Below are 55,040 nucleotides of genomic sequence, written 5' to 3'. Positions count from 1 at the left end.
CGGCCCATTCCAGCGATACGGCCACCTGTCACCCCCTGCGGATGGAGGTGCTGTCGCCCGGCGCCGAACGTGCCGCCGCCTGGCCCGAGCCGCCCGTGAACGCCTATGACCGCAGCCACGGGCTCTAACCCGTTTTGCCGCCAGTGCCCGCGTCTTTGATCGCCTCGGGCAGGGCGTGCCACCACTCGGCATAGCTGGAGTTCCAGGGCGCGCGGCCGCCCTCGTCGGGGGCTCCGTCGTCCCACCAGACCGGGCCGCGTTCGCCGAGCTCGCGCTTGGCTGCATCGACGCGGGCGCGGGCCTCGCTGGGGTCGTCCCCGTCGCCGATGCGTCCGATATCGCGCCGCGCCTGCATCAGCCGCTTGATCGCCGCGCGGCGCGTCGTGTCGTCCAGCCGCGGATCGGTCTTGCGCCAGAGCCGCCCCCTGGACACGAAATAACGCCCGTCGGGCGTCTCGGGATATTCCATGGCCACGATCCCGCCCCCCCGGTGTCACCGCGGCCCGCCCCGGTGTCGGGGCGGGCCGCGAAAGCCTGCCGGTTCAGCGGTTGAGGCGATGGGCGATCAGGTCGTCGACCACCTCGGGCTCGGCGAGGGTCGAGGTGTCGCCGATATTGTCGTGATCGTTCTCGGCCACCTTGCGCAGGATGCGGCGCATGATCTTGCCCGAGCGCGTCTTGGGCAGGCCGGGCGCGAACTGGATCAGGTCGGGCTTGGCGATCGGGCCGATCTCGTTGCGGACCCAGTCGGACAGGGTCTTTTTCAGCTCGTCCGAGGGGTCGAGCCCGCTCATCAGGGTGACATAGGCATAGATGCCCTGCCCCTTGACGGGGTGCGGATAGCCGACCACCGCCGCCTCGCTCACGGCCTCGTGGGCGACCAGCGCGCTTTCGACCTCGGCGGTGCCCATGCGGTGCCCCGAGACGTTGATGACGTCGTCCACCCGGCCGGTGATCCAGTAATAGCCGTCGGCGTCGCGCCGGCAGCCGTCGCCCGAAAAGTAATAGCCCTTGTATTGCTGGAAATAGGTCGCCTCGAACCGGCTGTGATCGCCGTAGACGGTGCGCATCTGCCCCGGCCAGCTATCGGCAAGGCACAGCACGCCCTCGGCCTCGGTCGCGGTCTTGACCTCGCCGCTTTCGGCGTCGAGCACCACGGGCCTGATCCCGAAGAACGGCAGCGTGGCCGAGCCCGGCTTGGTCGGCGTGGCGCCGGGCAGGGGGGTCAGCAGGTGGCCGCCGGTCTCGGTCTGCCACCAGGTATCGACGATGGGCACGCGGCCCTTGCCGACGACGGTGTTGTACCAGTTCCAGGCCTCGGGGTTGATCGGCTCGCCTACCGTGCCCAGCACCTTGAGCGAGGACAGGTCGTAGGGTTCGACGAACGCGTCGCCCTTGCCCATCAGCGCGCGGATGGCGGTGGGGGCGGTGTAGAACTGCGCGACCTTGTGGCGCTCGACCTCCATCCAGCAGCGGCCGGCATCGGGATAGGTCGGCACGCCCTCGAACATGACGGTCGTGGCGCCGTTGGCGAGCGGGCCATAGACGATATAGCTGTGTCCCGTGACCCAGCCCACGTCGGCGGTGCACCAGAACACGTCGCCCGACTTGTAGTCGAACGTGTATTCATGCGTCATCGAGGCATAGACGAGATAGCCGCCGGAGGTATGCACGACGCCCTTGGGCTGACCGGTCGAGCCCGAGGTATAGAGCACGAAAAGCGGATCCTCGGCGGCCATCTCCTCGGGCGGGCAGACATCGTCGACCTCGGCCTCCATCTCGTGAAGCCAATGGTCGAGCCCGTCGCGCCACGCGACCTGCTGGCCGGTGCGCTTGACCACGAGACACTGCACGTCGTTGTAATCGTTCAGCAGCGCCTTGTTCACGTTGTCCTTGAGGTTGGTGACGCGCCCGCCGCGCGGGGCGCCGTCGGCGGTGATGACAACGCGTGCGTCGCAGCCATTGACCCGCGCCCCCAGCGCATCGGGCGAGAACCCCGCAAAGACGACCGAGTGGACGGCCCCGATCCGCGCGCAGGCCAGCATCGCATAGGCCGCCTGCGGGATCATCGGCATGTAGATGACGACGCGGTCGCCCTTTTTCACGCCCATCTTCTTGAGCACGTTGGCGAACTTGCCGACATGGCTGGCAAGCTGCTGATAGCTGATATGCTGCGCCTCGTCCCCGGCCTCGTCGGGAATCCACAGTATCGCCGTCTGGTCGCCGCGATCCTTGACGTGACGGTCGATGCAGTTGGCCGCGACGTTCAGCGTGCCGTCCTCGAACCACTTGATCGAGACGTTGCCGAACTCGAACGAGGTATCCTTGACCTTGCTGTAGGGCTTGATCCAGTCGATGCGCTGGCCGTGCTTGCGCCAGAACGCCTCGGGGTCGTCGATCGAGGCGGCGTACATCTCGTCATAGCGGGCGCGGTCGACATGGGCCTGGGCCGCGAAATCGTCGCTGGGGGGGAAGGTGGCGTCTTCGGCCATGGGATCTGTCCCTTTCCTTGTCTGTGCGTAGTGGCGCAAAGCCGGTGTCAGATCGCGAGATACTCGGCCCGAAGCGCCTCGTTCTCAAGCACCTCCTGGGCCGATCCGTCATAGACCACCGACCCGGTATCGAGAATCACCGCCCGGTCGGCGAGTTTCAGCGCCGCGATGGCGTTCTGCTCGACGAGGATCGTGGTGATGCCCTGGTCGCGGATGATGTTCAGCGTCTTGGCGATCTCCTGCACGATGACGGGCGCGAGCCCCTCGTAGGGTTCGTCGAGCAACAGCACCTTGATGTCGCGGCAGAGCGCGCGCCCGATGGACAGCATCTGCTGCTCGCCGCCCGACAGGGTCACGCCCTCCTGCTTGCGGCGTTCGCCGAGCCGCGGGAACAGGTCGTAGATCCGGTCGATCGACCAGCCCCTGGGCGGGGCGATCTGGGCCAGTTGCAGGTTCTCCTCGACCGTCAGGCCGGGGATGATGCGCCGGTCCTCGGGGACGAGCGCGATCCCTGCCGCCGCCGCCTCGTGGCTGCGCATCTCGTGCAGCGGTTTGTGGTCGAGCCAGATCTCGCCGTGTTTCAGCGCGGGCGTGTCGAGCCGCGCGATGGTGCGCAGGGTCGAGGTCTTGCCCGCCCCGTTGCGCCCCAGCAGCGCGAGGATCTCGCCCTCGTGGACGTTGAAGCTGATGTTCTGGACGATGTAGCTTTCGCCGTAATAGGCCTCGACGTTCCAGACCGACAGAAAGGCCGGCGCGGTGGCGGCGTGGTTGGCGTTGGGGTCGAACCCTTCGGGCACGATGGGCTTGTTCATCTCGGTTCCTTTCCCGGTTTCCGGGCGAAAAATCGCGTCCTCAGACTTCGGCCTCGCCCAGATACGCCTCGCGCACCTTGGGGTGGCCCTTGATCTTGTCGGGGGTATCCTCGACCAGCGGCGTGCCCTGCGCCAGCACCGTGATCCGGTCGGCGAGCGAGAACACCACGTGCATGTCGTGTTCGATGATGCACATGGTGATGTCGCGCCGCGCCTTGATCTGCTTGAGCAGTTCGATGGTGTTGTTCGTGTCGGCGCGCGCCATGCCCGCGGTCGGCTCGTCCAGAAGCAGCAGCTTGGGCGTCTGGCTCAGGCACATCGCCATCTCGAGCCGGCGCTTGTCGCCGCGCGACAGCGAACTGGCGACGATATCGCGCTTTTCGAGCATGTTGACCTCGGCCAGCATCGACTCGGCCTGGTCGACGATATCGGTCTCGGCGGCCACGCTTTCGATGGCGTGCATCCGGAACGCCCCGTCGCGCTTGGCGAAACAGGGGATCATCACGTTCTCGAACACGGTCAGGTCGCCGAAGATCTCGGGCGTCTGAAAGACCCGGCTGATGCCCATCTGGTTGATCTCGTGGGGTTTGCGGCCCAGCACGGACTGGCCGTCGAACATCACCGACCCGGTATCGGGGATCAGCTTGCCGATGAGGCAGTTGAGCAGCGTCGACTTGCCCGCCCCGTTCGGGCCGATGATCGCGTGGCAGGTGTTCTCGGCCACGCTGAGGTTCACGTCGCCCAGGGCCTGAAGGCCGCCGAAGCGCTTGTTGACGTTCTTGACTTCAAGGATGCCCATGATGCGCCCCCCTCACTCGACATTGCGTTTTGCGGCGGCGCGGGCCTCGGCCCCGCCGGCCTTGCGGTCGCGCCGGAACACCGAGGCGATGCGCTGCCCGCCCTCGACCAGCCCGCCGGGCAGGAAGATGACCACCAGCATGAACAGCAGGCCCAGCGTCAGGTGCCAGCCCTTGCCGACGAAGGGGTGAACGATGCCCACCAGCAGATCCTCGATGCCGTCGGGCATGAAGGCGAACCACTGGTGCAGCACCCCGTCGTTGATCTTGGAGAAGATGTTCTCGAAATACTTGATGAGGCCCGCGCCCAGGACCGGGCCGATCAGCGTTCCGGCCCCGCCGAGAATGGTCATCAGCACCACCTCGCCGCTGGCCGTCCACTGCATCCGCTCGGCGCCCGCAAGCGGGTCCATCGAGGCCATCAGCCCTCCCGCGAGACCGGCATACATCCCCGAGATCACGAAGGCCGCCAGCGTGTAGGGCCGGGAGTTCAGCCCGGTATAGTTCATGCGCTGCTGGTTCGACTTGACCGCCCGCAGCATCATGCCGAAGGGCGAGCGGAAGATGCGGATGGCGAGATAGAAGGCCAGCACCATCACCACGGCGCAGACATAATAGCCGAAGTTCAGGTCGAAGCTCCACCCGCCGAGACGCAGCGTCTCGGTGGCGCGCATCTCGAGCCCGAAGAGATGCGGGATGCTGGGCGCGTCGGCCGACTGGAGGTATTGCGGATCGGAGGTATAGACCTGCAACCCGGTCTCGCCGTTGGTGATGGGGGTCAGCACCGAATAGGCCAGCGCAAAGCTCATCTGCGCGAAGGCCAGCGTGAGGATCGAGAAATAGATCCCCGACCGGCGCAGCGAGATATAGCCGATCACGAGCGAGAACAGCCCCGCCACGATCACCGACAGCACCAGCCCCGGCACGATGTTGTAGCCGAGCAGCTTGAACATCCACACCGCCGAATAGCTGCCCACCCCGAGAAAGGCCGCATGGCCGAAGGACAGGTAGCCGGTCAGACCGAACAGGATGTTGAAGCCGATGGCGAAGATCCCGAAGATCACGAAGCGCTGCATCAGGTCGGGATAGCCCGCGTTGAACTGCGCCATGCCCGAGGTCGCGGGAAACGGGTTGAGGATGAAGGGGGCGGCCAGCGTCAGGAAGAGGACGATGCCCATCAGGGTGATGTCGCGTCCGCGCAATCCCAGGACGCCCTGCGACTTGCGGCGGGCCCGCGTCGTGGCGGGGCCGGCGGCGGTGTGTTGGGTCTGGTCGGTCATGATTATTCCTCCATCACGCCCTTGCGGCCCATGAGCCCGCGGGGACGGGTCAGCAGCACGACGATGGCAACGAGGTAGATGATGATCTGGTTGATGCCGGGCACGAGGTTGATGGCCCAGGCGGTCGAGGCAAAGCTTTCGAGGATGCCCAGCAGGAACCCCGCGAGCACGGCGCCCGGCAGGCTGCCCATGCCGCCGACGACGACCACCACGAAGCTGAGGACGAGGAAATCCATCCCCATGTGGTAGTTCGGCGGGTTGATCGGCGTGTACATCACGCCCGCCAGCCCCGCGACGGCGGCGGCGATGCCGAACATGATGGTGAACCGCTTGTCGATGTCGATGCCCAGCAGGCCGACGGTCTCACGGTCGGCCATGCCGGCGCGCACCACCATCCCGAAGGTCGTGAATTGCAGGAAGCCGAAGACCGCGGCGATCACCGTCAGCGAGAAGATGAAATAGACCGCGCGCCAGATCGGATAGATCACGGCATTCGCCTCGAAGCCCAGCAGCGCGCCGAAATCGAACGACCCGCGGAACAGCTCGGGCGCGGGGGTCGGGATCGGGTTCGCGCCGTAGAAATACTTGATGACCTCCTGCAGCACGATGGCCAGCCCGAAGGTCACGAGGATCTGGTCGGCATGGGGGCGCTTGTAGAAATGCTTGATGAGGCCGCGCTCCATCACGAGGCCCACGACCAGCATCACCGGGATCGCGAAGAGGATCGACAGCGGCACGGTCCAGTCGATGATAGCCGCGCCGAATTCGGGCCCGAACAGCCATTCGGCATAGGGTGTCTCGACCTTCATCGGATTGCCGAGGAAATCGGTCCGGGTCTCGTCGATGGTGGTGAAGCTCAGCGACAGCAGGCGCGACAGCGTCACCGCGCAAAAGGCGCCGATCATGAACAGCGCGCCGTGGGCGAAGTTCACCACGCCCAGCGTTCCGAAGATGAGGGTCAGCCCCAGGGCGATCAGCGCATAGGCCGAGCCCTTGTCGAGGCCGTTCAGGATTTGAAGAAAGATGGCGTCCATGGTCGGGGCCCCGGCAATGAGAGATGGGCGCGGCGCCCCGCGCGGGGGCGTCGCCATGTCGTTTCGCGTCGAGTAGCGTTATCGAGATCGGGTCGGGCCGCGCGCCCCTCGCGGGGGGCGCGGCCCTGAGGCGCGTCAGGCGCCCGGATTGCACTCGCCCAGTTCGCCGCCGGCGAACATCGGGTGATCGTGCGGGTAGGTGACGGCCTCGGTGGGGGTGACTTCGACGATTTCCACGAGATCGAACTCGTTCTCGGGGTTCTCCTTGCCGCGCACCACCACGACATCCTTGAAGCACTGGTGATCCTCGGCCCGGTAGAGCGTCGGCCCGTTGCCCAGCCCGTCGAACTCGAAGCCCTCGAGCGCCTCGACCACGGCGCAGGGGTTGAACGAGCCCGCGCGCTGCACGGCATCCGCATAAAGCAGCGTCTGCACGTAGCAGGTATGGGCGGCCTGGCTGGGCGGGAAGCCGTATTTCTCGCCGAAGGCCTGCACGAAGTCATTGGTGCCTTTGTACTTTTCGCCGAGCTGGTTCTCGAGCTTCCAGTCCCAGTTCTGCGAGCCGGGGATGCCGGCGATGTTCTGTCCGGCGCCGCGGGCCATCAGCTCGGAATAGAGCGGCACGACGATCTGGAAATCCTTGCCGTTGGCCTGCGCCTCCTTGAGGCCGAACTGCACGGCGTTGGTCAGCGAGTTGACCATGTTGCCGCCGTAATGGTTGAGGAACAGAACGTCCGCGCCCGATTGCAGGACCGGCGCGATATAGGACGAGAAATCGGTCGAGGCGAGCGGGGTGAGGACGTTGTTCACCGTCTCCCAGCCAAGCGCCTCGGTGGCGGCCTGCATCGATTCCTGCGTGGTCCAGCCCCAGGTGTAATCGGCCGTCAGGTGATAGGCCTTGCGGTCGTTGCCATAGAGCGACTCGAGCACGGGGCCCATCGCCGCGGCGGACTGGTAGGCGTTGAAGAAATGCCGGAACCCGTTGGCCTTGCGGTCCTTGCCGGTGGTGTCGTTGGAATGGGTCAGACCCGCCATGAAGATGATCCCGGCCTCCTGGCACAGGCCCTGCACGGCGACGGCGACGCCCGAGGACGAGCCGCCCGAGATCATGATGACGCCGTCCTTCTCGATCATCGAGCGGGCCGAGGCGCGCGCGGCGTCGGACTTGGTCTGCGTGTCGCCGGTGACGTATTCGACCCTCTTGCCGAGGATGCCCGACCCCTCAAGCGCCTGGCTCGAGAAGGTGCTGAGCATCCCGCCGTCGCCTTCGCCGTTGAGATGCTCGACCGCCAGTTCAAAGGCGCGCAGCTCGTCCGCGCCCTCGTCGGCATAGGGGCCGGTCTGGGGCACGTTGAAGCCCAGCGTGACCGTGCCGCCGGTGGGCGCGTTGGTAAAGCCCTGCTCCTGCGCCCAGGCGGCGCCGGTGAACAGCGTCGGCGTGGCCAGCGCGGCCCCGGTCGCCGCCCCGGTCTTGAGCAATCTGCGGCGCGAATAATTCGAAGACGACATACGTTTCCTCCCAGATGTATGACGCATGGGCCCGAGACGGCCCTGCGGCTGCCGTGTAAATCCCGGCATGGGCGCATCATCGCGGCTGCCATGCCGCCCCACAACTGCGGGGTGAGCGGAGGGGCGCAATTCTGTCAACGGATGGACATTGCAGCGCCGCATTTTGTAAAGAAGTTTACGCGCACCTGCGAGACGGGCAGGCGCGCCCGGCACGGGGGGGGGCATCGACATGGCCAGGGGCGACGGGCCGGCGGCACGCGAGAACGGGGCTGGCGCACGCATCCGGGCGCGCCGCCTCGCGCTGGGGCTGAAACAGGTCGAGACGGCGCGCGCCGCGGGCATCTCGGCGTCCTATCTCAACCTCATCGAACGCGGCCGCCGCCCCATCGGCGGCAAGCTGCTTTCGGATGTCGCCGCCGCGCTGGGCGTCCCGCCCGCCGAGCTGCGCGAGGGGCCGGGCCGCCGGATCGTGGGGGCGCTGGCGCGTGCCGCGACCCTGCTGGGACCGCGCCCCGCCGCCGATCCTGCCAGCGCCGACGAGATGGCGGGGCGCTATCCCGGCTGGGCGGGGTTGATCGCCGCGCAGGACGACCGCATCGCCGAGCTCGAGCGCACCGTCGCCGCGCTGTCGGACCGGCTGGGGCATGACCCGGTGCTGTCGGCCTCGGTCCATAACGTGCTGTCCTCGGTGACGGCGATCCGCTCGACCGCGGGCATCCTTGCCGGGGACGAGACGCTCGATGCGCAATGGCTGGCCCGCTTTCACCGCAACCTGCACGAGGACAGCCGCAAGCTGGCCGATACCGCGCAGGCGCTCGCCGCCTATCTCACCGCGGGCGAGGCCGCGCAGGCCGATGCCATCGCGCCCCAGGAGGTGGCCGAGCTCTGGCTCGCCCGGCACGACGCGGGCGAGACCGCGCCCGAGCCCGAGGGCGCGGCCGGCTGGATCCTGCGCCGCCAGCTTGCCCGCCGCGCAGAGGATGCCCGCGCCTTGCCCGACGCGACGCTCGCCGCGCTGATCGCGCGCCACGGCCCCGACCCCTTTGCCGTCGCCGCCGGTGCGGGCTGCGCGCTCGACCTCGCGATGCGGCGGCTAGGCACGCTGCCCGAGGCCGCGCTTGGCGCGCCGGTCGGGCTGGTCGTCTGCGACGCCGCCGGGGCGCTGACCTATCGCCGGGCGGCGCCGGGCTTCGAGATCCCGCGTTTCGGCGCGGCCTGCGCGCTCTGGCCGGTGTTCGAGGCGCTGCATGGCGGCCCGCGGCCCGTGGCGCGGCGGCTGCGGCAGGGCGGGCGCGAGCAGCGCCCCCTCAGGGCGTGGGCGGTGGCCGTGCAGGCCCAGCCCGACGGGTTCGACCGCCCCGGCACCGCCGAGGCCACGATGCTCGTCGTGCCCGAGGACCTGCTGAGCGGCCGCGACGCGCCGCGTGCCGCGCCGGTCGAGATCGGCTCGACCTGCCGGCTGTGCGCCGTGGCGCGCTGCGCCGCGCGGCGCGAGCCCTCGGTGCTCGCCCCCGATGGCGTTTTGACAGCGGGCGAGACCGCGGTCTAACGTCACGCACGGCCCCCGCGCGGGCGAAGAGGGAGGACGCCGCCTTTGGGCGACACCAGGACGGTCCTGCTGGTCGAGGACGAACCGAACATCATCGAGGCCGTGCGCTTTATCCTGACGCGCGGCGGTTTCCATGTCGCGACCCATTCCGACGGGGCCGACGCCGCCGAGGCGGTGCGGGTCCGGCGCCCCGATCTCGTGATCCTCGACGTGATGCTGCCCAACCGCTCGGGCTTCGACATTCTCGAGGATCTGCGCGGCGGCGACGATCCGGCCGCGGTGCCGATCCTGATGCTGACCGCGCGGGGCCAGACGCGCGAGCGCGAGATGGCGTTGCGGCTCGGCGCCACGCAATTCATGACCAAGCCCTTCTCGAATGCCGAGATGCTCGAGGCGGTGCGCGCGCTCTGCGCCGCCCCGCAGGGCGACGCGCCGTGACCCCGCCCGCCGAGCCGCCCTTTGTCGACCGCAGGCTCTATCGCCGGCGGCGGCTGATGGATGCGGCGCGGCTGCTGCCGGTGCTGGGCGCGGTTCTTTTCGCGCTGCCGGTGCTGAACGCGGCGGCGCCCGAGGGCGCGTCCACCGCGCGCACGGGGCTGTTCCTTTTCGCGGTCTGGGGCGGGCTGGTTCTCGTGGCGGGCGTGCTGTCGCGCGCGCTGGCCGGCCCCGAGGGCGCGCCGCCGGGGCCGCAGGCCGCCCCCGACGACCGCCCCCCACCCCCGGCGACCGCCCCCCGTCCGGCCGAGCCGAGGTGCTGACGGCAAATTTCCTCGTCGGCGCGTGTCTTGCCTATGTCGCGCTTCTCTTCGTCGTGGCCTTTGCCGCCGAACGGATGACCGCGCAGGGCCGCGGCGAATGGCTGACCGGGCCGGTCATCTACACGCTGTCGCTGTCGATCTACTGCACCGCCTGGACCTTTTACGGCGCGGTCGGATACGCGGTGCGCTCGGGGCTCGAATTCGTCACGATCTATCTGGGCCCGACGCTGGTGCTGATCGGCTGGTGGGCGGTGCTGCGCAAGCTGGTGCGGGTGGGCCGGTCGCAGCGGATCACCTCGATCGCCGACCTGATCTCGTCGCGCTACGGCAAGTCGACGGCGCTGGGGGCGCTGGTCACGATCCTCGCGGTCGTCGCGACCACGCCTTATATCGCGTTGCAACTGCAATCGGTGACGCTGTCGTTTTCGGTCATCGCCGGATCGGACAGCGACGATCCCGGTTCGATCTCGCTTATCGTGGCCATCGGGCTTGCGGTGTTCACCATCGTTTTCGGCACCCGCAATCTCGACGTGAACGAACGTCACAGCGGCATCGTTACCGCCATCGCGCTCGAGGCGGTGGTCAAGCTGGTCGCGCTGCTCGCGGTGGGGCTCTACGTGGTCTTTGCACTGGGCGGCGGTCCCGCGGGCATTTTCGCGCGGATCGAAAGCTCGCCCATCGCCGAGTGGCAGGTATCGTCGGGGCGCTGGATCGGGCTCACCTTCCTGTCGGCCGCGGCTTTTCTCTGCCTGCCGCGGATGTTCCAGGTGCTCGTGGTCGAGAACCGCGACGAACGCCACCTCGCCACCGCGGCCTGGGCCTTTCCCGCCTACCTGCTGGCGATGAGCCTGTTCGTCGTGCCCATCGCCGTGGTCGGGCTGGGCCTGCCCGGCGCCGGCGACAATCCCGACCTCTTCGTGCTGACCGTGCCGCTGAGCCAGGGCGAGGGCGGGCTTGCCATGCTGTCCTTCCTCGGCGGCTTTTCCTCGGCGACCTCGATGGTGATCGTGGCCGCAATCGCGCTGGCCACGATGATGTCGAACCATATCGTCGTGCCGCTCTGGCTACGGTCGGGGCCGCAACGGGCCATGATGTCGGGCGACGTGCGCCGCGTCGTGCTGATGGCGCGCCGGTTCTCGATCATCGGGGTCCTCGCGCTGGGATATCTCTATTATCGCGTGTCGGGGGGCGGTGCGGCGCTGGCCGCCATCGGGCTGATCTCCTTCGTGGGGATCGTGCAGATCCTGCCCGCGCTCATGGGGGCGATCTTCTGGCGGGGGGGCACGCGGACCGGCGCGGGCATCGGGCTGGGGCTGGGGTTCGCGCTCTGGGCCTGGACGCTGTTCCTGCCGTCCTTCGGCGCGGGCGGCATCCTGCCCGCGGGCGTCGTGGCCGAGGGGCCGTGGGGCATCGGCTGGCTGCGGCCCGAGGCGCTGTTCGGGCTGGAGGGGCTCGACCCGGTGCTGCACGCGCTTTTGTGGTCGCTGCTGGCCAATGTGGCGGGGTTCGTCGCCGGCTCTCTGGTCAGCTTTCCCGCGCCGATGGAGCGGATGCAGGGCGCGGCCATGGTCAACGTCTTTCGCAGTGGCGCCGCGCTGAGTTCGTGGCAGCCCAGCCGCGTCGACAGCGAGGATCTGCTCATCATGGTGCAGCGCATCCTCGGCCCCTCCGAGGCGCAGGCCATGTTCCAGGCCGAGGCCGCGCGGCAGGGCAAGCAGGGCTACCTGCCCGACGCGACGCCCGGTTTCGTCGAGCGTCTCGAGAAGGAGCTTTCGGGATCGGTCGGCGCCACGACCGCGCATGCGATGATCGCGCAGTTGACCGAAGGCAGCGTCGTCTCGGTCGAGGAACTCATGCGCGTGGGCGAAGAGACGGCGCAGATCATGGAATATTCCGCCCGGCTCGAGGCCCAGTCCGACGAGCTGTCGCGCACCGCCCGCCAGTTGCGCGACGCCAATGCCAAGCTCACCGCGCTGTCGATCCAGAAGGACGCCTTTCTCAGCCAGATCAGCCACGAGCTGCGCACGCCCATGACCTCGATCCGGTCCTTTGCCGAGATCCTGCGCGACGGCGACGGGCTGGCCCCGCGCGAACGCGCGCGGTTCTCGGGGATCATCCATGACGAGGCCGCGCGGCTGACACGGCTGCTCGACGACCTTCTCGACCTGTCGGTGCTGGAAAGCGGGCAGGTGACGCTGCATCCCGCAAGCGAACGGCTCGACCGGATCCTCGACCGCGCCGTGGCCGCGGCCGGTGTCGAGGGTGCGCTGCGCATCCGCCGCCGCGGGGCCGAGCATGTCCACCTCGTGACCGATCCCGACCGCCTGGCGCAGGTTTTCATCAATATCGTCGCCAATGCCCGCAAATATGCCGAGGCGACGACCCCCGAGCTCACGATCTCGGTCCGGCAGGAGGGGGGCGCCGTGCTGGTCGATTTCATCGATAACGGCGACGGTATCCCGGCCGAGGCGCAATCGTTGATCTTCGAGAAATTCTCGCGCGCCGACAATACCGAGGCCGCGGGCGGCGCGGGGCTGGGTCTCGCCATTTGCCGCGAGATCATGGCCCGGCTGGGCGGCAGCATCGACTACCTGCCGGGGCAGGGCGGCGCGGCGTTCCGCGTGCGCGTGCCGCTGCGCATGGCCCCGCCCCGCGCCGAGGCCGCCGAATAGGGCCGGCCCGCCGAAAATCGCCCGCGCGTTCAGGATTTGGAAACCCGCGCACGCCAAGGATGGGGATGCGCGCACAACGATCCACTCCGGGACAGGACATGACCAGCGAATCGGCTCTTCGCCGCAAGCTATCGACGCCCCCGCGGGCCGAGGCGCTGCCGCGCCTGACCCCCGAACGGGTCTGGCGCCGCGCGTTCGAGTTCGGGCTGGGCCGCCAGCCCGGCGTCGCAGTGCGCATCGCCGCGGCCGAACGCGGCCTCGTCCACCCGCCCGAGGTGGCCGCGATGGTCGAGGCGGGCGACCTGGCGCTGCTGCTCGACGGGCCCGACGGCTATGGCGCGGCGATCGTGCCGCGCGGGGTGCTTGCGGGGTTGATCGAACGCCAGACGCTGGGCCGCCTCCTGTCTCGCCCGGTGCCCGACCGCGCGGTGACGGCGGTCGATGCGGCGCTTGTGGCCGATCCGTTCGACGGGGTGCTGGCCGCGCAGGAAACGCTGGCCGCCGAGCTGTCGGGCGCGGGGATCGCGGCGGGGTTCCGCTATGCCGCGCCGGTCGCCGACCCGCAGACGCTGCCGCTGTCGCTGGCCGATGCGCCGCATGACCTGTGGCGGTTCGACCTCGCCCTGGGCGAGGGCACGGCGCGCAGCGGGGTGGTGCGGCTGATCCTGCCGCGCCCGGCCCCCGCGCCCGCCGCCGCATCCAGCGCGGCCAGCCATTGGGCCGGGCGGCTCGAGGCGCGGGTGCTCGACGGGCGGATCGCGCTCGACGCGGTGCTCTACCGCACCGAGATGGAGGTCGCGCGCCTGCGCGCGCTTGCGGTGGGCGACACGATCCGCCTGACGCGGCGCGACCTCGACGGGGTCGCGATCTGCGCGGCCGGGGGGGTGCAGGTGGCCACCGCCCGGCTGGGCCGGGCCGGCGGGGTCAAGGCGGTCAAGATCGGCGCGCCGGTCTCCGAGATCTTCACCCTCGCCTCCGACCCCGCGCCGGACGCGCCCGCGTCCCTGCCCGACGCGGGCGAGGCCCCGCCATAAAGGCGCCGGGCCGGGTCAGCCCCCGGCGGCGCGCTCGATCTGAGGCCGTAGCCCGCGCAGGTCGAACCCGGCTCTCGCCCCCGCCTCGAGGATCTCGTCGGTGGGGCGGGTTCCCGCCTGCGACAGCGCCCAGACCATCGCACAGCGCATCCCCGACCGGCACCAGGCCAGAACCTTGCCGTCCGCCTCGGCCACGGCGCGGCCCTGCGCATCGACCTCGGCCTGCGTCAGCCCGCCATTCTCGACCGGGATATCGTGATAGACCAGCCCCGCCGCCTCGGCCGCCGCCCGCATCGCGGCGGCCTGCTCGGACGGCCCGACCTCGTGATCGGGGCGGTTGTTGATGACGGCGACAAAGCCCATGCGCGCCAGCTCGGCCATGTCCTCGGGGGCGATCTGGGGCGAAACGGCATAGTCGGATGTCATGTGCAGCGGTGTCATCGCGGCCTCTCCCTCGTGCTCGGCATGTCTCTGCCCATCGCTAGCACGGCCCGCCGCGCGAGACGAGCGCGGTTGCGCGCCCGACGCCCAGCCTTCAGGATGCGCGCATGTCCGACGCGCCGCTCCCATCGCCGACACGCCCCGCCTGCCGCCCCGCGCAGGGCTGCCGCGCATGAGCCGACCCATGCCCGACCGCATCGCCACGATCCTGCTGCCGCGCCGCATCGACCGCGCGGGCGTCGCCCGGCTCGAGGCCGAGATCGCGGCCGTGCTGGGCGGAACGGGGCCGGCCGCGGCCGGGGCGCTGATCCTGTCGGGCGCCTCCGAGGCGTTCTGCCTCGGGCTCGAGGCCGACGCGGTCGAGGATGACACGCCGCGCCGCATCGCCCGCGCGCTGACCGCGGCCCGCATCCCGACCATCGCCGCGCTGAACGGGCCGGCCTGCGACGCCGGGGCCGAGATCGCGCTCGCCTGCGCCGCGCGGGTCGCCGTGCCCGAAGCGGCGATCCGTCTTGCCCCGCTGCGCGCCGGGGTGCTGCCCGCCGCGCTGGGCACGCAGACGCTGCCCCGGCTGGTCCCGCCCGCCCGCGCGGTCGAGATGCTGTGCGAGGGGCGCGCGGTCACGCCCGCCGACGCGCCGCCGGGGCTGTTCGATCGCATTGGCCCCGAGGCGTTCCGCCTCGCCTCGGACCTGCTCGCGGCGGGCGGCGGCGCGACCCCCACGCTCGACCGTCCACCCCCGGCGGCGGGGGCGCTGCTCGACGCGACCGATGCCGCGCGCGCGGCCGATCCGGGCGATCCGCTGCGCCGGGCGCTGTGCGACTGCATCGAGGCGCTGGTGCTGCTGGGTCCCGGCGCCGGCCCCCGGATGGAGGCGACCCTGTGGCGCGATACGCTCGCCCTGCGCGCGAGCCACGGCACCCGCCGCATCGCCGCGGCCGAGGCGCGGCTGCGGGCGGGGGCCCCCGCGCCGGTCACGCGGCTGGGGGTCGTGGCGCAGGGGGTGCAGGCGGTTCCGCTCGTGCGCGAGGCGCTCTTGGCGGGGGCGCATGTCGAACTCGTCGCGCTCGACCGGGCCGATCTCGCCGAGACGGCGGGCGCCATCGCGGGCGATCTGGCCGCCCGCGCCGAGGCGGGCGGCGCCGCGGCGGAACTGGCGCGCGACGCGCTGTCGCGTTTCGGCTTCGGCGAGGATCTGGCGCCGCTCGCCTCGGCCGAGGCGATCCTCATCGCCGGGATCGACGCAGAGCGGCTGCGTCACGAGGTTCTGGCCGCGCTCGACGCGCTATGCGGCGACGCCGTGCCCGTCGCGATCTGCGAGCCGCCCGGCCCCGAGATCGAGGTGCCCGCCGCCCGTGCCGCGCTGGTCGTCCATCCCGCGGCGGGGCTGGCCGAGATCGTCACGGGCCCCGTCTTTGCCGCGCCGCTGGCGCCGCTGGGGGCGGTCGCGGCCCGGCTGGGGCTGATCCCCGTCACCGCCACCGCGACGGGCATCGTCGCGCAGCTTGCGCGCGCCTCGCGCGAGGCGGTCGAGGCGATGGTGATGCTGGGCGCGCGGCCCGACCGGATCGACGCGCAGCTGTCGGCCGCCTATGGCACCGCCCCCTGCGCCCCGGCATGGGAGGCCGCGCGCCACCTGTCCGGCGGGTCGATCCTTGCCGTCATGCACCGCAAGGGGCTGGAGCTTGGCGATGCGCCGCGCCTGTCGGCGGGTCTGCGCCGCACATGGGAGATCGAGCAGGCGACGCCCGATGCCGCCGCCATCGCCGAGATCTGGCTGGCGATGACCGCCGCCGCCGCGTCCGAGCGGTTGCTGACCGACGGCGCCGCGGGGGTCGAGGCGGTGGACCTGGCCTCGCTCGCGGCGCTCGGGTTGCCGCGCCGGTCCGGCGGCGTGCTGGCCTTGGCCGAGGCGCATGGGCGGGGTCAGCTGTGGTCGCGGCTCGACGAGTTGCACGAACGCGGCGTCGCCGACCCGCCGCCCGACGAGATCGCGCTGCGCCCGCCCGCGCCGTATCCGCTGGGCGATCCGCCGGGTCTAGCCGATGAGGATGCCGACGATCACCACCATCAGCCCCAGCATGGACAGCATCAGCGCCCCGAGGTTCCACGCGACGAGCCCGCGCAGCCGGGCGCGTAGCGCCGCGTCGTCGAGCCCCGCGCGCCGCAGCCGCATGGCCGAAACGATGCAAAAGACCAGCCCCGCGAGCCCCGCGGCCGACAGGGCCGTTCCGATCCAGATGAGTGTCGTCATGGCCGCGGGGCTAGACCGGCTGGATGGCGCCCGCAAGCCCGATCCGCCCTTGCCGCCTTTCGCGCGCGCTTCTAACAGGGGCGCATCGCGGCGCCCCCGGCCGGCGCCGGCCCCCAGATCCACCAAGCGAGAGCCTGCATGTCCGACGCCTCAGTCACCGAATCCAGCTATCACATCGCCGCCGACGAGCTGCGCCAGTTCATCGAGCGCTACGAGCGGCTCGAACAGGAAAAGCAGGATATCGCGGATGCCCAGAAAGAGGTGATGGCCGAGGCCAAGGGCCGCGGCTACGACACCAAGGTGATGCGCAAGGTCATCGCGTTGCGCAAGCGCGACAAGAACGACATCGCCGAAGAAGAAGCGATGTTGGAAATGTACAAGCAAGCCCTCGGGATGGACTGATATTTGCGGTATCTTGTTCGATAAGTGACATCGTGACCGGGCGGCGGGCCGCGGCGTCCTTCGGCCGCAATCCCGCGGCCCGTCCCGCCGCTGGACAAGACGCCGCCGCCCGGACTAGGTGAGGGCATGTCCGACCGGATCGCTCAAGATTTCGCGCGCCCCGATGGAAAGGGGCCGGCCCGGCGCCGTCTCCTTCCCGACGGGTGGAGCGTGGGCGCCGCCCTGATCGCCGCCATCGTGCTTTTGCCGGTGGCCTCGGTCCTGTGGCTGGCGACGCACCCCTCGGGCGCGATCTGGGGCCATCTCATCAGCACGACGCTGCCCCGCTATCTCGGCAATTCGCTGACGCTTATGGCAGCGACGGGGGCGGCGGCGGCGGTCATCGGCACGGTCACGGCTTGGCTCGTGGTCATGTACCGCTTTCCGGGGGTGCGCTGGCTGGAATGGGCGCTTTTGCTGCCGCTGGCGATCCCGGCCTATGTCGGCGCCTATGCGCTGGTCGATTTCCTCGAATATGCCGGGCCGGTCCAGACCGAGCTGCGGCGCGTGATGGGGTGGAGCTCGGCCGCCGATTACAGCTTTCCCCGCATCCGCTCGGGCTGGGCGGCGGTTCTTGTGCTTTCGCTGGCGCTATACCCTTATGTCTACCTGCTCGCCCGCGCCGCCTTTCGCGAGCAATCGACCACCACGATCGAGGTCGCGCGCGCGCTGGGCGCCGGACCGCTCAGCCGGTTCTGGCGCGTCGGCCTGCCGCTGGCCCGGCCCGCCATCGCCGTCGGCGCGGCCATCGTGATGATGGAGACGATCAACGATTACGGCGTGGTCGAGTATTTCGGCATCCAGACCCTGACCACCGGCATCTTCACCGTCTGGCTCGAAAGCCGCAATGTCGGCGGCGCGGCGCAGATCGCCTGCGTCATCCTGGCGGTGATCCTGGCGCTGGTCCTGCTCGAAAAGATCTCGCGCCGGCGCAGTCGGTTCTACGCCATGTCCCGGTCCGAAAGGCGCCCCGAACGCGCGCCGCTTTCGGGCTGGCGCGCCCTGGCCGCGTGCCTCGCCTGCCTGCTGCCCTTTGGCCTCGGCTTCGTGCTGCCGATGGGCGTGATCGCGGGCCACGCGGTGGGCGAGGGGGATCGCTGGCTCGATCCGGGTCTCGCGCGGGCCTTCTGGCACACCGTCTCGACGGGGGGGGCGGCGGCGGTGCTGACGGTCGGCGCGGCGCTGTTTCTCGTCTATGGCGTCCGGCTCAGCCGCCGCGCGCTGCCGCGGCTCTTGCTGCCCGCGACGACAATCGGCTACGCGGCGCCGGGCGCGGTGCTGGGGCTGGGGCTGCTGATCCCGCTGGCGGCCTTCGACAACCGGCTGGCCGACGCGATCTTATGGGTCACGGGCGTCGATCCGGGGCTGATGCTGACCGGATCGGCCGCCGCGATCGTGCTGGCCTACGTGGTGCGGTTCTTTGCCATCGCGCAGGGCGCGGCGGATTCGGCCATGGGCCGCGTATCGCCCAACCTGCCGCTGGCCGCGCGCACCCTCGGCCAGAGCGCGGGGGGGGCGCTGCGCCGGGTCTATCTGCCGATGATCCGCGGGTCGGTGGGCACGGCGCTGTTGCTGGTATTCGTCGATTGCGTCAAGGAATTGCCGGCGACGCTGCTGTTGCGGCCGTTCAACTACAACACGCTGGCGACGCGGGTCTACGAGCAGGCCTCGCTCGAGCGGATAGGCGACGCCGCGCCGGCCGCGCTCTTGGTGACGGCGGTGGGGCTGGCGGCGGTCGGAATCATGGCCCGCGCCAACCGCTAGACCGGCTTGCCCAGCGCGGCCGCGGCGGCTATGGCGGGCGCGTTGCCGGCGTAGCTCAGTTGGCCAGAGCGGCGATCTTGTAAGTCGAGGGTCGGGGGTTCGAATCCCTCCGCCGGCACCAGTTTTCCCGTCAGTCGCGCCGCCCCGCAAAGCGGGTGGCCCAATCCTCGCGCTGGTCGTCGGTGATCTTGTCGAACAGGTTGTCGGGTACCGCAAAGGCGTGGCCGGGGGCGAGCGCGTCGAGAAATCCGGGCACGTCGTCGGGCCAGGCGGCATCGGCGTTCATCGCCTCGAGCATGGCGCGGCTGGCATCGGGGATGAAGGGGCCCGACAGCACGGCATAGAGCCGGACGAGGTTCAGAGACAGCCGGATCTGCGCCGCGGCGCGGTCGGGATCTTGCTTGAAAACGGCCCAGGGAGCGGCCGATTGCAGGTATTCGTTGCCCGCGGCCCAGATCGCGCGCAGCTCGGCCGCGCCCTTGCGGATCTCGATGGCGTCCATATGCGCGGTATAGGTGGCGATCCGCGCCGTCAGATCCGCGATCAGCGCCTGTTCCTGCGGACCGTATGCGCCGCCCTCGGGGACGGTCTCGCCGAATTTCGAGCGGCAGAATTTGGTCACGCGGCTGACGAAATTGCCCAGCACGTCGGCGAGGTCGCGATTGCTGGCAAGCTGGAAGCTCTCCCAGGTGAACTCGGCATCGCTGGTTTCGGGCGCGTTGCGCAAGAGCCACCAGCGCCAGTAATCGGCCGGCAGGATCGACAGCGCCTGGTCCATGAACACGCCGCGTCCCTGGCTGGTCGAGAACTGGCCGCCATCGTAATTGAGGTAGTTGAACGACTTGATGTAGTCGACGAGCTTCCAGTCCTCGCCCGACCCCATGATCGTGGTCGGAAAGGACAGGGTGTGGAAGGGCACGTTGTCCTTGCCCATGAATTGCACGTATCGAACATCATGGGCGCCGTGATCGGTTCTCCACCACCGATACCAGTCCTTTTGCGACAAACCCCGCTCATCCGCCCATTCATGGGCGCAGGCGATGTATTCGATCGGGGCGTCGAACCAGACATAGAAGACCTTGCCCTCCATCCCCGGCCAGTCCTGCGTGCCGCGCTTGACCGGCACGCCCCAGTCGAGATCGCGGGTGATGCCGCGGTCGCGCAGCCCTTCGTCGAGCCATTTCAGCGCGATCGAGGTGGTGAGCGTCGGCCAGTCGACGCGGGTCGTGATCCAGTCGCGCAGCCGCTCGGCCATGGCGGATTGGCGCAGGTAAAGATGCTTGGTCTCGCGCGGCTCGAGATCGGTCGAGCCCGAGATGGCCGAGCGGGGTTCGAGCAGGTCGGTGGGGTCGAGCTGCTTGGTGCAGTTCTCGCACTGGTCGCCCCGCGCGCGGTCATAGCCGCAATTCGGGCAGGTGCCTTCGATGTAGCGGTCGGGCAGGAACCGCCCGTCGGCGGGGGAATAGACCTGCGTCTCGACGACCTCCTCGATCAGCCCCTCGGCGTCGAGCCGCCCGGCGAAATGCTGGGTCAGCGCGTGGTTCTGCGGCGAGGACGACCGCCCGAACTGGTCGAAGGACAGGCGGAACCCGTCCGACAGTTTTTTCTGAACGGTCCACATCTCGGCGCAATACTCGGCGACCGGTTTCCCGGCCTTGGCCGCGGCAAGCTCGGCGGGGGTGCCATGCTCGTCGGTGGCGCAGAGAAACAGTACCTCGTCCCCGCGCGCGCGGCGATAGCGGGCATAGAGATCGGCGGGCAGTTGCGAGCCGACCAGATTGCCCAGGTGCTTGATCCCGTTGATATAGGGAATTGCCGAGGTGATGAGCACGCGGTCCATGGGCAGCCTTTCGGGTGACGTTCGCCGGGGCGATGTATCGCGCGCCCGCGGCGATTGCCAGCACGGGCGTTCGCGTTCGGTCGACGCTTTGTCGCCCATGATCGGGGCCGGGGGCGATGCGGATGCGGTATGCGGTCTTGGGCCACGCTTATGCGGGGATGGGCGCGATCGTGCCTTGCGCGGTCACCGTCCAGCTTGCCGGGGGCGCCATGCGCGCGCGCAGCCGGTCCAGCCGCCAGGCCTCGCGGTCGGGTGTATGGCGGGGGGCCAGCGACCAGCGCGTCTCGATCCCGGCAGAGGCGCCTTCGGGCGTCAGCATCAACCCCAGCGGGGCGATGCCGCTGCTGGCCGCCCCCGCCTCGGCCGCCAGGTGCAGCCGCCGCACGGGCGTCAGCGCCACCGGATCGGGCAGGTCGGCCACCACCAGCGGCACGACGCCCGCGCGCAGCGATTCCTCCATCGACCAGAGCAGGTCGTCGGCGCGCGGGGCCTCGACATGGATCAGCCGCGCGGGGTCCAGCCCCGGCGGATAGCCGCAGGGGTTGAGCCGCGCGCGGCACCAGGCCGGCACGATCCAGAAGACCGGCCCCTGCATCCCCGCCGCCACCCAAAGCGCGAGCGTCCGGCGCGCGGGGCCGCAGAACTCGTGCACGCGGCCCGCGGCAAGCGTGAGATCCCCCGCCAGCCGTATCATGGCGGGAACGCGACGATGGCTGTCGCGGGTCAAAAGATGGGCGGCCTCGAGACTCATGTCGAGACGATGCCATGTTCTGCATACGTTCTCAACGCCCGATCTGTCGCATCCCGCGACGGCAGGCTAGGCTGCAGTCATCGCCGGTCGGGCGGCGGCAAGGGGGGCGACATGGATCAGGCAGCGCGCGACGGGGTCGATCCGGCGGGCCGGGGGGCGGGCCGCCTTGCACGGGCGGGGCTGCTGGCGCTGTTGCTCGCGGCCTGCTCGACCGAGGCGCCGATCCTGCCCGCGCCGGTCTATCGCGACACGGCGGCGCCGTTCGCCTCGGTCGCCGCTTTCGAACCCGCGCGCTTTGCCGGGCTGTGGTACGAGATCGCGTCCTATCCCACGCCCTTCCAGGCGGGCTGCGCGAACACCCGCGCCGAATACACGCCGCGCGGCGATGGCGGGTTCGACCTCGTCAACCGCTGCACCCGCGGGGGCACGCCGGCGCAGGTCACGGGCACCGCCATGCCCGCGGGGCCCGGCCGGCTCGAGGTGCGGATCGACGCGATGCCGTTCCTGTCCTCGCCCTACTGGGTGCTCTGGGTCGACGAAGGTTATCGCACCGCGGTGGTCGGCGTGCCCTCGGGGCGGGCGGCCTGGATCCTCGACCGCTCGCCCGTGATCCCGCCCGACCGGCTCGCCGCCGCGCGGCAGATGCTGTCCTTTGCGGGCTACGACCTCTCGCAGCTTCGGATGACGCCGCAATCCGGCGATCAGGGGGTCTGAGCCTCGTCCAGCACGTAGCCATGCGGGGCGTCGTCGCGAAAGAACGGCACGCGCGGGGGCGGACCCAGATCGGGCAGGCGGGCGGCCAGCTCGGCCAGCACGACCGAGGTGATGAAAGGCAGGTCGAGATCGCGCGCCTCGTCCATCGCCACCCATTGCAGATGTGCCAACTCGTCCGACGCGTTCGAGAAATCGTCGGGCGCGGTCGACAGCGCCGCCGCGTCCAGCACGAAAAACCGCGCGTCGAAGCGGCGCGGATAGCCCGGCGGCGTGATCGCGCGAAACACGTAGCGCAACGCCGAGGCGTCGGGGCGCAGCCCGGCGGCGCGGTAACCCTGCCAGTCGGGCGGCGCATCGGGCCAATCGCCGGGGCGGCCGACCAGTTGCCCGGTTTCCTCCCACAGCTCGCGCAGGGCGGCGGCGGCCAGCGCCTCGGGCGTCGCCTCACCGGGCCGGTCGAGCCGGCGGCGATCCACCGCGCCCAGCGGACGGGCAAGCGCGATGTCGCCGTCGCCCGCATCCACGGCCCCGCCGGGAAAGACGAACTTGTCGGGCAGAAAGGCCGCCGCCCGCCCGCGCTGCCCCATCAGCACGCGCGGCGAACGCGCCGCGTCGCGCAGGACGATCACCGTGGCCGCGTCGCGCAGACGATCGGCGCTCAGAACCCGTGCATCCGCCGTGCCCATTGGAATCCCACCATCATGCCCTTGATCCGGGGCAGCAGATACAGCGACAGCCCCACGCAGCCGATACAGAAGATAGTCGCCAGAACAATGGGTTCGGGGCGAAAGCGAACAAAGACGATATGCAGGAACGGGGCCATCAGGTGCCCCACGATCAGGATCGTCACATAGGCCGGGCCGTCATCGGCGCGCGCATGGCTCAGATCCTCGCCGCAGACGGTGCAGGTGCGGCGCAGCGTGAGATAGCCCCGCAAAAGCGGCCCCGCGCCGCAATTGGGACATTGCCGCCGATAGCCGCGCGCCAATGCGGGCCTGAGCGGCCGGTCGGCGGTGTCGTCCTGCGGCTCGGCGACGGATCGGGTCTGCGGGGCGGAATGGTCGGACATGCGGCACACCTTCGGGCAAGTCGAACCGTCATAAGCCCATCATGGCTGCGTTGTTAGGGGTGGCATGGGCCGCTGCGCGCGTTTGTCGCGAAGCGTGTCACGCCGTCCGCTGGGCGTCGACATGGCCCTGCCGCGCCGCGAGATGGGCAAGGCATCCGCCCTGCGGCGACAACACCGACCGGTTCCGCCCGCCGTTCTTGGCCGCGTAAAGCGCCTCGTCGGCCAGTGCGATGGCGGTGCGGGCGGTCACGCCGCTCAGGCATGCGGCGCCCAGGCTCACCGTCAGGTTGATCGGCCCGGCCGCGGTCGGCACGGTATGCCCACCCACCGCCTCGCGCAGCCGCTCGGCCGCGGCCAGCAGTTCCTGCGGCGAGGTGTCGGGGATCACGACAAGGAATTCCTCGCCGCCGAACCGCGCGACGAGGTCGATCTCGCGCACGCTGCGGGCGAGGGTGCCGGCGACATCGGCCAGCACCATGTCGCCGATCAGGTGCCCGAAGCGGTCGTTGATCGCCTTGAACCCGTCGAGATCGGCCAGGATCACGCCGAAACCGCGCCCTGCATCCTGCGGGCGGGTGGCCAGCGTCTCGAGATGCTGAAGCGCGTAGCGGCGGTTCCAGAGCTTTGTCAGCTCGTCGCGCGCTGCCAGCGCCAGCCCCGCCTCGAGGTTCTCGCGCAGCCGGTCGAGCGCCAGCTTGTCGGTCAGCGCCCGCCCCACTGTCAGCGCCTTTTCGCGCGGGCTGGCCCCCGAGGGCACGACGCAGGACGCCCCGAGATCGAGCGCCATTGCCGCGGCGTCCTCCTGCTCGGCGCTGTATTCCACGACGATGGCGGCGCGGCGCGTGGCGGGCCGGGCGCGCAGTTCGGACAGGATCCAGAGCGTCTGTTCGCGCGGATCGGCCCGGCGGGGCAGGATCACCAGGTCGGGCGGCGCCGCGCTGTCGGCGCGCGCCAGCAGCGTGTCGTCATCGGCCAGCTCGATCTCGACGGCCAGGTCGCCCCGCAGCGACCGGATCAGCGCGCCGGTCTGCGCGCGCGATCCGCCCGCGGCGATGGCGCGCGGGCGGCGGTCGAACCCGTCGGCCATCTCGGCGAATCCGAGCCGCGCTGCGGTGGCGTTCTGGCGGTAGAGCTCGGCGCGGGTCTCGTGCGCGCGTACCAGCGCGCGGGCATGGGTCAGCAGCCAGGACCGGCGCACGGGGCGGTCGAGAATCGCCACGGCCCCCCGTTCGAGCCAGGCGCAACGCTGCGCGGGTGTCGCACCGTCGCAGATCACCGCGACCGCGGGGGGCGGCAGCTCGGGCAAGGGCAGGGCGTTACCGAACGCGCCGAGATGGCTTTCGGCCGCCGCCTCGTCGAGCAGGACCAGATCCACCGCCGCCTCGCGGTGCAGCTCCAGCGCGGCCGCGCCCGATCCGACGGCCGTCACGTCATAGCGCGCGGCGGTCAGCGCGGCCTTGAGCGCGATCCGGCTCGTTGCGGCGCAATCCGCGATGACAACACGGCGTGGCATGATGAATCTGGCACCTCCTTGCGGGGCTGGACGCGGGGGCGCATCTCGTGATGACACAAAGATGCCGCTATCTGGTTAACAAACCTTTACCATTGCGCGAGATGCCCATGCCAATTTGTTTACCCGACGCGCGGGAAACCGCCCCATGACCCCCGAATCCGCCCGCATTGTCGCCGAAGACGCCCTGTTGTGGCTCGCGCGCACCGACGATCTGCTGTCGGTTTTCGTGGGCGCCACCGGAATCGCGCCCGACCGGCTGCGCCACGCCACCGAAGAGCCCGAGACGCTCGCCGCCGTGCTCGACTTTTTGCTGATGGACGATGACTGGGTCACGGGGTTCTGCACCGAGGCGGGTCTGGCCTTTGACACGCCGATGCGGGCCCGCGCGGCCCTGCCCGGCGGAGAGGCCGTGCATTGGACATGACCGGCCCATCCCGGCCCTCGCGCGCGCGCGCGATCCATATAAGCCTCGGCGCCGGGCTCGGGGCGCTGGCCTCGGGGGTGGACCATGCGCTCGGTGCCGGGGCCGTGCCCGCCCGGTTCGAGCTTGCTGCGCTGGCCGCCTTTGCCGCGTTCGCCCTTGGGCTTTTCGCCATGATCGGGCGCGCGCCGCTTGCGCGGGGCGGGGCGATCGCCCTTGCCGCGGCCGCGCTGGCCGGCGGGGCGGCGATCTGGGCGGGGCTGCGCTATGCGCCCCCGGTCACGCTGCCCGACCGCTATGTGCCGCTCGTGATCGTGCTGATCGCGTTGCCGCTGCCCCACCTCGTCGCCATGGCCCGCCGCGACGATCCGCTTTCCCCGGCGGTGTTTCACGACGAGGCGGCCGCCCTGTGCCTGCGCGGCGCGGCGGCGGCGGCGTTCACCGCGCTGGTCTGGGGGGTGATCGCGCTGTCGGATGCGTTGCTGGGGCTGGTGGGGGTCGACCTGCTCGACCTCGTCGCGGCCCTTCCGGCGGGCGAATGGATGATCTCGGGTGCGGCGGCGGCGCTCGCGCTGTCCACGCTCGGGGCGCGCGCGCCGCGCATCGGGCGCAGCGCGGCCGGGCGTCTCGTGCCGCTGCTCGTGCCCGCGGCGCTGTTCAGCACCGGGGTTTTCCTGCTCGCTCTGCCGCTGCGGGGGTTGTCGGGGCTCTTTGACGGGGTGTCGGCGGGGGCTGTCCTGATGGCGACCGTCGCGACGCTGGCGGTGCTGATCGCCGTCGCACTGGGCGGGCGGCCCGAAGAGGCGGTCGCGGGCCGCGCCATGCCGGCCATGGTGCGCCTGCTCGCCGCGACGATCCCGATCCTCGCCATCTGCGCCGCGCTGGCGATCGGCGTCCGGGTAGGAGCCTATGGCTGGACGCCCGCGCGCGTCACCGCCGCCGCGGGTGTCGCCGTCGCGCTGGTGTGGGGCGCGGCCTGCGCCTGGGCCGTCCTGCGCCCCGGCGGTTGGGCGCACCGCCTGCGCCGGGTGCAGCCCGCGCTCGTGCTCGCCGCGCCGGCGGCGGCCCTGGCGCTGATGACGGTGATCTCGCCCGAGGCGATCTCGGCCCGCAGCCAGGTCGCCCGCGGCGCGGTGGGCACGCCTCCGCTCGACGCGCGCGACCGGCGGGCCATCGCCGGATGGGGCCGGGCCGGCGCATCGGCCGCCCGGTCCATCGGCCCGGCCCCGGATGGCTCGCAGCCCGACTGGCCCGAGGCGCTGGCCATCGTGGGCGACCGCGCGGCCGCGCAAAGTCTCATGGCCGGCAACCCCGAGCTCTCGGCCGAGGTCGTGCGGGCCTGCGCCATCGCGACGCCGCAGGGCCGCCCCGGCTGCGTGCTGGCCACGGTGCGCATCGACGGCGCCCAGGGCCCCGCGGCGGTCCTGGGCCTTGCGCGGACGCAGACCACGGCCGAGATCGTGATGCTCGGCGCCGACGACCGCGAATGGCGTCGCGCCGCGGCCGACCCCGTGCCGCTTTCCGATCTCGACGCGCTGCACCGCGACGGCGTCACGCCCACGCGCCGCGAGATCGATTCGCTAAAATTCGGCTCAACTGATCTGCTTCTTCTGCCCTGACGGTCACGGACCGTTTACCTGCGCGCGCTAGGGTAAGGCGTGGAACGGATGGGGAACGGATATGCGGGGATTGTTGGGGCGGGCCATGCAGGCCTTTGTGATCGAAAGCTACGGCGCCGCGCTGTGGGACGATATCGCGCGGCGCTGCGACGTGCCGGGCGGCGGGTTCGAGATCCTGCTGAGCTATCCGCCCGACCTGCTCGACCGGGTCGAGGACGAGGTCGCGCGCCGGATCGACCGCACCCGTGCCGAGATGCTCGAGGATCTGGGCGTGCATATCGTGGCGCGCCCCCATGGCGACGCGGTGCGCCGCCTGCTGCGGTTCAGCGGGGCGCGGTTCGGCGATTTCATCGAGAACCTGCCCGATCTGCCCGAACGGCTGCGGCTCGCCGTGCCGGGGCTCGACCTGCCGCCGCTCGACCTTGCCGCGGTGGCCCCGCCCGGCGCGGGCTGGATCGTCACGCCGGGCGATCCCCGGATCGTTCCGCTGCTCGTGGGGGTGTTGCGCGCGATGGCCGACGAACACGGCACCCTCGCCCTGGTCGAGGCGACGCGCGACCGGCGCGGCATCGACGTTTCGCTGCTTTGCGCCGAACACGGGGCGGCGCGCGATTTCGCGCTGGGCGGCGGGCTGCGCGGGGCGGCGCGATGACCGTGCTCGACCGCGCCGCGCGCGACACGCTGATGCCGATGCACGTTCTCGCCGACCCGGACGGGCGCATCCTGTCGACCGGCCCCACGCTGGCGCGCATCGCGGGCGAGATGCAGCTTGCCGGGCGCGACCTGCTGTCGGTGCTGCCGGTCTCGCGCCCTGCGGGGATCGTGTCGGCCGCCGATCTGCGCGCCGCCTCGGGGCGGCTCTTGTGGCTGCGGCTGGGGCTCGGCGGCCCCGAATTGCGCGGCGTGGTGGTGGAGACGGGCGAGGGGGGGATGCTGCTCGACCTCGCGCTGTCGCTGCCTGCCTTGTCGGGGATCGACGCGCTGGGCCTTTCGGCCGACGATTTCGCGCCGACCGACCGCACGCCCGACACGCTGTACCTGCTCGAGGCGAAATCCCTTCTGTCGAGCGAGGCTGCACGCCTCATCGCCCGGATCGAGGATGCCCGCGTCACCGCCGAGGCGCAGGCCGGCACCGACCCGCTGACCTCGCTGCGCAACCGGCGGGGGCTCGACGCGGTGCTCGCGCGCCTGCGCGAGGGCGCGGCGCCCTTTGCGGTGACGATGCTCGATCTCGACGGTTTTAAGGCGGTGAACGACCGGCTGGGCCATGCCGCGGGCGATGCCCTGCTGGTCGAAACCGCGTCGCGCCTGCTCGGGGTGACGCGCGGGGACGATATCGTCGCGCGCACGGGGGGCGACGAATTCGTCGTCGTCTTTCCCGACCTCGCCGCGCGCGACACGCTCGCCGATATCGCCGCGCGGATCATCGCCGCGCTCGAACTGCCGGTGGTTCTGGGCGACGACCGCGCGCGGATCTCGGCCAGCCTCGGCACGGCGCTTTCCACCGACTACGTGCTGCCCGATCCGGCGCGGATGATCGCCGATGCCGACCGCGCGCTCTATGCCGCCAAGGAAGGCGGGCGCGCGCGGCATGTCTTTCACACGCCGCGCCACGGCCGGTCCGCGCGCAAGCCGGTCGAGGGGCCGGATGGCTAGCGCCGCGTGGGATCGGGCCGGGGCGGGCGACCGCGGCCCCGGCGCGGCGGGTCTAGCCGTCGATTCGACTGGCCATGATTGCGATGGCCTGCTGGTAGACGGTGGCCGCGTTCCACTGCTGGATCACGCCGAAATTGGCCTGCCCCTGCTGATAGCCCGCGCCCGGCCGCCAGCCTTTCTGGCGCAGGAAATTCGCGGTCGAGGCAAGGGCGTCGACCTCGTTCGTCAGGTCCGCGCGCCCGTCCCCGTTGCCGTCGACGCCATAGCGCAGCGCGTTGCCCGGCAGGAACTGGGTATGACCGAGCTCGCCATGCTTGGCGCCGCGCGCGTTGGGCGAGATCATGCCGCGATCGACCATCATCAGCGCGCCCATCGCATGGGGCGTGAAGAACCCAGAGCGCCGGCAATCATAGGCCAGCGTCGTGATCGCCGAGACCACGTTGGAATTGCCCATGAACCCGCCGAAACCGGTCTCCATCCCGTGGATGGCGATGAGCACGCCCGCTGGAACGCCGTAGCGCTGCTCGAGCGCGGCATAAAGCTGCGGGTTCTGCGCCTTGCGCTGGCGGCCCTGCGCCACGATCGTATCCGCGCCGCGGATCTGCATGAACTTGTCGAGGCTGTAGCGGAAACTCTTTTGGTTCCGGTCGGCGTTGATCGTGTCCTGGTTGTAGCTCGTGGCCATCAACGCCTGAAGACCGCGTTGGCCGACCCCCTGGGCCTGCGCCTCCTGGGCGAATTGCTGTTTCCAGGCATCGAACCCGGCGGCGGTGTTGCCGCATTGCGCGGCGATGGCGGAACCGCTGCCGAGAACGAGCGCGCAAAGCGCCGCGGCTGCGAGGCGGGTGGTGGACAACATGGCAGACTCCAATGAAAGACGTCATGGCAATCGTAGCGGGGATGTTATGGCCTTCAACTCCTGTGGTGAAGCCCGAGTTCACGGAAGGGTGCCGCGCCGCGCCCGCGGCGGCCGGGATATGCGCGCCCGATGAGCTTTGCGCCGCATTCCCTCGAGGCGCTGCGCGGGGCCGGGTTCGACGCGGTGATCGACGTGCGCTCGCCCTCGGAATACGCCGAGGACCGGGTGCCGGGCGCGATCAACCTCCCGGTGCTGGACGATGCCGAACGCGCCCGGATCGGCACGGTCTATGTCCGGCAAAGCGCCTTTCTGGCGCGCAAGATGGGCGCGGCACTGGTGGCGCGCAACGCCGCCGCCCATATCGAGGGGCCGCTTGCCGGCCATGGCGGCGGCTGGCGACCGCTCGTCTATTGCTGGCGTGGCGGGCAGCGCTCGAATTCCTTCGCCTCGATCCTGTCGCAGATCGGCTGGCGCGTCTCGGTGCTCGAGGGCGGGTATCGCGGCTACCGCGCGCTGGTGAAAGAGGCGCTTTACGACCGGGTTTTCGCGCCGCGTACGGTGCTGCTCGACGGGTTCACGGGCACGGCCAAGACCGCGATCCTGCGCCGCGCGGGCGAGATGGGCGCGCAGGTGATCGACCTCGAGGGGCTCGCGAATCACCGTGGGTCGCTGTTTGGCGGGCAGGGCGGGCAACCGGCGCAAAAGGCCTTCGAAAGCGCGCTGGCCCAGGCGATCGGGACGCTCGACCCTACGCGGCCGGTGCTGATCGAGGCCGAATCGAGCAAGGTGGGCGACCGCGTCGTGCCGCCGTCGCTGTGGCGCGCGATGCAGACGGCGCCCCGCATCGTGATCGAGGCACCGCTGGCCGCCCGCGCGGCCTATTCGCTGCGCGACTATGCCGATATCGCCGTCGATCCCGCGCGGCTCGATGCGACGCTCGACGCGCTGGTGCCGCTTCAGGGGCGCGAGCGGGTCGCGGCCTGGCGCGCGCTGGCGGCGTCGGGGCAGCTCGGGGATCTGGCCGCGGCGCTGATGACGCATCATTACGACCCGCGCTATGCCCGGCAATCGGGGCGCGAGACGCGCCGCGTCGCTGCCCGGCTGCGGGCCGAACGGCTCGATCCGGCCGAGATCGACGCGCTGGCGGCAGAGGTCGTCGCGCATCTCGGCTAGGAGCGCGCTATGACGCCTCGATCCCCGGCGGGCCGTCCCCGAGCGTGCCGATCCGCGCAGCCAGCCCGCCCGCGTCCTCGACGGCCGCGCAGATCGCGCCGGCCCGTTCGGGCGGCAGAGCGGCGAGAAACCCGCCCGCGGTCTGGGGGTCGAAAAGCAGCTCGCGCCGCGCGCCCTGCGGCCCCGCGATCCGCGCCGAGATCGCCGCGTTGCCCGGATGCAGGGTCGAGCGCACGCCCCGTTCCAGCAACTCGAGCGCGCCGGGCAGCGCGGGCAGCGCGCCCAGATCGATCCGCGCCGACAGCCCCGCCGCCTCGATCATCGCCATCAGATGTCCCGCCAGCCCGAAGCCCGTCACATCCGTGACCGCCCGCGCACCCTGCAACGCGCGCGCCACCGGGGTCGGATCGGCCGCCATCGCCCCGAGGCAGGACGCGACCCAGGCGCCCTTGGCCTCCAGCGCCATCTCGGCGGCGAGGATCGCCCCCGTCCCGAGCGGCTTGGTCAGCACCAGGACGTCGCCCGCCCGCGCCGCGGCCAGCGTCGTCGCCGTCCCCTCGACCAGGCCCGTCACGACGAACCCCGCCTGCATCTCGGGTCCGGTCGAACTGTGCCCGCCGGCGATGGGTGCGCCGATGGCGCGCAGCGCGGCCGTGCCCGCATCGGTCATCTCGGCGAGGCTGCGGCCCTGCAATTCGGGCGAGAGCGGCGGCAGGGTCAGCACCGCCAGCGCCGCCTGCGGCACCGCGCCCATCGCCAGGCAATCGCCTGCCGCGTGGATCGCCGCCACATGCGCCAGCAGCGCGGGGTCGGGCGTAAAGGCGCGGATCTGGTCGACGGTCAGCACCTGCCGCGCGCCGCCCATGGACAGGATCGCGGCATCGTCGCCCGCGCCCAAATCGACCCCCGCGCCGGGGGGCGCGAGGCGCGACAGCGCGCCCGCCAGAACGGGGCGCGCGACCTTGGCCGCGCAGCCGCCGCAGGGGGCCTGGGCGGTCAGCGGCTCCATCCCCTCGGCGCGCGGCCGGGGCAGGGGGGGGCGGTGCATGGGCGGCAGATCGGCCAGCCCGACCATGAACTTGCGGTCGATCCGGTCCTTCCAGCGCCAAAGCCACCCGCCGCCGATGCCAAGGGGCAGCCCCGCGCGGTCGGCCACGGCGGACCGCCCTCCGGTCGAGATCAGCTTGAGATACCCTGCCTGCGGGCGATATTCGCGCATCCTTTCGCCCGAGACGGCGGCGCGCAGGTTGTGCAGCAGCACCGGCGCCTCGCGCACCGCGAAAACCCCGGCCTTGGGGCGGGGGGCATGGGTCAGCGCGGCGCAGTCACCCGCGGCAAAGATCGCCGGATCGCGGCTTTGCAGGGTAGGGCCCACGGGGACAAAGCCGTGGTCGTCGGTCAGGCCCGACGCGTCGAGCCAGCCATGCGCGCGCGCCCCGGCGGCACCCACGCAGAACCGCGCGGCGATCTCGCGCCCGTCGGCCAGCACGACGCGGTCGGCCGCGATGCGCGCGACGCGAGCCTCCTCGATCAGGGCGATGTTCTGCGCGGCAAGCTCGGCGCGCAACCGCCGCGCCGCGCCGCGCCCGACCCCGTCGAGCGCGCGGCCCGCGTCGATCACCGTGACCGGCGCGCCGCCCATGCCAAACGACATGGCCATGGCCAGCTCGACACCGCCGACGCCGCCGCCGATCACCGCGATGGGGGCGGTCGCGTCGCCCGCGGCGCGCCACGCGGCCCAACGCTCGGCGAAACGTTCGAGCGGCTTGGCGGCCACGGCATGTTCGTCGAAGCCCGGAATGGCGGGCATCCGCGAATGAATGCCGATATCGACCGAGGCCACGTCATAGCCCACGCGCCGCGCCCCGAGAAACCGGTCGTCGATGGCGATCTCGCGCGTGGCGCGGTCGATGGCCGTCGCACGACCGAGGATCAGCCGCGCCCCCGCAAAGCGCACCAGCCGCACGAGGTCGATCTCGAGCGTGTCGCGATCGTAATGGCCCGCCACGTATCCGGGCAGCATCCCGGTATAGGGCGCGGTGGGGCCGGGGTTGACGACCGTCAGCCGCGCCCCCGGCAACGGGTCCATCCCCCAGCTTTTCAGCAGCAGGGCATGGGCATGGCCGCCGCCGATCAGGACAATGTCGCGGGTCGCGGGCAGGTCATGGCGCATCCGGTTCGGGCCCTTTGCTTGGGGTGGCGTCACGCGCGTCTAGGGCGCGCGCCACTGCCCCGTAAAGCCGTCCGCCGCGTCATAGGTCGCGCGCAGGTGCCGCGCGCCCAGCCTCACGAGGTCCAGCGCGTCGATCTCCATGCGCAGCACGGCAAAGCGCGCGCGCTCCCGCGTCTCGCGCCAGTCGCCGGGCGCGTCGAGCGGGGTCAGCGGCACGGGCGCGCCGCCGTAATTGGCCCGCGCGGCGTCGGGGACATCGCGCCAGCGGTCCTCGACCGCTGCGCCGGTCAGGATCGCGACCGGGCCGCGGGCGCGGATCTGGACCTGCCGCTCGGCCGACCAGAACAGCAGCGCGGCGCGCGGCTCGGCGCGCAGCTCGTCGATCTTGGCCGAGGCGAGGTCGGTATGCAGCTCGACCGCCGCCTCCGCCCGGTCGGCCGCGCGCAGAATCACGGTGCGCACCCGCGGCCCGCCATCCGGCCCGATGCTGGCCAGCGCCGCCTGTCGCGCATCGCCCGCGCCCCCCGCCGACGTGGCGAGAATGTCCCATGCGCCAGCCAGAAAGGCGCCGAGGGTCGGCTCACTCATATCCCGTCATCTCCAGGTATCCGATGCCGTCATGGCTGCCCGACAGGCGCACGGGCCCCTCCCAATAGGGAAAGGCCAGCCCGTTCCAGGCATCGGGGTTCAGCGCCTCGACCGTGCCGTCGATGCCGCGCGCGGGCAACGCGATGCGCCAGCGCACCGGGATATCGCGGCCGGCCACTTCGGCCGTGGCCAGCGGCTCGGCCGAGAACGCGCCGTCGGGAAAGGCCTCGGTGGTGCCGTCGGGCGCGATATGGGTCGCTGCGGTGAAAGCGGGGCCGCTTTCGGAGCGGAGCTGAAACCCCATCAGCTTGGCCCCGCCCTCGAGATGGAGCGAGAACCAGTCCCACCCCTCCTGGTCGGCGGCAAGCGGCTGCGACGACCATTCCCGGTCGAGCCAGGCGCGCCCCGTCACCGCGATCTCGCGATCGGGCAGGCGCAGCACCCCCTCGGCGCGGTAGAAGGGCTGCGAATAATAGCGGCTGGCCTGTCCGGCAGCCGATTTGACCGAGAACCCGTCATCGCCGTGAAAGACCAGCGGCCCCTCGGCCGTCAGCGCAAGCTCGTAGCCGAAATCGGGCCCCGCGGCGCGCAGGTCGAGCCGGTCGAAATCGGGCCCCGAGAGCGACCAGTCGTCGATCCGCGCCTCGAAGGGGGTGACGGTGACGCCCGCCTGTCCGATATCGCCGCGCGCGAACCGTTCGTCGGCGCGATGCAGTTCGGGCGTGGTCAGCGCGGCATGGCCCAGCCAGGCCTGCGCGCTTCGCCATGCGCCCGTCCCCGCGTCGTCGGGCCGCAGCGCCGAGCGGAACAGCGTCCACTGGATGCCGTAATCGGTGCCGTCCGCGTCGCGCAGGTTGGCGGTCAGATACCACCATTCGATGCGGAACCGCGGATGCGGCCCGTGATCGGCGGGAAAGCGCAGCGGCTCTCCGCGCCGGGGCATCGCGTAATCCTCCGACGCGCGGCCCAACCCGGCGAAACCCTGCGCGGGCGCGCGCGTGGCCATCGCCGTGATCGAGGCCGCGCAGAGAAAGCGGCGGCGGGTCAGTCGGTCAGCGTTCATTGGCGAAAACCTGCAAGAGACGGGCGGGCGGCATTCGGCGCAGCCGGATCGCGGGCAAAAGCGCGGCCAGCGCCGCGGCGACCAGCGACAGCCCCGCCAGCGCCAGCCAGTCCAGCGGAAAGACCCGCATCGGCAGCCGCCAGCCGAAGGCCTCGACATTGATGACGTCGAGCAGGATCCACGCAAGCAAAAGCCCCACCGGCAGCGCCAGCACGAATGTCAGCGCGGCCAGCAGCACCGCGCGCAAAAGCTCCAGCCGGGCCAGCGCCGCGCGCGACAGCCCCAGCGCCCAGACCGGCGCAAGCTGCGGCTGGCGCATTGACGCTACGGTCAGCAGCGAGGTCAGGATCGCCAGCCCCGCCACCGACAGCGTCAAGACGTTGAGCGCGGCGGTCACGGTAAAGGTCCGCTCGAAGATGCCGAGCGAAAACGCCTTGATCGACGCCTGGTCGCTGATCGCCTCGCGCGCGATCCCGACCTCGTCCGTCATGCCCCGGATCAGCGCGGCGGTCTCGTCCGGCGCGACCCGGATGCCGAAATTCAGCGCGACGCTTTCGGGGAACAGCGCGCGATAGCGGTCGAGCCCGACCAGCGCCTGAGGCAGCGGGTTGCCGTAATCGCTGTATACGCCCGCGACCTCGGTCGGCCAGCCCGCGATTTCGATCTCCGCACCGGGCCAGAGCCCGTCGCGGCGGGCGAGCTGTTCGTTGACCAGAACGGCCTCGCCCGCCGCCACGCGGTCCCAGACCTCGGGCGCTTGGGCGATGAGCGGCCAGTGGTCGCGATATGTGGGCGACCGGGCAGCGACGCCGAACACCTCGCCCGGCGTGCCGGCAAGGGGGGTGTCGGTGCTCTGGATGGGCAGGATCTCGCGCGTGCGGGGGCCGAGCCAGTCGGTCAGCGCGGCGGCCTGCGCAGGCGTCTCGGCGCGCACGTAAAGCTCGGAGGCCAGCCGCTGGTCGAGCCAGCCGGTAAAGGTCAGCCGGAACGACGACACCATCGTGCCGACCCCGACATTCGCCGCCAGCGCCAGCAAAAGCGCCATCAGCGCCAGCGACAGCCCCGGCACCTGTTGCCGCGTATCGGCCCAGAACCACTCGGCGCGGGGGCCGCGGGCGCTGCGCGACAGGATCGCGAGCCCGGCATCGAGCGCCAGCGGCAGGGCCAGCGCGGCCGCCAGCAGCGCCGCGCCCAGCAGCACGAACCCCGCCACCAGCCCGTCGAAGGCAAACCCCGCGACCAGCGCCACGCCCGCACAGGCCACCGCGCCCGCGCCCTGTGCCCAGGCGGCCCGCGCGCCCGCCCGCGCCCAGGCGCGCGGCTGCGCCGGCGCGAGGATCGGCAGCCGGTAGATGCGCCAGAGCGACGCGGCCCCCGCCAGTGCCGTGCCCGCCACCGCGATGCCGACGCCCGACAGCCACCAGGACGGGCGCAGCGACAGGCTGCCCGAGACCTCGGCCCCGTAAAGCCCGCGCAGCGTCGCGGCCACGTCGGGGATCAGCAGGCTCGCCACCAGCCAGCCCAGCGCGACGCCCAGCGCGCCCGAGACCAGCGCCAGCACCAGCAACTCGACCGCCAGCAGCCCCGCCAGCGTGGCGCGCGGCAGGCCCAGCGCGCGCAGCGTGCGAAAGACCGGGCGGCGCTGCTCGAACGCCAGCGCGATGGCGCCCCGCACGATGAAAAGCCCGACGGCAAAGCTCAGCAGGCCGAAGGCGGTGAGGTTGAGGTGAAAGCTGTCGGTCAGCCGCGCCACGTCGCCGCCCGATGCGCGCGGCGCGCGCCGCTCGAGTTCCGGTGCGATCCGCTCCAGCGGCGGCGCGCCCAGCGATGGCGGCCCGGTCACGAAGAGCCGGGCAAAACCGTCCTGCCCCAGCAGCGCGCGCGCCGTGGCGATATCGGCATAGGCTGTGCCGGGGGGGATGCCCTCGACCTCGATGCGGGGCGGCAGGTCGGCGCCGCGCAACGCCTGCGCGGTCTCGGGCGCGACGAGGATCTGGCCCGGCCCGGTCAGGAACCCGGCGTCGAAGGCGGCGCCGTCATCCTCGCCCGGAATGGCGTCGGGGGGCAGGGTGAAGGGGTCGATGCCCAGTATCGCCAGGTCGTGGCGCGCGAGCCGCCCCTCGATCACCGGGCTGACCTGCCAGCCCGCGCGGCGCAGCGCCAGCCACTCCTCGACCGCGATCGTGCCGCCCGCCGCCCGCTCGACCGTGTCGAGCGCCGGCCCCGCCAGCACCGCCGCCGCCTCGTCATAGCTGGCGCGCGCCTCGGCGTTGATGGCCTGCACCCCCGACCACAGCGCGGTGGCCGTGGCCAGCCCCAGCACCAGCGTCAGGAGTTGAAAGGGCCGCCGCCGCCAATGCGACAGCAGCGCGGACAGGCCCGCGCGGATCACAGCGCGCGGCCCCCGCGCAGCTCCATCCGGCGACCCATGCGGTCGGCGAGGCTGCGCGAATGGGTGACGACCAGCAGCCCCGCGCCCGTCGCCGTGACCAGATCGCGCATGACCGCCGCGACCTCGGCGCCCGTCCCCTCGTCGAGATTGCCGGTCGGCTCGTCGGCCAGCACCAGTCGCGGCCGCGCGGCGAGGGTGCGGCCGATGGCCACGCGCTGCTGCTGACCGCCCGAAAGCTGCTCGGGATATTTCGACAGGTGGGCGGCAAGACCAAGCCGCTCGGCCAGATCGCGCGCCCAGGCCGGATCGTGCCGCCCGGCAAGACGCGCCTGGAACGCGATATTCGCACCCACGTCGAGCGAGGGGATCAGGTTGAACTGCTGAAAGATCACCGAGACCGTCTCGCGCCGCAGACGCGCGCGCCGCCGGTCGTCGTAATGCGCGATATCCTCGCCCTCGATCAGGACGCGCCCCCCGTCCGGCGCGTCGAGCCCGCCCGCGAGATGCAGCAGCGTCGATTTCCCCGACCCGCTGTCGCCGGTCAGCGCCAGCGTCTCGCCCGCCGCGAGCGACAGCGACACCCCCCGCAGGACCGGCACCGGCCCGTCGGCCGACGGGTAGGATTTCGTGACGTTCTCGATCTCGAGCAGCATGTCCCCGCCTGCGCGTCCCCGTTACGTGGCCCCATGTAAGCCGCGCCGCACCGAAGGGCAGGGGGTGCGGCCGTTGGTCGGCGGTTCAGTTCGTCTTGGCCCGCGGGCGGAAGGGCAGCGGCGCGATGGGCACGCCCTCCTCGATCAGCACGCGCGCCTCGGCCGGGCGCGCCTCGCCATGAATCGGGCGGGCGGGCGCCGCGCCCTCGTGCATGGCGCGCGCGCGGGACGCGAAATCGCGCCCGACATATTCGGATTTCGCCTCGATCTCGCGGCGCAGCAGCTCCAGCGGATGCGGCGCGGCGCCCGACAGCGCCGCGTCGCCGCCACCCGCCCCCACGCCCGGCGCCATCAGCGCCTTGCTCACCCGCGCGCTGCCGCAGGACGGGCAGGCGACGCGTCCGGCCTCCGACAGGGTGTCGAACGCCGCCGAGGACGCGAACCAGCTGTCGAAATCGTGGCCTTCGGAACAGGTGAGGCTATAGCGGATCATGTGGGGCACCACCGGGCATGGATCCGCCAAGATAGGCGCAGCCCGCGCGCTCCGCAATCGCGCGCCCCCGCTCAGGCCTCTCCGGGCGGCTCGAAATTGCGCAGGATGGCGGCAAGCTCGGGCTCGCAGACCAGCTTGGCGGCCTTCTTGGGGCGCAGCCAGCGGCGCGCGCGCTCGGCCTTTTCGGGCCAGTCCGACAGGATCTTGGTCACCTTGACCGGGTAGACCGCGACCGCGACGGGCAGATCGTTATCCTCGAATTCCTTGAGATAGGTGAACAGCCCGATACAGGTCTCGCGGCTCTGCCCCTTTACCCCGGCCTCTTCGAAGGCTTCGATGGCCGCGGTCTGCGCCGGCGTCTTGCCGTCCATCGGCCAGCCCTTGGGGATCACCCAGCGCCGCGTCTGGCGCGTCGTGACGAGCATCACCTCGACCTTGTCGTTCTTGCGCCGCCAGCACAGCGCGCCGAACTGCGCGCGAACGCCGCGCTTGCCTTCGGCGAGCAATCTGATCGGGCGTGCCATTTCGATCGACATCGGTCGGGCCGGTCCTGTTCCGGGTGGGCTGCTTTCTTTTGTCGCAGCCTGTCTGCTCCGGCCGCGTGGACCCGAGATATATCGCGCTTATATTCGGGGTCATGCAGAAAATAGGGCAATCCCTGGCGATTTGCACGGTATGTGCGCTTTTCTCGCCCGCCGCGGCGCTCGAGGGCGGGCGGTTCGCGTCGATCGACGGCGGCTGGATCGACCTCGCCGCGCATGAGGGGCCGGCGCTCGTGGTCAATACCGCGTCGCTCTGCGCCTTCACGCCGCAATATGACGGGCTCCAGCAATTGCACGAGACCTTCGGGCCGCGCGGCCTGCTGGTGCTGGCCGTGCCCTCCGACGATTTCCGGCAGGAGCTCGGCTCGGATGCCGAGGTGGCCGAGTTCTGCCAGCTTACCTTCGGGCTCGACCTGCCGATGGCCACGATCACCCCCGTGACGGGCGAGGCCGCGCATCCCTTCTACCGCTGGCTGTCCGAGACCGAGGGCTGGGCGCCGCGCTGGAACTTCTCCAAGGTGCTGCTGGACGAGGGCCGCGTGGTCGGCACATGGGGCTCGGCCACCCGGCCCGCGTCCCTCGGCGCGGCGATCGAAGACGCGCTGGAGTGAGCGCGCGCTTCATCGGCTCCGAGATCTACCGCGCCTCGAGCTACGGACCCGACCATCCGCTGCGCATCCCGCGCGTCTCGACCGTGATGGACCTGTCGCGCGCGCTGGGCTGGCTCCCGAGCGGGCGCTACGTCGCCTCGCCCCGCGCCAAGCCCGCCGCGCTCGAAACCTGGCACCGGCCCGACTACATCGCCGCGCTTCGGGCTGCCGAGACCGCGCAGGAAGTCAGCGCCGCGACCCGCGATCGCTACGCGCTCGGCACCGCCGCCAACCCGGTCTATCCCGAGGTCTTTCGCCGCCCCGCCACCGCCGCGGGCGGCTCGATGATGGCGGCGAACCTGCTGCAAGCGCCGGGGCGCGTGTTCAACCCCGGTGGCGGCACCCATCACGGGATGCCCGGCCGCGCCAACGGGTTCTGCTATCTCAACGATCCCGTCCTCGGCATCCTCACGCTCCTGCGGCAAGGCGCGCAGCGGGTGGCCTATGTCGATATCGACGCGCATCATTGCGACGGGGTCGCGCATGCCTTTGCCGCCGATCCACGCGTGGCCTGCATCTCGACCCACGAGGAGGGGCGCTGGCCGCGCACCGGCGCGCTCGACGAGCGGGGCGCGGGCAACCTGTGGAACCTGCCTTTGCCGCGCGGCAGCGGGGACGCGGCCATGGCGTTCGCGCGCGACGCGGTGATCCTGCCCGTCGTGGCCGCGCACCGCCCCGATGCGATCGTGCTGCAATGCGGGGCCGACGCGGTGCTCGAGGATCCGCTGTCGGGCCTCGCCATGTCCAACAATGCCCATATCGCCGTGCTGGACGGGCTGCGCCCGCTCTGCGAGCGGCTGATGGTGCTGGGCGGGGGCGGCTACAACCCGTGGTCGGTCGGGCGGCTCTGGACGCGGGTCTGGGCGGCGCTGGACGGGCACGACCTGCCCGACCGCCTCCCGGCTCCGGCCGAGCATGTGCTGCGCGGCCTGTCCTTTCCGGGCAACCGGATGGGGCGCAACCCGCCCGAGCCGTGGTTCACCACGCTGGCCGACCCGCCCCGTCCGGGCACCATCCCTGCCGACCTGCGCGCCCGCGTGGACGAACTCGCCGCGCGGGCGCGCGCCTGGGTCTGAGCACGGCGCCCCTCAGAACAGCTCGGGGAAGGCCGCGATCATCTCGGGGGTGGCATGGGTGCGTTCGGGGACGGCGACGAGGATATCGGCCCGCGTGGCCGCTCCGGCGGCGGCAAGCCCCCCGGCGACGAGGATACCCAGAAGAAAAAGGCGTGAAGGTCTGGCGAATGTCATCGGATCTCTCCTGCACGAGCGGTCTGATCCCGCTCTTGCCGCAAAGACGCGCGAATGTCGCTTCGGGTTGCGTGCGTCTGCGCACAGTCACGCCGCTTGGGCCGAACCATGTTGACGGATGCGTGAGCCGCCCGTGACGGCGCGCCCGTGGATCGCGGGTTTCCCTGGGTATTTGGAAAGAGAAGACGACAGGCGCCGCGCCAGGCCCGTCTTCTCTTTTCAAATACCCGATGGCGGAACCGCGAGAGGCGCGGGACGGCGCTTCGGGGCGCGATCACGCGTCTTTGCCCTATACCCCGGCGCGCGCCCGCGCTAGGCACCGCGCGTCCCGCTGCCCCGGACGCCCCAAGCCTGGACCGATCCCATGATCCCGACCCTTTCCGACGCGCTGGCCGAGCGCGGCTATGACAGCCTCACCCCCGTGCAGAAGGCCGTGACCGATCCCGCGCTGGCCGAGGCCGACCTGCTGGTCTCGGCGCAGACCGGATCGGGCAAGACGGTGGGGTTCGGACTGGCCATCGCGCCGACGATCCTGCCCGAGACGGGAACGCTCGCGCCCGCCGGGCTGCCGCTGGCGCTGGTCGTGGCGCCCACGCGCGAGCTTGCGCTCCAGGTCATGCGCGAGCTGCAATGGCTCTATGCCGGGGCCGGGGCGCGGGTGGTGTCGTGCATCGGCGGGATGGACCCGCGCGAGGAACGCCGCACGCTGGGGCGCGGCGCGCATATCGTCGTCGGCACGCCGGGCCGGCTGCGCGACCATATCGAGCGCGGCGCGCTCGACCTGTCGGGGCTGCGCGCGGTGGTTCTGGACGAGGCCGACGAGATGCTCGACCTCGGCTTCCGCGAGGATCTCGAATTCATGCTCTCCGAGGCGCCGGCCGACAAGCGCACGCTGATGTTCTCGGCCACCGTGCCGCCCGCCATCGCCACCCTGGCCGAGCGCTACCAGCGCGACGCGGTCCGCGTGGCCACCCAGTCGGCCGGCCGCCAGCACAGCGACATCGCCTATCACGCGCTGGCCGTGGCCGAGCGCGACGCCGAGACCGCGGTGGTCAACGTGCTGCGCTATCACGACGCGCCCACGGCCATCGTTTTCGCCAATACCCGCGCGGCGGTGAACCGGATGGCCGCGCGTCTCGCCAATCGCGGGCTGTCGGTCGTCACCCTGTCGGGCGAGCTCAGCCAGGACGAGCGCGGCCGCGCGCTGCAGGCCGTGCGCGACGGGCGGGCGCGGATCTGCGTGGCGACCGACGTGGCCGCGCGCGGCATCGACCTGCCCAATCTGGAGCTCGTCATCCATGCCGAGCTGCCCGGCGGCGCCGAGGCGCTTTTGCACCGCTCGGGACGGACCGGGCGGGCGGGGCGCAAGGGGGCATCGGTGCTGATCGTGCCGCCCAAGGCCCGCAAGAAGGCCGAGCGCATCCTGAAATGGGCCAAGGTGACCGCGGAATGGGGCACCGCCCCCTCGGCCGATGCGGTGCGCGCCCGCGACGAGGAACGCCTGCTCAGCGATCCCGCCTGGGACGAGGCCGCGACCGGGGACGAGACCGCCTTTGCCGCGCGGCTGCTCGCGCAGCGCAGCCCCGAAGAGATCGCGGTGGCCTATCTGCGCGCCTACCATGCCCGCCATTCCGCCCCCGAGGATCTGTCGGACCCCGATGCCGTGCCCGAACGGCGCGAGCGGCGCGAACGCGCGGCCTTCGGGCCGTCGGGCTGGATCACGCTGTCGGTCGGCCGCGACGAGCGGGCCGAGCCGCGCTGGCTTTTGCCGATGCTGTGCCGCGCGGGCGGGCTCGATCGCGAGGATATCGGCGCGATCCGCGTCGGCGCGCGCGAAACCCATGTCGAGATCGCCGAACCCGCCCGTGCGGCGTTTCTGTCGCGGATGGAGGGGGCGGCGCTCGAGAAGGGCATCACCGTCGCCGCCGCGTCCGAAGGGCCAGAGGCCCAGGCGCCGCGCCCCGACCGCGCGCACGCCGAGCGGCCGGCCCCGGCGGCAAGGGCCGAGACGTCCCCCGCCCCCGAGGCCCCCCCGGCTCCCGAAGCGCCTGCGGCCCCGGCGCCGGATGCGTCGAGCGCCGACAAGGCCGCCGCCGAGACGCCGCCCCGCGCCAAGCCGCGGGCCAAGCCGGCGCGCGAGACCGGGACCGCGCCACGCGCCAAGCCTCGCGGCGCGCCCGCGGGCGATGGCGCCAAACCGGCGGGCAAGCGGCCCGCGGGCGCAAAGCCCGGCGGCAAGCCTTACGGCAAGCCATCCGCCGGCGCGGGCGGCAAGCCGGGCGGCAAACGCTTTGACAAACCCGGAAAGCCGGGCAAGCCGGGCGCGGGGCCCATGGGCAAGCCCGGCGCCAAGGGCGCCAAGCCGCGCGCCCAGCGGCCCGAGAACGCCGCCGATCCGTCGCGCCCGCTCGACCGGGGAACGGGCCGCAAGCCGCGCGTGCGCGGCGGCGGCGAGCCGCCCCGCCGCGGCAAGTGACGCGGCCGCCCCTTTCGGCGGGACCGCGCCGGGGCTAGGCTCGACGGCGCACGACATCGAAGGGGGCGGCTCATGCGGCGGGACGATCTGGGCGCGCGGCCCGATTGGCAGGACAAGGCCGGCGAGGCGGGGTTCACCTTTCACCATATCGGTGGCGAGCTCTACTGGGACGAGTCGCATGCCTATGCCTTCTCGCTCGAAGAGATCGAGGCGGGGCTCGAGACTCCGGCCGAAGAACTGCACGCGTTGTGCCGCGAGGCGGTCGACCATGTCCTTGCCTCCGAAGAGATGCTCGACCGGCTGGCCATCCCGCCCGAGCATCGCGATCTCGTGGCGACAAGCTGGCAGGCCGGGGATCCCGAGCTTTACGGGCGGATGGATTTCGCTTTTGACGGCACGGGTCCGGCCAAGCTGCTGGAATACAACGCCGACACGCCGACGACGCTTTACGAGACGAGCGGGTTCCAGTGGGACTGGCTCGAGGACATGATCGGCGCGGGGCGGCTGCCCGAGGGGGCCGACCAGTTCAACGGCCTCTTCGAGGCGCTGGTCGCGCGGTTCGCCGCCCTGTTCGCCCGCGACGAGGATCTGCATTTCGCGGCCTTCGCCGATGCGCCCGAGGATTACGCCACCGTCGAGACGCTGGCCTGGGCCGCGCGCGAAGCCGGGCTCGGCGCGCATTTCACCGATATTCGAAAGATCGGCATCTCCGAGACGGGGCAGTTCACCGATGCCGAGGATCGCGTGATCGGTACGCTCTTCAAGCTCTACCCGTGGGAGGACATGCTGCGCGACGATTTCGCCGATGCCATCGCCGGGGCGCAATGCCGTTTTCTCGAACCCCCGTGGAAGGCGATCCTGTCCAACAAGGGGATCCTGCCGGTGCTGTGGCGCATGTTTCCGGGCCATCCGTCGCTCTTGCCCGCCGTGTTCGAGGGCGAGGATACCGCCGATCTGGGCCCCGATATCGTGAGCAAGCCGCTGTTCTCGCGCGAGGGGGCGGGAGTCAGGCTCAGCGTCGGCGGGCGTGACGAGGCCTCGCCCGACACGCAATACGACGCCCATCCGCGCATCTTGCAAGCCTATGGCCCGCTGCCGCGTTTCGGCGAGGATCACGTCGTTTGCGGCGTCTGGATGGTGGGCGAGACCGCCGCCGGGCTGGGCCTGCGCGCGGACAGGTCGCGGATCACGCAGGATACGAGCCGTTTCGTTCCGCACTATATAGATCCCAGATGACCCCGACCCGGAGACCCGCAATGACCCCGCCGCCCCGCAAACGCGCCGCCCGCACGAGGTTCGTCCTGATGGGCTCGGCCGCGTTCGGACTGGCCGCCTGCCAGCCCGAGCAGACGGTCGAGGCCACGGTGTTCCCTTCGGTCGAGGAATGCCGCGCGGTGGCCGACCTGCCCGAGAACGCCTTTACCGCCGAGGAATGCGCCGAAGGTTTCGCCGAGGCGCAGGCCATCCACGCCGAAAGCGCGCCGCGCTATGCCGATCGCGACGTCTGCGAGGCCGAGCATGGCGGCGAATGCGTGGTCGAGACGCGCTCGGACGGCAGCTCGATCTTTCTGCCGCTGCTGGCGGGCTACATGATCGGCAACATGCTGGGCGGGCGCGGCATGGCGGCGCAGCCGCTCTACCGCACGCAGGGCGGGCGGTTCGCGACACCGGGCGGCGGCACGACGTTGTCGGGGCTGCGCGGCCGGACCAATCTCGCCCCGGCGGCCTTTTCCAGCGCGCCCTCGACCCGCACCGCCGCCCCGCTCAGCCGCGCGGCGGTGCAAAGCCGCGGCGGCTTCGGCGCCGGCCGCACCGGAGGCGGCACCGCCGCCAGGGGGTTTGGGGGGTAAGCCGCGTCTAGGAAAGGCCCCGGTGGGGCCTTTCAGCAGCGAACGCGCGGAGCGCCGGGTAAGCCGCGCCCCGGAAACGCCCCTACGCCGCCTCTCCGACCCGAACGCGCACCGCCGCCCCGGCCTCAGCAGGCGAGGCTGAAATTGTCGCGCTCGGGTGCGAAATCGGGATCGAGGCGGCTGGCAAGCAGCCGGGCGCCCGTCATCGTGTCGATGGTTATGCGGTTGCCCTCGACCCGGCCCAGCCCCGGAAGTTCGATCATCGCCGTGCGCGCGCGCAGCAAAAGCTCGGTCGCGGGGGCCTGGGGATACCATGACAGGTCCACCGTTCCGTCGCACATGATCCGCTCGATGGCGCGCCCGATGGCCGCGTCGCGCGCGCTCAGCCGCCAGCCGCTGCGCGTGGCCAGCCGCCCCGACGAGATCTCGGATTGCCACGCCCCGGTGCCGCCCGCGTTCTGCGCGAATCCCTGCGGCAGGCGCGACACGGCCGAGGGGCCGAAGCCGATCAGCGTCGCCGCCGGCTCGGGCTCGTAGCCCTGAAAGCTGCGCCCCAGCGTGCCGGCCGCGGCCGCCCGCGCCAGCGCATCGTCCGGCCGGGCGAAATGGTCGATGCCGACCTGCACATATCCCGCCTCGTGCAGCCGCGCGGCCGCGCCTTCGGCCAGCGCCATGCGCGCCTCGGGACCGGGGAGCGTATCCTCGGGGATCATGCGTTGCCGCCGCGAGATCCAGGGCACGTGGGCATAGCCGGGCAGGGCGATGCGGTCGGGTGCCTCGGCCAGCGCGGCCTCGAGCGTCGCGCCGAGCCCCGCGGCGGTCTGGTGCGGCAGCCCGTAGAGCAGCTCGAACCCGATTCGGTCGATCCCCCGCGCGCGCAGTTCCGCGACCGTCTCGCGCGTGACCTCGAGGCTCTGGGTACGGCCGGTGGTGCGCTGCACCCGCGGGTCGAGATCGGGCATCCCGATTGTGGCGCGGCGCACTCCCATCCGGGCCAGCGCGTCGATCCGCGCGGCATCGCAGGCGCCGGGGTCGATCTCGACCGAGATCTCGGCATCGGCGCCGATATCGAAGGCCCCGCACAGCAGCTCGCCCAGCCGGTCCAGCGCCTCTGGCGACAGGATCGTGGGCGTGCCCCCGCCCAGCGACAGGCGCCGCACCGGCAGCCGTCCGGGCAGCCGGGCGCGGACCAGCGCGATCTCGCGGGCGATATGGGCGAGCCACGCATCGAGCGGCGCATCCCCGCGCGCGACCTGCGTGCGGCAGGCGCAGAAAAAGCAGACCCGGCGACAAAACGGCACATGCACGTAGAGCGACACCGGCCCGTCCGCCGGCAGCTCTTCGAGCCAGGCCGCGACGGTTTCGGGGCCTATACCCGCGTCAAAGCGGTTTGCAGGCGGGTAACTGGTGTAGCGGGGCAGTCGGGCACGCCCGAGGGCCGTTCGCAAGGGGGTCGTTTCCATGCGTTGAGGACAACCCGACAATTCGCCAGTTCGCATTGATCGAGATCAACTTATTGGCTAGGGAGAATTACGATGTCTCAAGCAGTATCCCGTATGGCCCAGTCCAGCCCGAACATCTCCTGCGGGAATTGCCCGATCAGGCACAATGCCGTCTGCGCGGAATGCGACAAGGACGAACTCGCCGCGCTCGAGGCGGCGAAATCCTATCGCAGCTTTGCCGCGGGCGAGCCGCTGGCCGTCTCGGGCGAGGCGCTGACGCATTTCTCGTCGATCGTGTCGGGCTGCGCCTCCATGTCGCGCACGCTCGAGGATGGGCGCCGCCAGACGGTCGGCCTGCTGCTGCCGTCGGATTTCATCGGCCGTCCGGGCCGCGCCACCGCGGCCTATGACGTGGTCGCGCTGTCGGACACCGTCGTCTGCCGGTTCGAGCGGCGGACCTTCGACGGGCTGGTGCGCGACACGCCCCATATCGCCACGCGGCTGCTGACCATGACGCTGGACGAGCTCGACGCCGCGCGCGACTGGGCCGTGGTTCTGGGCCGCATGACCGCCCGCGAAAAGGTGGCGGCCTTCCTCGTCAGCCTGATCCGGCGCCGCGCCGCGGCCACCGGTCAGGGCGAGCCCGCGGGCGACGTGGCCGTGGCGCTGCCCCTTTCGCGCGAGGCGATGTCCGATCACCTCGGCCTCACGATCGAGACGACGTCGCGCCAGATCACCGCCATGAAAAAGGACGGTCTGATCCAGGCGATCAACACCCGCGCCTTCCGCATCCCGTCCTTCGAGGCGCTGGCCCTCATCGCCGGCGAGGATGACGACGGCGGGCCCATCGCCTGACGGCCCGGCCCACCGGCCGCCGCGTTCACCGCACCTTCATACTTGCCTGCCATTCTCGGCGGCGAGAGCTCTTGCGCGTCCGGGCTTACATCCCGGCGCGGTCGATCCACGGGGCGCGGCTCATCGGCCGCGCCATGTCCACGATCACGCGGCCGGGATGGCATCCGGTCCGCGCGGGCAGTCCATGACCGGATCACACCGGGGCCGGCGCCGGCCCCTCTTTTACACCACGCACGCGACCCGGCCCGCCAGATCGGCGGTCAGCCGGGCCGCGGCGTTGGCGCCTTCGCGGCTCAGCGTGCCATCAGCAGCGGCATGGGCGCGGCGCGCACCAGGTCGCGCGTGACCCCGCCCAGGATCGCCTGGCGCAGCCGCGCGTGGCCATAGGCGCCCATGACCAGCAGATCGGCGCCGCGATCCTGCGCGCCGCCCGCCAGCGCCTCGGACACCCGGCCCCCGCCCGCGGGCAGCATGACGTGCTCGGCCTCGATGTCGTGGCGCGCCAGCATCCGCAGCAGCGCCGGCCCGTCGGCCACCTCGTCGCCGATGCTCAGCACTTCGACTCGCTCGGCGCGTTTCAGCGCCGGCATCGCCGCGCGCAGCCCCGCCAGCGCGGTATCGCTGCCGTCCCATGCCACGGCGACATGGGCGCATCCCGCCGCCGCCCCCGGAGGCGCCATCAGGATCGGCACGCGGCTGTGATAGAGCGCCGCCTCGAAGATCGTCTCGCGCCGCCCCTGGTCGTCGGCCCCGCCGCCCGCCAGCACCACCAAATCGGCAAAGCGCAGCCGCCGGGCGAGGCGCGGCCCGAAATCGGCCAGCGGCTCGCCGCGGGGCGGGATCTCCCAGTCGACGGAACTGTCCTTGAGCCGGTCGCGCGCCGCCATTTCGAGAGCGGCGATCTCCTCGTCGCCGGTGGGCTCGGGCAGGGGGGCCGCAAAGACGAGGTCGGGGGTCATCATCGGCGGCATGTTGGCCTGCATGTCGGCCAGGCAGAACGGCTCGAGATGGGCGTCCCAGGCCTCGGCCCAGGCGATCGCGGTCTCGAGCGTCTCGATCCCCCCGCGCGGGGTCAGGGCGGTGGCGATGGTCTTGAAGCCGGACATGGGCACGTCTCCTTCATGGGGTCGCGCGAGTGTGGTCCGGGCGCGCACGCGCGTCCTTGCGCCAGATCAAATGCCGCACCCCCTGCCTGTCTTGATCCATGTCAAGGATGCGCCCGGCCCGACCGTGCGACACCGCCGCATCACCGCCCCGATTCTCCGGGGTTCCAACCTTAGGAGACGACATGCCCTATCTGAGGCTCATCGTTCTGGGGCTCGTTACGCTCTTCGCGGCCATCGCCGCAGATTGGGGCCGCGACCTCGCTTATCAGGTCCACGCCGGCATTGTAATGCTGGCGGCGGGCGGATTGTTCCTGTGGGAGCTGCGGCGCACCGACGAAGACCGTGTGAAGCCCTCTCTCGAAACCTACATGGACGGCCCGATCCGCGCGGGCGTCATCGCGACCGCCTTCTGGGGCATTGCCGGGTTCCTCGTCGGAACCTTCATCGCGTTCCAGCTCGCCTTTCCGGTCCTCAATTTCGACTGGTCCGAAGGCTACGCCAATTTCGGTCGCCTGCGCCCGCTGCATACTTCGGCGGTGATCTTCGCCTTTGGCGGCAACGCGCTGATCGCGACATCGTTCTACGTCGTGCAGCGCACCAGCGCCGCGCGGCTCTGGGGCGGCAACGCGGCGTGGTTCGTGTTCTGGGGCTACCAGCTCTTCATCGTGCTGGCCGCGACCGGCTACCTGCTGGGCGCCACCCAGTCCAAGGAATACGCCGAGCCGGAATGGTACACCGACCTGTGGCTGACGATCGTCTGGCTGACCTACCTGACCATCTACATGGGCACGATCATCCGCCGGCGCGAGCGTCACATCTACGTCGCCAACTGGTTCTTCCTCGCCTTCATCGTCACGGTGGCGATGCTGCATGTCGTCAACAACCTGTCGATCCCGGTCTCGATCTGGGGCTCGAAATCCGTGCAGGTCTTTTCGGGCGTGCAGGATGCGATGACGCAGTGGTGGTACGGCCATAACGCCGTGGGCTTTTTCCTGACCGCCGGTTTCCTCGGCATGATGTATTACTTCGTGCCCAAGCAGGCCGGCCGCCCGATCTACAGCTACAAGCTGTCGATCATCCACTTCTGGGCACTGATTTTCCTGTATATCTGGGCGGGACCGCACCACCTGCACTACACCGCGCTTCCCGACTGGGCCGCGACGCTGGGCATGGTGTTCTCGGTGATCCTGTGGATGCCTTCCTGGGGCGGCATGATCAACGGCCTGATGACGCTCGAAGGCGCGTGGGACAAGATCCGCACCGACCCCATCATCCGCATGTTCGTGGCCAGCCTCGCCTTTTACGGGATGTCCACCTTCGAAGGCCCGATGATGTCGATCCGCGCGGTGAACTCGCTGTCGCACTACACCGACTGGACCATCGGCCACGTCCATTCCGGGGCGCTCGGCTGGAACGGTCTCATCACCTTCGGCTGCCTCTACTTCCTGACGCCCAGGCTCTGGGGTCGCAAGCAGATGCACTCCATGGCGGCGATCAACCTGCATTTCTGGCTCGCGACGCTGGGGATCGTCCTCTACGCGGCCTCGATGTGGGTCACGGGGATCATGGAAGGCCTGATGTGGCGCGAGGTCGATGCCCAGGGCTTCCTGGTCAACTCCTTCGCCGACACCGTGGCGGCCAAGTTCCCGATGTACGTGGTCCGCGGCCTGGGCGGCGTCCTCTATCTCGCCGGCGCGCTCGTCATGGTCTGGAACATGTGGATGACCATCCGCAGCCCCCAGGCCTCGCGCGCCATCGCAACCGTTCCCGCGGAGTGATCTCATGACCGACAACGAAAAGATCCCCCCCTCCGACAAGGATCCCAAGGTCACCCCACCGGGTGACGGCGGGATCCCCAACGAGCTGCCCCATCACCGCAAGCTGATCGACCGCCACGCGGTGCTCGAACGCAACGCCACGCTTCTGCTGATCACGTCCTTTCTCGTGGTCACGGTCGGCGGCATCGTCGAGATCGCGCCGCTCTTCTGGCTCGAGAACACCGTCGAAGAGGTCGAGGGCGTGCGTCCCTATTCGCCGCTCGAGCTGACGGGGCGCGACATCTACGTCCGCGAGGGCTGCTATGTGTGCCACAGCCAGATGATCCGCCCCATGCGGGACGAGGTCGAGCGCTACGGCCACTATTCGCTCGCCGCGGAATCGATGTACGACCACCCGCACCAATGGGGCTCCAAGCGGACGGGGCCCGACCTCGCCCGCGTCGGCGGCCGCTATTCCGACGAATGGCACCAGGACCATTTCGAGGATCCGCAGTCGGTCGTGCCCGAAAGCGTCATGCCGAAATACGACTACCTCGCGCGCACGCCGATCACCGGCGAGCATATCGAGGATCTCGTCTCGACCCACCGCTTTGTCGGGGTGCCCTATACCGACGAGATGATCGAGAACGCCGCGGCCGATTTCCGCGTGCAGGTCGATCCGTTCGGCGACATCGACGGGCTGCTCGAACGCTATCCGGGCGCGCAGGTGCGCAATTTCGACGGCCGCGAAGAGCTGACCGAAATGGATGCGCTGATCGCCTATCTGCAGATGCTCGGCACGCTGGTCGATTTCTCGACCTTCACCGCCGACGCCAGCCGCTGAGGAGGAGGGGACCGATGGAAGACACCTATACGATCCTGCGCCACTTCGCCGATAGCTGGATGCTGCTTGCGCTGTTCTGCTTCTTCGGGGGGGCGTGCCTGTGGGCGTTCCGCCCCGGAAGCCGGGCGGTCCACGACGATGCCAGCCGCGCGATCTTCCGCCACGACGCACCCGAGTCCGACGACACGCCGGGATGCGCCAAGGCGTGCCCCGACTGCCGCTGCGCCAACCCTTCGGAGGGACAGAAATGAGCGACCGCCGCATCGACCCCGTCACCGGCACCGAGACGACCGGCCATAGCTGGGACGGCATCGAAGAGCTCAACAACCCCCTGCCGCGTTGGTGGCTCTGGGCGTTCTACGGCACGATCCTGTGGGGGGTGATCTATGTCATCCTCTTCCCGGCCTGGCCGATGGTCACGGGCGCCACCAAGGGCGTTCTGGGCTGGTCGACCCGCGCCAACGTCGCCGCCGAGATCGCGGCGGTCGAGGAAAGCCAGGCCGCGCTGCGCGCCTCGCTGACCGAGGTCGACCTGCGCCTCATCCCCGAGAACGAGGAACTGCACAGCTTTGCCATCAACGCGGGCGCGGCGGTGTTCCGCACCAACTGCTCGCAATGCCATGGCTCGGGGGCGGCGGGCGCGCTGGGCTATCCCAACCTGCTCGACGACGCCTGGCTCTGGGGCGGCACGGTCGAGGATATCGCCTATACCGTGCGTCACGGCATCCGTAACGAGGCCGATCCCGACGCGCGCTATTCCGAGATGCCGGCCTTCGGCGAGATCCTCACCGACGAAGAGATCGCCACGCTTGTCGCGCATGTGCAGTCCCTGCCGTCGGGGCAGGATCCGCTTTCGGGTCCGGGGGGCGAGCTTTTCGACCTCAACTGCACCGCCTGTCACGGCATGGATGCCGCGGGCATGCGCGAGCTGGGCGCGCCCAACCTGACCGACGCGATCTGGCTCTATGGCAACTCGGACGAGCAATTGACCGAGGTCATCCGCTACGGCCCCTTCGGCGTCATGCCGCCCTGGGGCGAGCGGCTGAGCGAGGCCGAGGTTGCCGCCGTTTCCGTCTATGTCCACGGGCTTGGCGGCGGCGAGACGCAGGTGGGCGAGAACGACGTCCCCGAAGGCGCCGGTGCCATCGATGCCGCGCCCTCGGACCCCGACGAGGTCCCGTTCCCGGACGAGGCCGGCGACACGGGCGGCGAGGATGCCGCCGCGGTGATCGAGACCGACGAGGCCGCGACGCAATAGGGCCCCCGCGCACCTGTTCGCATCAGAGCGGACCGGCCCTGTGGGAGGGGCGGCAGGCCTGGGCCCGCCGCCCCTTTTCCGTGCGGGGAGCGCTGACGTCGGGGCGCGACCTCCTGCCTCTTTCAAAGGGGGGCGGGCATCCCCAGATCGGCCGGGAATGCCCCACCCCCACCCCCATTTTCCCGCCATCGCGATGCCGTGAACGGCCCCGGCCGATTGATCCACGTCAAGGACCGGGAAGGCCCGATTGGGCAAAAGGGCCGGGCGAACAGGAAGGACTCCGTCATGTCGGACGAATCGACGTCTCTCTATGCGGCCCGCGAGCCGATTTTCCCCCGCCGCGTCTCGGGTTGGTATCGCAACCTCAAGTGGTGGATCATGCTCCTGACGCTGGGCATCTATTACATCACGCCCTGGATCCGCTGGGATCGCGGCCCGAGCCTGCCCGACCAGGCGGTGCTGGTCGATCTCGCCAACCGCCGCTTCTATTTCTTCTGGATCGAGATCTGGCCGCACGAGTTCTATTTCGTCGCGGGCCTTCTGGTCATGGCCGGGGTGGGGCTGTTCCTGTTCACCGCGGCGCTGGGCCGCGTCTGGTGCGGCTATACCTGCCCGCAGACCGTCTGGGTCGACCTGTTCCTGCTGGTCGAACGCAAGATCCAGGGCGACCGCAACGCGCGCAAGCGGCTGCACGACGCCAGGTGGACCCCGCGCAAGGTCTGGCTCAAGTCGAGCACATGGGCCATCTGGCTGCTGATCGCGGTGGCGACCGGCGGGGCGTGGGTGTTCTATTTCGCCGATGCGCCGACGCTGCTCGTCGATCTCGTGACGCTGAACGCGCCGGCCGTGGCCTATATCACCATCGGCATCCTGACCGCGACGACCTTTATCTTCGGCGGGTTCATGCGCGAACAGGTCTGCATCTACATGTGCCCCTGGCCGCGCATCCAGGGCGCGATGATGGATGACGGCACCCTGACCGTCGCCTATCGCGACTGGCGCGGAGAGCCCCGCGGCAAGGGTCTCAAGCGGCGCGAGGCCGCCGCCGACCTGCGCACCGTCGGCCCCCAGATCGGCGGCCGCGCCCCGGCCATCCCGATGCCCGGCGTGCCCGACACCAATACCGGCGTCACCGGCCCCGGCGACTGCATCGACTGCAACGCCTGCGTGAACGTCTGCCCCATGGGCATCGACATCCGCGACGGCCAGCAGATGGCCTGCATCACCTGCGCGCTGTGCATCGACGCCTGCGACGAGGTCATGGCCAAGGTGAACCTGCCGCGCGGCCTGATCGACTATGTCGCGCTGTCGGACGCCCCGCGCGAGGCCGCGGGCGGCGACCCGATCCCCGCCTGGCGCCATGCCGTGCGGCCGCGCAACCTGCTCTATCTCGGGCTGTGGTCGCTGGTCGGGCTGGGGCTGCTCTTTGCGCTCTTCATCCGCCCCGAGATCGAGATGACCGTGGCGCCCATCCGCAACCCCACCTTCGTCACCCTGTCGGACGGGTCCGTGCGCAACGCCTATGACGTGCGTCTGCTCAACAAGCAGGCCGAGCCGCGTCAGTTCCTGCTGTCGCAATCCATGGCGCCGGGGCTCGATCTCGACATCGAGGGCGAGACCGGCAATACCGTGACCGTGCCCACCGACACGCAACGCCTGGTCCGCGTCTATCTCACGGCCCCCGCGGGCTCGGATGCGGCGGCGTCCGAGCGGACCGACGTCCGCCTCTGGGTCGAGGACATGGCCAGCGGCGAACGCGCCCATACCGACACCACCTTCAACGGACGGGATCTGCAATGACCACTTTGACCGGAAAACATGTCGCGGGCCTGTTCGTCGGAGGCTTTTCGATCATCATCGGGGTGAACATCGCGCTCGCCGTGAACGCGGTGCGCACCTTCCCCGGCCTCGAGACGGCGAACTCCTACGTCGCGAGCCAGGAGTTCGACGCCAAGCGCATCGCGCAGGAGGCGCTGGGCTGGACCGTGGCCGCCGATTACGACGGCGAGCGGCTGTCGCTCGACATCACCGGCCCCGACGGGCGGCCCGCCCCGGTGCGCGATCTCGTCACCCATCTCGGCCGCCCCACCGAAGAGCGCGACGACCGGCCGCTATCGGTCGCCTCGGGCGGGTCGGTGCCGATGCAGCTCGAACCGGGGCTGTGGCGGCTCGACGTGGCCGCGGCGGCGCCCGACGGCACCGCCTATGAAAAGCGCGTGATCCTGCGGGTCGCGCCGTGACCGCAGCCTGCCCCGCCTGCGCCGGCGTCGATCCCGCCGAGGCGCGTGCCGACCTCTCGACGGTCGAGCCCGACGCGATCCTGCACCTGCCCGACATCCATTGCGCGGCCTGCATCGCCGGGGTGGAGGACGCGCTGATGGCGCTTCCGGGGGTGCGCGAGGCGCGGGTGAACCTGACGCTGCGCCGCGTGCAGGTCGCGGCCCCCGGCCTGCCCGAGACCGCGCTGATCGACACGCTGGCCGATGCCGGGTTCCGCGCCCAGCGGCTGGGCGACGCGGCGCGCGACCGGCAGGGCGCCGAGGCGCAGGCTTTGCTGACCCGGATCGGGGTCGCGGGCTTTGCCATGATGAACGTCATGCTGCTCTCGGTCGCGGTCTGGTCGGGCGCGGCCGAGACCACGGCGCGGCTGTTCCACCTCGTCTCGGCCGCCATCGCGGTGCCGGCGACGGTCTATGCCGCGCGGCCCTTCTTCGTTTCGGCGCTGGGGGCGTTGCGGGGGCGGCGGCTCAACATGGATGTGCCCATCTCGCTCGCCATCATCCTCGCGCTGCTCGCGTCGCTCGCCATCGCCTTCGGGTTCAGCCACGAACAGGGCTGGTTCGACGCGGCGCTGGCGCTGACCTTTTTCCTGCTGGTCGGGCGCTATCTCGACCAGGCGGGGCGGCGGGCCGCACGGTCGGCCGCGGCCGAGCTTGCCGCGCTCGAGGCGCCGCAGGCGCGCCGTCTCGAGGCCGGCGAGGAACGCATCGTCGCGGCCGAGACGCTCGTGTCGGGCGACCTGATCCGCGTCCGCCCCGGTGACCGGCTGCCCGCCGACGGCACGATCACGCTGGGCCGCTCCGACATGGACCGCGCCGCGCTGACCGGCGAAAGCGCGCCCGAGACCGCCGGGCCGGGCGACGCGGTGCGCGCGGGCGAGACCTGCCTGACTGGGATGCTCACGGTGCGGGTCGAC

The 55,040-nt window shown here is 70.9% G+C and carries 53 protein-coding genes and 1 tRNA gene (2 of these 54 running past the window's edge); 29 read left to right on the top strand and 25 right to left on the bottom strand.

Annotated elements, in window-relative coordinates:
* Positions 1–128, top strand: the end of a protein-coding gene (locus E2L08_RS08860) for an urea carboxylase-associated family protein (protein WP_240758174.1). 715 nt of this gene lie to the left of the window's left edge; only the last 128 of its 843 coding nucleotides appear in the window; its start codon lies off the left edge, out of view; its stop codon occupies positions 126–128.
* On the opposite strand, the gene E2L08_RS08855 is transcribed toward E2L08_RS08860, so the two are convergent.
* From E2L08_RS08855 to E2L08_RS08825, 7 genes are all read right to left on the bottom strand, one after another.
* Positions 125–469 (bottom strand): hypothetical protein, encoded by a 345-nt coding sequence (locus tag E2L08_RS08855; protein ID WP_133396712.1) that lies wholly within the window; start codon positions 467–469, stop codon positions 125–127. The genes E2L08_RS08860 and E2L08_RS08855 overlap by 4 nt on opposite strands.
* 73 nt (positions 470–542) lie before the next feature.
* On the bottom strand, positions 543–2,492 hold the full coding sequence (gene acs / locus E2L08_RS08850) for an acetate--CoA ligase (protein WP_133396711.1): 1,950 nt from the start codon (positions 2,490–2,492) through the stop codon (positions 543–545).
* Positions 2,493–2,539: 47 nt separating this feature from the next.
* Positions 2,540–3,304: an ABC transporter ATP-binding protein gene (locus E2L08_RS08845; RefSeq protein WP_133396710.1), complete on the bottom strand. Its 765-nt coding sequence runs from the start codon at positions 3,302–3,304 to the stop codon at positions 2,540–2,542.
* 40 nt (positions 3,305–3,344) lie between these two features.
* Positions 3,345–4,103, bottom strand: coding sequence for an ABC transporter ATP-binding protein (locus E2L08_RS08840; RefSeq protein ID WP_133396709.1), 759 nt, complete (start codon positions 4,101–4,103; stop codon positions 3,345–3,347).
* Between the two features lie 12 nt (positions 4,104–4,115).
* Entirely contained in the window at positions 4,116–5,279 is a 1,164-nt protein-coding gene (locus tag E2L08_RS08835; protein ID WP_133396758.1) for a branched-chain amino acid ABC transporter permease, read from the bottom strand.
* 104 nt (positions 5,280–5,383) lie between these two features.
* Positions 5,384–6,415, bottom strand: a complete 1,032-nt coding sequence (locus E2L08_RS08830; RefSeq protein WP_133396708.1) for a branched-chain amino acid ABC transporter permease — start codon at positions 6,413–6,415, stop codon at positions 5,384–5,386.
* 135 nt (positions 6,416–6,550) lie between these two features.
* Positions 6,551–7,924 (bottom strand): substrate-binding protein, encoded by a 1,374-nt coding sequence (locus tag E2L08_RS08825; protein ID WP_133396707.1) that lies wholly within the window; start codon positions 7,922–7,924, stop codon positions 6,551–6,553.
* Between the two features lie 229 nt (positions 7,925–8,153).
* Between E2L08_RS08825 and E2L08_RS08820 the strand changes: the two genes are divergently transcribed.
* From E2L08_RS08820 to E2L08_RS08800, 5 genes are all read left to right on the top strand, one after another.
* Positions 8,154–9,473, top strand: coding sequence for a helix-turn-helix domain-containing protein (locus E2L08_RS08820; RefSeq protein WP_133396706.1), 1,320 nt, complete (start codon positions 8,154–8,156; stop codon positions 9,471–9,473).
* Positions 9,474–9,518: 45 nt separating this feature from the next.
* Positions 9,519–9,911: a response regulator transcription factor gene (locus E2L08_RS08815; protein WP_133396705.1), complete on the top strand. Its 393-nt coding sequence runs from the start codon at positions 9,519–9,521 to the stop codon at positions 9,909–9,911.
* Positions 9,908–10,231, top strand: a complete 324-nt coding sequence (locus E2L08_RS08810; protein ID WP_133396704.1) for a hypothetical protein — start codon at positions 9,908–9,910, stop codon at positions 10,229–10,231. The genes E2L08_RS08815 and E2L08_RS08810 overlap by 4 nt, the downstream gene beginning before the upstream one ends.
* Positions 10,228–12,903: an ATP-binding protein gene (locus tag E2L08_RS08805; protein WP_168771102.1), complete on the top strand. Its 2,676-nt coding sequence runs from the start codon at positions 10,228–10,230 to the stop codon at positions 12,901–12,903. Before E2L08_RS08810 ends, E2L08_RS08805 begins: the two co-directional genes overlap by 4 nt.
* A 98-nt stretch (positions 12,904–13,001) precedes the next feature.
* Positions 13,002–13,937, top strand: a complete 936-nt coding sequence (locus E2L08_RS08800; RefSeq protein WP_168771095.1) for a FliM/FliN family flagellar motor C-terminal domain-containing protein — start codon at positions 13,002–13,004, stop codon at positions 13,935–13,937.
* 15 nt (positions 13,938–13,952) lie between these two features.
* On the opposite strand, the gene E2L08_RS08795 is transcribed toward E2L08_RS08800, so the two are convergent.
* The gene (locus E2L08_RS08795; RefSeq protein WP_133396702.1) at positions 13,953–14,378 is read right to left on the bottom strand and encodes a protein tyrosine phosphatase family protein; all 426 of its coding nucleotides are present in this window, start codon (positions 14,376–14,378) and stop codon (positions 13,953–13,955) included.
* Positions 14,379–14,550: 172 nt separating this feature from the next.
* Here E2L08_RS08795 and E2L08_RS08790 point away from each other — a divergent pair, with 172 nt between their 5' ends.
* Positions 14,551–16,518, top strand: coding sequence for an enoyl-CoA hydratase/isomerase family protein (locus E2L08_RS08790; RefSeq protein ID WP_168771094.1), 1,968 nt, complete (start codon positions 14,551–14,553; stop codon positions 16,516–16,518).
* Here E2L08_RS08790 and E2L08_RS08785 read toward each other — a convergent pair.
* Positions 16,417–16,632, bottom strand: coding sequence for a hypothetical protein (locus E2L08_RS08785; protein ID WP_133396700.1), 216 nt, complete (start codon positions 16,630–16,632; stop codon positions 16,417–16,419). The genes E2L08_RS08790 and E2L08_RS08785 overlap by 102 nt on opposite strands.
* Before the next feature lie 138 nt (positions 16,633–16,770).
* On the opposite strand from E2L08_RS08785, the gene E2L08_RS08780 reads away from it, so the two are divergent.
* From E2L08_RS08780 to E2L08_RS08770, 3 genes are all read left to right on the top strand, one after another.
* On the top strand, positions 16,771–17,034 hold the full coding sequence (locus E2L08_RS08780) for a DUF2312 domain-containing protein (protein ID WP_133396699.1): 264 nt from the start codon (positions 16,771–16,773) through the stop codon (positions 17,032–17,034).
* Between the two features lie 126 nt (positions 17,035–17,160).
* A complete protein-coding gene (locus tag E2L08_RS08775) occupies positions 17,161–18,837 on the top strand; it encodes an ABC transporter permease (RefSeq protein WP_133396698.1) in 1,677 nt (558 codons plus the stop codon).
* 44 nt (positions 18,838–18,881) lie between these two features.
* A tRNA-Thr gene (locus E2L08_RS08770) sits at positions 18,882–18,958 on the top strand.
* A 9-nt stretch (positions 18,959–18,967) separates the two neighbouring features.
* On the opposite strand, the gene metG is transcribed toward E2L08_RS08770, so the two are convergent.
* Complete coding sequence (gene metG / locus E2L08_RS08765; protein WP_133396697.1) at positions 18,968–20,677, bottom strand: methionine--tRNA ligase; 1,710 nt, start codon at positions 20,675–20,677, stop codon at positions 18,968–18,970.
* 148 nt (positions 20,678–20,825) lie between these two features.
* On the bottom strand, positions 20,826–21,428 hold the full coding sequence (locus E2L08_RS08760) for an ImuA family protein (protein WP_133396696.1): 603 nt from the start codon (positions 21,426–21,428) through the stop codon (positions 20,826–20,828).
* 111 nt (positions 21,429–21,539) lie between these two features.
* Between E2L08_RS08760 and E2L08_RS08755 the strand changes: the two genes are divergently transcribed.
* The gene (locus E2L08_RS08755; protein ID WP_133396695.1) at positions 21,540–22,142 is read left to right on the top strand and encodes a lipocalin family protein; all 603 of its coding nucleotides are present in this window, start codon (positions 21,540–21,542) and stop codon (positions 22,140–22,142) included.
* Here E2L08_RS08755 and E2L08_RS08750 read toward each other — a convergent pair.
* The 3 genes from E2L08_RS08750 to E2L08_RS08740 form a co-directional block, all read right to left on the bottom strand.
* Positions 22,130–22,828 (bottom strand): NUDIX hydrolase, encoded by a 699-nt coding sequence (locus tag E2L08_RS08750; protein ID WP_133396694.1) that lies wholly within the window; start codon positions 22,826–22,828, stop codon positions 22,130–22,132. The two genes, E2L08_RS08755 and E2L08_RS08750, sit on opposite strands and share 13 nt — an antisense overlap.
* The gene (locus tag E2L08_RS08745) at positions 22,801–23,211 is read right to left on the bottom strand and encodes a DUF983 domain-containing protein (protein ID WP_133396693.1); all 411 of its coding nucleotides are present in this window, start codon (positions 23,209–23,211) and stop codon (positions 22,801–22,803) included. The genes E2L08_RS08750 and E2L08_RS08745 overlap by 28 nt, the downstream gene beginning before the upstream one ends.
* A 97-nt stretch (positions 23,212–23,308) precedes the next feature.
* Positions 23,309–24,724, bottom strand: a complete 1,416-nt coding sequence (locus E2L08_RS08740; RefSeq protein ID WP_133396692.1) for a diguanylate cyclase — start codon at positions 24,722–24,724, stop codon at positions 23,309–23,311.
* Positions 24,725–24,869: 145 nt separating this feature from the next.
* Here E2L08_RS08740 and E2L08_RS08735 point away from each other — a divergent pair, with 145 nt between their 5' ends.
* The 4 genes from E2L08_RS08735 (at position 24,870) to E2L08_RS08720 (ending at position 28,420) form a co-directional block, all read left to right on the top strand.
* On the top strand, positions 24,870–25,148 hold the full coding sequence (locus tag E2L08_RS08735; RefSeq protein WP_133396691.1) for a DUF3572 domain-containing protein: 279 nt from the start codon (positions 24,870–24,872) through the stop codon (positions 25,146–25,148).
* Positions 25,145–26,764 (top strand): DUF4153 domain-containing protein, encoded by a 1,620-nt coding sequence (locus E2L08_RS08730; RefSeq protein ID WP_133396690.1) that lies wholly within the window; start codon positions 25,145–25,147, stop codon positions 26,762–26,764. Before E2L08_RS08735 ends, E2L08_RS08730 begins: the two co-directional genes overlap by 4 nt.
* Before the next feature lie 61 nt (positions 26,765–26,825).
* The gene (locus tag E2L08_RS08725) at positions 26,826–27,416 is read left to right on the top strand and encodes a heme NO-binding domain-containing protein (protein ID WP_133396689.1); all 591 of its coding nucleotides are present in this window, start codon (positions 26,826–26,828) and stop codon (positions 27,414–27,416) included.
* Positions 27,413–28,420, top strand: coding sequence for a GGDEF domain-containing protein (locus E2L08_RS08720; protein ID WP_133396688.1), 1,008 nt, complete (start codon positions 27,413–27,415; stop codon positions 28,418–28,420). The genes E2L08_RS08725 and E2L08_RS08720 overlap by 4 nt, the downstream gene beginning before the upstream one ends.
* Positions 28,421–28,472: 52 nt before the next feature.
* Here E2L08_RS08720 and E2L08_RS08715 read toward each other — a convergent pair whose 3' ends face one another.
* Positions 28,473–29,279, bottom strand: coding sequence for a lytic murein transglycosylase (locus E2L08_RS08715; RefSeq protein WP_133396687.1), 807 nt, complete (start codon positions 29,277–29,279; stop codon positions 28,473–28,475).
* Positions 29,280–29,408: 129 nt separating this feature from the next.
* Between E2L08_RS08715 and mnmH the strand changes: the two genes are divergently transcribed.
* On the top strand, positions 29,409–30,452 hold the full coding sequence (gene mnmH, locus E2L08_RS08710) for a tRNA 2-selenouridine(34) synthase MnmH (protein WP_133396686.1): 1,044 nt from the start codon (positions 29,409–29,411) through the stop codon (positions 30,450–30,452).
* A gap of 7 nt (positions 30,453–30,459) precedes the next feature.
* Here the strand turns inward: mnmH and selD are convergent, their stop codons facing one another.
* The 7 genes from selD to E2L08_RS08675 form a co-directional block, all read right to left on the bottom strand.
* Positions 30,460–32,625, bottom strand: coding sequence for a selenide, water dikinase SelD (selD, locus tag E2L08_RS08705; protein ID WP_133396756.1), 2,166 nt, complete (start codon positions 32,623–32,625; stop codon positions 30,460–30,462).
* Positions 32,626–32,664: 39 nt separating this feature from the next.
* A complete protein-coding gene (locus E2L08_RS08700; RefSeq protein ID WP_133396685.1) occupies positions 32,665–33,213 on the bottom strand; it encodes a pyridoxamine 5'-phosphate oxidase family protein in 549 nt (182 codons plus the stop codon).
* On the bottom strand, positions 33,206–34,276 hold the full coding sequence (locus E2L08_RS08695; protein WP_133396684.1) for a lipocalin-like domain-containing protein: 1,071 nt from the start codon (positions 34,274–34,276) through the stop codon (positions 33,206–33,208). Before E2L08_RS08695 ends, E2L08_RS08700 begins: the two co-directional genes overlap by 8 nt.
* On the bottom strand, positions 34,266–36,665 hold the full coding sequence (locus E2L08_RS08690) for an FtsX-like permease family protein (protein ID WP_168771101.1): 2,400 nt from the start codon (positions 36,663–36,665) through the stop codon (positions 34,266–34,268). The genes E2L08_RS08695 and E2L08_RS08690 overlap by 11 nt, the downstream gene beginning before the upstream one ends.
* On the bottom strand, positions 36,665–37,321 hold the full coding sequence (locus E2L08_RS08685; RefSeq protein ID WP_133396682.1) for an ABC transporter ATP-binding protein: 657 nt from the start codon (positions 37,319–37,321) through the stop codon (positions 36,665–36,667). Before E2L08_RS08685 ends, E2L08_RS08690 begins: the two co-directional genes overlap by 1 nt.
* An 85-nt stretch (positions 37,322–37,406) precedes the next feature.
* Positions 37,407–37,814: a DUF1178 family protein gene (locus tag E2L08_RS08680; protein ID WP_133396681.1), complete on the bottom strand. Its 408-nt coding sequence runs from the start codon at positions 37,812–37,814 to the stop codon at positions 37,407–37,409.
* Between the two features lie 71 nt (positions 37,815–37,885).
* Positions 37,886–38,338 carry an NUDIX hydrolase gene (locus tag E2L08_RS08675; protein WP_240758173.1) on the bottom strand — a complete coding sequence of 151 codons (453 nt, stop codon included), beginning with the start codon at positions 38,336–38,338 and terminating at the stop codon, positions 37,886–37,888.
* 113 nt (positions 38,339–38,451) lie between these two features.
* On the opposite strand from E2L08_RS08675, the gene E2L08_RS08670 reads away from it, so the two are divergent.
* Together E2L08_RS08670 and E2L08_RS08665 are read left to right on the top strand one after the other, a co-directional pair.
* On the top strand, positions 38,452–38,967 hold the full coding sequence (locus E2L08_RS08670; RefSeq protein WP_133396679.1) for a glutathione peroxidase: 516 nt from the start codon (positions 38,452–38,454) through the stop codon (positions 38,965–38,967).
* Positions 38,964–40,082, top strand: coding sequence for an acetoin utilization protein AcuC (locus E2L08_RS08665; protein ID WP_240758172.1), 1,119 nt, complete (start codon positions 38,964–38,966; stop codon positions 40,080–40,082). Before E2L08_RS08670 ends, E2L08_RS08665 begins: the two co-directional genes overlap by 4 nt.
* A 12-nt stretch (positions 40,083–40,094) precedes the next feature.
* Here the strand turns inward: E2L08_RS08665 and E2L08_RS16985 are convergent, their stop codons facing one another.
* Complete coding sequence (locus tag E2L08_RS16985) at positions 40,095–40,256, bottom strand: hypothetical protein (RefSeq protein WP_168771093.1); 162 nt, start codon at positions 40,254–40,256, stop codon at positions 40,095–40,097.
* Positions 40,257–40,620: 364 nt separating this feature from the next.
* Here E2L08_RS16985 and E2L08_RS08660 point away from each other — a divergent pair, with 364 nt between their 5' ends.
* The 3 genes from E2L08_RS08660 (at position 40,621) to E2L08_RS08650 (ending at position 44,582) form a co-directional block, all read left to right on the top strand.
* Positions 40,621–42,732, top strand: coding sequence for a DEAD/DEAH box helicase (locus E2L08_RS08660; RefSeq protein WP_133396677.1), 2,112 nt, complete (start codon positions 40,621–40,623; stop codon positions 42,730–42,732).
* Between the two features lie 72 nt (positions 42,733–42,804).
* Entirely contained in the window at positions 42,805–43,968 is a 1,164-nt protein-coding gene (locus tag E2L08_RS08655) for a glutathionylspermidine synthase family protein (RefSeq protein ID WP_133396676.1), read from the top strand.
* Between the two features lie 20 nt (positions 43,969–43,988).
* On the top strand, positions 43,989–44,582 hold the full coding sequence (locus tag E2L08_RS08650; protein ID WP_133396675.1) for a DUF1190 domain-containing protein: 594 nt from the start codon (positions 43,989–43,991) through the stop codon (positions 44,580–44,582).
* Positions 44,583–44,707: 125 nt separating this feature from the next.
* On the opposite strand, the gene E2L08_RS08645 is transcribed toward E2L08_RS08650, so the two are convergent.
* Positions 44,708–46,030 (bottom strand): radical SAM protein, encoded by a 1,323-nt coding sequence (locus E2L08_RS08645; protein WP_168771092.1) that lies wholly within the window; start codon positions 46,028–46,030, stop codon positions 44,708–44,710.
* 108 nt (positions 46,031–46,138) lie between these two features.
* Here E2L08_RS08645 and fnrL point away from each other — a divergent pair, with 108 nt between their 5' ends.
* On the top strand, positions 46,139–46,879 hold the full coding sequence (gene fnrL, locus E2L08_RS08640) for a transcriptional regulator FnrL (RefSeq protein ID WP_133396673.1): 741 nt from the start codon (positions 46,139–46,141) through the stop codon (positions 46,877–46,879).
* Positions 46,880–47,172: 293 nt separating this feature from the next.
* Here the strand turns inward: fnrL and E2L08_RS08635 are convergent, their stop codons facing one another.
* Complete coding sequence (locus tag E2L08_RS08635) at positions 47,173–47,985, bottom strand: universal stress protein (protein ID WP_133396672.1); 813 nt, start codon at positions 47,983–47,985, stop codon at positions 47,173–47,175.
* A gap of 182 nt (positions 47,986–48,167) precedes the next feature.
* Here E2L08_RS08635 and ccoN point away from each other — a divergent pair, with 182 nt between their 5' ends.
* The 7 genes from ccoN to E2L08_RS08600 all read left to right on the top strand — a co-directional run.
* Positions 48,168–49,763, top strand: a complete 1,596-nt coding sequence (ccoN, locus tag E2L08_RS08630; protein ID WP_133396671.1) for a cytochrome-c oxidase, cbb3-type subunit I — start codon at positions 48,168–48,170, stop codon at positions 49,761–49,763.
* Between the two features lie 4 nt (positions 49,764–49,767).
* Entirely contained in the window at positions 49,768–50,586 is an 819-nt protein-coding gene (ccoO, locus tag E2L08_RS08625; RefSeq protein ID WP_133396670.1) for a cytochrome-c oxidase, cbb3-type subunit II, read from the top strand.
* A 14-nt stretch (positions 50,587–50,600) separates the two neighbouring features.
* A complete protein-coding gene (locus E2L08_RS08620; RefSeq protein ID WP_133396669.1) occupies positions 50,601–50,837 on the top strand; it encodes a cbb3-type cytochrome c oxidase subunit 3 in 237 nt (78 codons plus the stop codon).
* Positions 50,834–51,844, top strand: coding sequence for a cytochrome-c oxidase, cbb3-type subunit III (gene ccoP, locus E2L08_RS08615; protein WP_133396668.1), 1,011 nt, complete (start codon positions 50,834–50,836; stop codon positions 51,842–51,844). The genes E2L08_RS08620 and ccoP overlap by 4 nt, the downstream gene beginning before the upstream one ends.
* A 285-nt stretch (positions 51,845–52,129) precedes the next feature.
* A complete protein-coding gene (gene ccoG / locus E2L08_RS08610; protein WP_133396667.1) occupies positions 52,130–53,644 on the top strand; it encodes a cytochrome c oxidase accessory protein CcoG in 1,515 nt (504 codons plus the stop codon).
* Positions 53,641–54,084 (top strand): FixH family protein, encoded by a 444-nt coding sequence (locus E2L08_RS08605; RefSeq protein ID WP_133396666.1) that lies wholly within the window; start codon positions 53,641–53,643, stop codon positions 54,082–54,084. The genes ccoG and E2L08_RS08605 overlap by 4 nt, the downstream gene beginning before the upstream one ends.
* Positions 54,081–55,040: the start of a heavy metal translocating P-type ATPase gene (locus E2L08_RS08600; RefSeq protein WP_133396665.1), read on the top strand. The gene runs 1,182 nt beyond the window's last position; the window shows 960 of its 2,142 coding nt (coding positions 1–960); the start codon lies at positions 54,081–54,083; its stop codon lies beyond the right edge, outside the window. Before E2L08_RS08605 ends, E2L08_RS08600 begins: the two co-directional genes overlap by 4 nt.

Origin of the sequence: Palleronia sediminis, assembly GCF_004358695.1 — a bacterium.
Taxonomy (GTDB): domain Bacteria; phylum Pseudomonadota; class Alphaproteobacteria; order Rhodobacterales; family Rhodobacteraceae; genus Palleronia; species Palleronia sediminis.
The sequence above is the reverse complement of the archived record's forward strand: the minus strand, read 5'-3'. Positions and strand labels throughout refer to the sequence as shown.

Excerpts from the sequence above, each read along its gene's own strand:
- E2L08_RS08855 (WP_133396712.1), bottom strand. The coding sequence starts at position 469 with ATGGAATATCCCGAGACGCCCGACGGGCGTTATTTCGTGTCCAGGGGG.
- acs (WP_133396711.1), bottom strand. The coding sequence starts at position 2,492 with ATGGCCGAAGACGCCACCTTCCCCCCCAGCGACGATTTCGCGGCCCAG.
- E2L08_RS08845 (WP_133396710.1), bottom strand. The coding sequence starts at position 3,304 with ATGAACAAGCCCATCGTGCCCGAAGGGTTCGACCCCAACGCCAACCAC.
- E2L08_RS08840 (WP_133396709.1), bottom strand. The coding sequence starts at position 4,103 with ATGGGCATCCTTGAAGTCAAGAACGTCAACAAGCGCTTCGGCGGCCTT.
- E2L08_RS08835 (WP_133396758.1), bottom strand. The coding sequence starts at position 5,279 with ATGGGCATCGTCCTCTTCCTGACGCTGGCCGCCCCCTTCATCCTCAAC.
- E2L08_RS08830 (WP_133396708.1), bottom strand. The coding sequence starts at position 6,415 with ATGGACGCCATCTTTCTTCAAATCCTGAACGGCCTCGACAAGGGCTCG.
- E2L08_RS08825 (WP_133396707.1), bottom strand. The coding sequence starts at position 7,924 with ATGTCGTCTTCGAATTATTCGCGCCGCAGATTGCTCAAGACCGGGGCG.
- E2L08_RS08820 (WP_133396706.1), top strand. The coding sequence starts at position 8,154 with ATGGCCAGGGGCGACGGGCCGGCGGCACGCGAGAACGGGGCTGGCGCA.
- E2L08_RS08800 (WP_168771095.1), top strand. The coding sequence starts at position 13,002 with ATGACCAGCGAATCGGCTCTTCGCCGCAAGCTATCGACGCCCCCGCGG.
- E2L08_RS08795 (WP_133396702.1), bottom strand. The coding sequence starts at position 14,378 with ATGACACCGCTGCACATGACATCCGACTATGCCGTTTCGCCCCAGATC.
- E2L08_RS08790 (WP_168771094.1), top strand. The coding sequence starts at position 14,551 with ATGAGCCGACCCATGCCCGACCGCATCGCCACGATCCTGCTGCCGCGC.
- E2L08_RS08785 (WP_133396700.1), bottom strand. The coding sequence starts at position 16,632 with ATGACGACACTCATCTGGATCGGAACGGCCCTGTCGGCCGCGGGGCTC.
- E2L08_RS08780 (WP_133396699.1), top strand. The coding sequence starts at position 16,771 with ATGTCCGACGCCTCAGTCACCGAATCCAGCTATCACATCGCCGCCGAC.
- E2L08_RS08775 (WP_133396698.1), top strand. The coding sequence starts at position 17,161 with ATGTCCGACCGGATCGCTCAAGATTTCGCGCGCCCCGATGGAAAGGGG.
- metG (WP_133396697.1), bottom strand. The coding sequence starts at position 20,677 with ATGGACCGCGTGCTCATCACCTCGGCAATTCCCTATATCAACGGGATC.
- E2L08_RS08760 (WP_133396696.1), bottom strand. The coding sequence starts at position 21,428 with ATGAGTCTCGAGGCCGCCCATCTTTTGACCCGCGACAGCCATCGTCGC.
- E2L08_RS08755 (WP_133396695.1), top strand. The coding sequence starts at position 21,540 with ATGGATCAGGCAGCGCGCGACGGGGTCGATCCGGCGGGCCGGGGGGCG.
- E2L08_RS08750 (WP_133396694.1), bottom strand. The coding sequence starts at position 22,828 with ATGGGCACGGCGGATGCACGGGTTCTGAGCGCCGATCGTCTGCGCGAC.
- E2L08_RS08745 (WP_133396693.1), bottom strand. The coding sequence starts at position 23,211 with ATGTCCGACCATTCCGCCCCGCAGACCCGATCCGTCGCCGAGCCGCAG.
- E2L08_RS08740 (WP_133396692.1), bottom strand. The coding sequence starts at position 24,724 with ATGCCACGCCGTGTTGTCATCGCGGATTGCGCCGCAACGAGCCGGATC.
- E2L08_RS08735 (WP_133396691.1), top strand. The coding sequence starts at position 24,870 with ATGACCCCCGAATCCGCCCGCATTGTCGCCGAAGACGCCCTGTTGTGG.
- E2L08_RS08730 (WP_133396690.1), top strand. The coding sequence starts at position 25,145 with ATGACCGGCCCATCCCGGCCCTCGCGCGCGCGCGCGATCCATATAAGC.
- E2L08_RS08725 (WP_133396689.1), top strand. The coding sequence starts at position 26,826 with ATGCGGGGATTGTTGGGGCGGGCCATGCAGGCCTTTGTGATCGAAAGC.
- E2L08_RS08720 (WP_133396688.1), top strand. The coding sequence starts at position 27,413 with ATGACCGTGCTCGACCGCGCCGCGCGCGACACGCTGATGCCGATGCAC.
- E2L08_RS08715 (WP_133396687.1), bottom strand. The coding sequence starts at position 29,279 with ATGTTGTCCACCACCCGCCTCGCAGCCGCGGCGCTTTGCGCGCTCGTT.
- mnmH (WP_133396686.1), top strand. The coding sequence starts at position 29,409 with ATGAGCTTTGCGCCGCATTCCCTCGAGGCGCTGCGCGGGGCCGGGTTC.
- selD (WP_133396756.1), bottom strand. The coding sequence starts at position 32,625 with ATGCGCCATGACCTGCCCGCGACCCGCGACATTGTCCTGATCGGCGGC.
- E2L08_RS08700 (WP_133396685.1), bottom strand. The coding sequence starts at position 33,213 with ATGAGTGAGCCGACCCTCGGCGCCTTTCTGGCTGGCGCATGGGACATT.
- E2L08_RS08695 (WP_133396684.1), bottom strand. The coding sequence starts at position 34,276 with ATGAACGCTGACCGACTGACCCGCCGCCGCTTTCTCTGCGCGGCCTCG.
- E2L08_RS08685 (WP_133396682.1), bottom strand. The coding sequence starts at position 37,321 with ATGCTGCTCGAGATCGAGAACGTCACGAAATCCTACCCGTCGGCCGAC.
- E2L08_RS08680 (WP_133396681.1), bottom strand. The coding sequence starts at position 37,814 with ATGATCCGCTATAGCCTCACCTGTTCCGAAGGCCACGATTTCGACAGC.
- E2L08_RS08675 (WP_240758173.1), bottom strand. The coding sequence starts at position 38,338 with ATGGCACGCCCGATCAGATTGCTCGCCGAAGGCAAGCGCGGCGTTCGC.
- E2L08_RS08670 (WP_133396679.1), top strand. The coding sequence starts at position 38,452 with ATGCAGAAAATAGGGCAATCCCTGGCGATTTGCACGGTATGTGCGCTT.
- E2L08_RS16985 (WP_168771093.1), bottom strand. The coding sequence starts at position 40,256 with ATGACATTCGCCAGACCTTCACGCCTTTTTCTTCTGGGTATCCTCGTC.
- E2L08_RS08660 (WP_133396677.1), top strand. The coding sequence starts at position 40,621 with ATGATCCCGACCCTTTCCGACGCGCTGGCCGAGCGCGGCTATGACAGC.
- E2L08_RS08655 (WP_133396676.1), top strand. The coding sequence starts at position 42,805 with ATGCGGCGGGACGATCTGGGCGCGCGGCCCGATTGGCAGGACAAGGCC.
- E2L08_RS08650 (WP_133396675.1), top strand. The coding sequence starts at position 43,989 with ATGACCCCGCCGCCCCGCAAACGCGCCGCCCGCACGAGGTTCGTCCTG.
- fnrL (WP_133396673.1), top strand. The coding sequence starts at position 46,139 with ATGGCCCAGTCCAGCCCGAACATCTCCTGCGGGAATTGCCCGATCAGG.
- E2L08_RS08635 (WP_133396672.1), bottom strand. The coding sequence starts at position 47,985 with ATGTCCGGCTTCAAGACCATCGCCACCGCCCTGACCCCGCGCGGGGGG.
- ccoN (WP_133396671.1), top strand. The coding sequence starts at position 48,168 with ATGCCCTATCTGAGGCTCATCGTTCTGGGGCTCGTTACGCTCTTCGCG.
- ccoO (WP_133396670.1), top strand. The coding sequence starts at position 49,768 with ATGACCGACAACGAAAAGATCCCCCCCTCCGACAAGGATCCCAAGGTC.
- E2L08_RS08620 (WP_133396669.1), top strand. The coding sequence starts at position 50,601 with ATGGAAGACACCTATACGATCCTGCGCCACTTCGCCGATAGCTGGATG.
- ccoP (WP_133396668.1), top strand. The coding sequence starts at position 50,834 with ATGAGCGACCGCCGCATCGACCCCGTCACCGGCACCGAGACGACCGGC.
- ccoG (WP_133396667.1), top strand. The coding sequence starts at position 52,130 with ATGTCGGACGAATCGACGTCTCTCTATGCGGCCCGCGAGCCGATTTTC.
- E2L08_RS08605 (WP_133396666.1), top strand. The coding sequence starts at position 53,641 with ATGACCACTTTGACCGGAAAACATGTCGCGGGCCTGTTCGTCGGAGGC.